The organism is Rhodoferax sp., assembly GCF_034519335.1.
Lineage (GTDB): Bacteria > Pseudomonadota > Gammaproteobacteria > Burkholderiales > Burkholderiaceae_C > Allorhodoferax.
Map to the genome: position 1 here is coordinate 1 of NZ_JAXHOL010000028.1, position 51,980 is coordinate 51,980.

A 51,980-nucleotide genomic window follows, 5' to 3' on the forward strand; every position below is an offset into this window, starting at 1 on the left:
TCATCGATGCGTCATTGCGCCAGCAGTACGTGCAAAGGCTGGACGCGGTGTTTGAGACATTCAGGTAACGACCTGGGCATTTACGTCGGGGTCTCCAGCAAAGTGGTCACGATCTGCCCCAAGCGGCGCAGGCCTTGTTCCACGTCCTGCTGGTGCGGCCAGCCGCAGTTGATACGCAGGTAGGAGTCGAACCGCAACGAGTTGGAAAACATCTGCCCCGGTGTGACCAAAATCTGCTGCGCCAGGGCCGCATCAAACACGCGTCGACTCGATAGCTTGTGCGGCAACTCCACCCACAGCGACAGCCCGCCATCGGGCACATTCAGGCGGGTGCCTTCCGGAAAATAGCTGGCAATGGCCTGCGCCGTTTTTTCGCGCTGCACATGCAGCGTGCTGCGCAGGCGGCGCAAGTGGCGGTCATAGGCGGGCGACGCCATGTAGTCCGCCAGTGCCAGTTGTGACAGCTCTTCGTTGCTGCGGGTCTGGCTGAACTTGAGCATTTCCACGCGCGCCTGCCAGCGGCCTGCCGTCATCCAGCCCACGCGTGCGCCGGGTGCCAGGATCTTGTGCAGCGAGGCGCAATAAATCACATTCCCCGTGGTGTCCCAGGATTTCATGGCACGCAGCGGTACATCGCCTCGCGTGCTTTCGTTGACAAGCTCGCTGTAGGTGTCGTCTTCAATGAGCGGGGTGCCATAGCGTTCGCAGAGCTGCACCAGACCTTGTTTGTGGGCGTCCGGCATGATGCTGCCCAAGGGGTTTTGCAGATGCGGCACCACCACCACCGCCTTGATGTTGTCGTAGGTCTGCATCGCCATTTCCAGTGCGTCCAGCGAGATGCCAGTTTGGGGGCTGGTCGGTATCTCCAGCGCGCGCAGGCCCAGTGCTTCCAGCACCTGCAGCAGGCCATAAAAGGTGGGCGATTCCACGGCAATGGTGTCGCCGGGCTGCGCCACAGCTCGCAGGGCCAGGTTCAGCGCTTCAATGCAGCCGTTGGTGATCTGCACTTCGTCGGGCGACAGCCTCACACCCAGGCTTAGGGCGCGCTTGGCCAGCACCGCGCGAAAGGCCGGGTTGCCCCGTGGCGACGAGGCCGACACCAGCAGTTGGGGGTGCGTGCGCAGCACCCGCATGGCGGCGAGTTTCAAGGCCTCGCCGGGGTAGAGCTCGGGCGCGCAGCGCGCCACGGCCAGATTGGTCTTGACCATGTGCATCCGGCCACGGGCGATGAAGTCGGATACCCGGGCATGGATGCCGACGTACTGCGCCGGGTCGGGTGTGACGTCCATGCGCGGCTCGCTCACCGTGGCCAGCGTGTTGCGCAGGGGCCTGCGAACAAAGTAGCCCGAACGTGGACGCGCCTCCAGCCAGCCTTCACTCTCCAACTGCCGACTCAGTTGCATGGCGGTGGACAGGCTGACCTCGTGCTGGCGCATCAGGGCGCGGAGCGAGGGCATGCGGTCCCCCACGACCAGCGACCCCGCCTGGATCGCGCTGCGGTAGTGCGTGGCAAGGCGCTGGTAGATAGGTTCTGTCGCAGGCTGTGGCGCGCGTCCTGGGGCGATCAATGCGGTGTCCATGGCCGATAGTCCTTGATCTGGGGCGGGGAAAACAGATACAGATTTATCAAAAGCGTACCGTAACAGATGCCCAGCACTGCATCTGTTCTGGCCAAGACAGTGCGCCGCTGTGCCTGTTGCCAACATGCGGTCCGCCCTACGATTTCCCCAGTGCCAGACCCCGTGCGGCGAGGCTTTTTTCTTCCAACACAGCAACCCGGAGGTGATCTATGCCCAGCGGATCCGCATCGTGTCCTATCGGTCAGCATCTGCTGGCCCAGGGGCAGTCCCTGTTTGAACACATGCCGCGTGGCGCGGTGATTCGGGTCGCCAGTGGCTCCGTCGTGCTGGTGCAGCGCACGTTGCTGGACGACGGCCTGCTGGTCCATCGCATGCCGCTGTCACGCGGCGCCGTGCACTGTGTGCAGGTATCGGGCTGGCTGGAAATCAGGGCGCAGTCAGAGGTCGCACTGGAGTTGCGGGTGCCTCAGCCCGTGTCTTTGCTGCGCATGCTGGCGTGGCTTGTGAAGGTGCTACCGCGCTGGACAGTGCAAGCAGCATCTGCTGCCCCACGGCCTGGAAGGCCGGGTGGGGCGACTGCAGCAGTTGCTCGCCCACCAGTCGTTTGTAGCCAGGGGTAGCGGTCAGCGGTACCTTGCGCAACCAGACTAGCGCCTCGTCCATCTGGCCGCGTGCTGCCAGCATGCTGGCGTAGTTGTACTGGCCGCGAAAGTCGCCACCGCGCGCGCCGCCCTCGAACCACGTAAACGCCGCTGCGCTGTCTTGCGCCACTACGCGGCCGTCTTCGTAGAAAAAACCGATCTTGGTCATGGACTTGGCATGGCCCTGGTCCGCAGCCTTGCGGTACCACTGCAAGGCCTCTGCCGGGTTTTGCTTCACCCCCTGGCCGGTGGCCAGCAAGTTAGCGTAGTTGTACATGCCGGCGTCGAGCCCCTTGGCTGCGGCCTGGCGGTACCAGTTGGCTGCTGCCACAAAGTCGGCATTCGCGCCCCAGCCGTTTTCATAGCAGCGGCCCGCCATGTTGATGCCCATGGGGTGGCCCTGCGCGGCCGCTTTGAGAAACCAGGCCAGTGCGCCTACGGGGTCACGGTCCAGCCCATGGCCGTTCAGCAGCCATTGGCCCAGGACGGTTTGTGCATCGGCATGGCCCAGTCGGGCACTGTGCAGCATCCACTGTGCAGAGGAGGCGGCCTCACCAGTGATGATGGCTTGCCAGTCGGCGGGCGTCCAGCTGGCCAGATCGTGGGCGGATTCGGGAAAAGACACATGGGACGGGGGCATGGCAGAACAAGTGCATTAAACAAGAATTATTCTCAATTATGCCGCTTGGCGTAAAATACCCGCCCGGCGCCGCTGCCCTGAAGCGCTGGATTCGATGTATCAGGGCCATGTAGAGGACTACCATGTATAAAAACCTCGCAGCCACGTTCGTGGCCGCTTGTTGTTTTCTTTGCGCGCCCCACAGCGCCATTTCCCAAACCACAGACCCTGCCAAAGACCAGCCGCTCAAGCTTGGTTTTCTGTACGTCGCCCCTCTGGGTGATGCCGGCTGGGTGCGCCAGCACGAGGAAGGCCGCCAGGCTGTGGCCGCCGCGCTGGAGGCCAAGGTGCAGACCACCTACGTAGAAAACGTGGCCGAGGGCCCGGACGCCGAGCGCGTGATCCGTGACTTGGCGCGCCAGGGCTACCAGCTCATCTTCACGCCCAGCTTTGGCTACATGGAGCCCACGCTCAAGGTGGCGCAGGAGTTTCCGGACGTGAAGTTCGAGTCCATCACCGGCTACAAGACGGCGCCCAACGTGGCCACGGCGAACGCGCGCTACTACGAGGGCCGCTACCTGGCCGGTGTGGCTGCGGGCCGCATGACGAAGAGCAAGCTGGCTGGCTACGTGGCGGGCTTTCCCATCCCCGAGGTGCTGCAAGGCATCAACGCCTTCACGCTGGGCATGCGCTCGGTCAACCCGCAGGCGCAGGTCAAGGTGGTGTTGCTGGGTGAGTGGTTCAACCCGCCGCGCGAGCGCGATGCCGCCATGACGCTGTTTAACCAGGGTGTGGACGTGATCGCCTTCCACACGGGATCGACCGCCGTGATGGCTGCCGCCCAGGAGCGCGGCAAGTTCGCCGTGGCCTACCACTCCGACATGCGCAAGGTGGCACCGGACGCGCAGATCGTGGCGGTGACCCACCAGTGGGGCGCCTACTACACGGCGCGCACCCAGGCCGTGCTGAACGGCAGCTGGAAAAGCGGCAACGTGTGGGGCGGCGTGAAGGACGGGATGATTCGTGTGGGCGACTTTGGCAGCAAGGTGCCCAAGGCCGTGCAGGCGGAAGTGCTGCAGCGCCAGAAGGACATTGCTGCGGGCAAGCTGCACCCCTTCAAGGCCCAAGCCGACGTGCTGGACAACGAAGGCAAGCTCGTGATTGCCAAGGGCAAGACCCTGAGTGATGCCGACATCCTGGGCATGAACTGGCTGGTGGCTGGCGTGTTGGGCAAGCTCAGCTACTGAGGCCGCGATGACCTACCAAGTCAAAGAAATCTTCTACACGCTGCAGGGCGAGGGCTCCAACGCGGGCCGCCCTGCGGTCTTTTGCCGCTTTGCCGGCTGCAACCTCTGGACCGGCCGCGAACAAGACCGCGCCAGCGCCGTCTGCCAGTTTTGCGACACCGACTTTGTGGGCACCGACGGCACGCTGGGCGGCAAGTTCAAGACGGCGGCCGAGCTGGCTGACCGCATTGCGGCGCAGTGGCCGGACACCGATGCGGCTAACCGCTTTGTGGTGCTGACCGGCGGCGAGCCACTGCTGCAGGTGGACGCGGAGCTGATTGACGCGCTGCATGCATGTGGCTTCCAGATTGCCGTGGAAACCAACGGCACAGTGCTGGCGCCCGAGGGCATCGACTGGATCTGCGTGAGCCCCAAGGCGGGCTCCACCTGGGTGCAGCGCAGCGGGCATGAGCTCAAGCTGGTCTGGCCGCAGCCCGGCATCACGCTGGCCGAGTGCGAGGCGGCGGATTTCGAGCACCGCTATCTGCAGCCCATGGACAACATCCTGCGCACCGACAACACCCGGGCCTGCATTGCGCAATGCCTGGAGCGCCCGCAGTGGCGCCTGTCCCTGCAAACCCACAAGATCACAGGCATCCGATGACCCAAGCACCCGCCATCCCCATTCCTCGCCGCTGCGAGGTGAGCCAAAAGTTCTTCTTCGATGCGGCCCACACCCTCAAGCGCAATTTGGACGACGCAGAAGAGGTGGCTGGCAGTCGCCGTATCCACGGCCACACCTACCATGCGGAAGTTTCCGTGGCCGGTAATGCCGACGAAGACACCGGCATGGTGATGGACCTCGGTCACCTGCGCAACGCCATAGCCGTGCTGCGCCCGCAGCTGGACCACCATCTGCTGGATGAGGTGGAAGGCCTGGGCCCACCCACGCTGGAGAATCTGGCCGCCTTCATCTGGCGCGCCATGGCACAAGAGTTCAGCGGCCTGTGGCAGGTGCGTGTGTGGCGCGAAGGCATTGGTGACAGCTGCACACTGCGGGCCTGACCCTGTGGCGCTGCCCATAGGGGCTATGCGTGCCTTGGTATGGACATTGCTGCGCTGCGATATATGCTTACTCGCATGAAAGCCTATCGCGCCTCCCTCTTGTGGTTTGCCCCCGATGCGCCGGGACAGGCCCGTTTTGAAACCGATGGCCTGCTCGTCGTCGGCCCCAATGCCCAGGGCACCCAGGTGGTGCAGGCCATAGGCGCTTATAGCGCCATCGCACCCCAGTACCCCCAACTGACGGTGGAGCACTTGCCGGGCCGCATCATCGCGCCGGGCTTTATCGACCTGCATATCCACTACCCGCAGACCAACGTCATCGGGTCACCCGCGTCGGGCCTGCTGCCCTGGCTGGAAAACTACACCTTTCCAGAAGAAAATCGCTTTGCAGCGCCCGAATACAGTGCGCAAGCAGCTACATTTTTTGTAGCAGAGCTGCTGCGCAATGGCGTCACCAGCGCGCTCACCTTTGCCACCTCGCACCCCGCGTCAGTCAACGCGCTGTTCACCGAGGCCCAGGCGCAGCAGATGCGCCTCATCACCGGCTTGTGCCTGATGGACCGCCATGCTCCGGCCGACTTGCTGAACCAAGGGCAGGGCGGCGTGAGCGGCACCGAGCAAAGCCTGCGCGATACGGAGGCGCTGATCCAGCGCTGGCACGGCGTGGACCGCCTGGGCTACGCCATAACCCCGCGCTTTGCGCCCACCAGCACCGAGGCCCAGTTGCGCGGCGCGGGCGAGCTGGCCAAGCAGTACGGCGATGTCTGGATTCAGAGCCATGTGGCCGAGAACAAGGACGAGATCACCTGGGCGCGCGAGCTGTTCCCGGCGTCCCGCAGCTACCTGGCCACTTACGACGACTTTGGCCTGATGCGCGACCGCGCCATCTACGCCCACTGCATCCACTTTGACGACGACGACCGCGCGCTGATGCGCGACACCGGCTCGGCCGCGGCCGTCAGCCCCACTAGCAATCTGTTCTTGGGCAGTGGCTTTTTTGACTACGAGGGTGCCAACCGCGTGGGCTACCAGTACGGTTTGGCCAGCGATGTGGGCGGTGGTACCTCGTTCAGCCCTTTTCACACCATGCTGGCCGCTTACTACGTGGGCCGCGAGGGCCAAACCAAGCCCGGCCTGTCGCTCTCGCCCCAGCACCTGTGGTGGCAGCACACGGCGGGTGCGGCGGCGGCGTTGGGGCTGGGTGGCGTGGTGGGGAACCTGCAGCCTGGCTGCGAGGCTGACTTTGTGGTGGTGAACCCCCAGGCCACGCCGCTGCTGGCCCGCAAGACTGCGCTGGCGTCCAACCTGGACGAGCTGCTGTTTAGCTTGATCGTGCTCGGCGATGACAGGCTGATAGAGCGGACCGTTATTTCCCAGGCGATTTAGGCCAGGCCTTCGCAAACCCGCTCACGCAAACACCGCCGCTAAGCCAGTTACATTGGTTCCCCCCAAGCCCCGCTGCTGCGCGCGCTGAAACGCCGCACGGGCCTTGTCGGCGCTGGGCAGCTCTGCGCCGCTAGCCCGTGCTGTGTCCAAGAGGTAGCCCAAGTCTTTCTCCATCAGGTCAATGGTGAACAAAGGCGCCGTCTTCCCGGTTGCCATCATGTTGGCGGCGCCGGCAATCGGTGCTGCCACGATGGGGAACTCTCCCAGCAGATGCGCTGCGTGGTCGGGTGCGTAGCCGTTGCGGGTGAGGAAGCCCAGCAGCTCGGCCACGCTGTGCAGTTGGGCCGCAAACAGCGCGTTGACTGCCAGCTTGAGCACCGCACCCTGGCCGACTGCGCCCACGTGCAAGACCTTGGCCGCCATGGTGGCAAGCACGGGGCGCACCTGCTCCAAGGCGTCGCCCGTACCGCCCACCATGAGCACCAGTTGCGCGGCGTCGGCCTGGGGCCGGGAGCCCACCACCGGTGCATCCAGCAGCTGGGCGCTGCGCGACTGCACCGCCTCGGACAGCTGCCGCACCCACACCGGGCTGACGGTCGAGCATTCGATCGCCACCGCGCTCGGCAGCAAGCCGCCGACGGCCCCGGTGTGCGCATCCAGCCAAACGCCGCGCGCGGCGCTGTCGTCGGTCAGCATGGAGATCACCACCGCTGCGTGTTGCACCGCTTCACGCGGGCTGGCTGCCAGCGTGGCGCCGTGTTGCAGCAGGGGCCCGGCCTTGGCGGGGTCTCGGTTCCATACGGTAACGGGGTAACCCGCCTTCAGGAGCTGGGTGGCCATGCGCGAGCCCATGGCGCCCAGTCCCAAGAATGCGATGGTTTGCATGGTCTGCCTCACGCGGCCTGCGCGCCGTTGCGGGGTGCGACCCATCCCAGGGCCGGGTCGGCCATGAAAGACTCTTTCGGGGTCTTGGTCAGGTGGTTGGTGTAGTTGGAAATCGTCTTGGTCGCCGCAATCGTCACCACCTCCAACACCTGGGCCTTGCTGAAGCCGGCGGCGATGAAGGCGTCTACCGTGGCGTCGCTGACGAAGCCGCGCTCGCGCACCACCGCCTCGGTAAACGTGCGTAGCGCCTGCAAGCGGGCGTCGGGGACGGGCTTGCCATTGCGCAGCGCTGCAATGGCGGCTTCCTCCATCTTCACCATGCGTGACAGATAGGTGTGGCCGGCTGTGCAGTACTCGCACTGGTGCAGCACGTTGATGGCCTGGTAGGCGACCTGCTGCTCGATGGGTGTCAGGGTGGACTGGGCGGCTACCAAGCCAAACAGGGTGTCGTAGGCCGTGAGCGCCAACGGGCTTTCGGCCAGGTTGCCATGCAGCTTGGGCAAAAAGCCCCAGGCCTGGGCGACTTCGGCCAGCTTGGCGCGAGACGCTGCGGGGGCGTTGTCGAGGGTGTAAGAGGTGAAGGTGGTCATGGTGGGTCTTTCTAGATGGTGGCCAACAACCCGTTGTTGTTGTCCTGGGAATGGACTTTATTGATGATCATCACGTTGACAAAGATATTGCTTTGCACTGTTAACGTGCAAATAATGCATGAATGAACCTAGACAATCTGCAATTGCTCATTCCCGTGGCCCGGCGGGGCAGCTTTGCCGCCGTGGCCAAAGAGCGGGGGGTGGACCCATCGTCCGTGTCCCGCGCCATTGCCGATGTGGAGGGCGAATTGGGTTTGCGGCTTTTTCAGCGCAGTACCCGCTCCATGACCCTGACCGAAGCGGGGGAGATCTACCTGGCGCGGCTGGAGCCTTTGTTGGAAGAGCTGGAACATGCGCGTGAGGCGGCCGCGCAGGTCAGCAGTGCGCCGCGCGGCCTGTTGCGCCTGACCGCATCGGTCACATTCGGGCAAATGTGCATCGTGCCCCTGCTCGGCGCGTTTCGTGCCCGCTACCCGGATTTGCAGGTTGAATGCGTGTTCAGCGATGCGAACGTGGATCTGGTGACGGAGCGCATCGACTTGGCGATCCGCCTTGCGCCCGCCATCGACGGCGATGTGGTCGTCGCTAAGCTCATGGACACGCGCTACAGGGTGTATGCCAGCCCGGAGTACCTGGCCAAGCATGCGCCTCTTGTGCAGCCTGCAGACCTGTCTGCGCACAGGGTGTTGTTGTTCAACCTGCGGGCCTACCGCTCGCACTGGTTGTTTCGGGACACTCAGGGCCAGGAAGAGCGCGTGGCCATCCAGGGCGACTTGACTCTGGCGCCCGCCAGTGCCTTGCTGACCGCCGCCTTGGCCGGCCTGGGGCCTGCACTGCTGCCCGACTGGTTGGTGGCTGATGCCGTGGCCAAGAGGCTGTTGGTGCCGCTCTTTCCCGGCTACGCCGCCACGGCCACCACCTTTGACACGGCCGCGTGGATCGTCTACCCCAGCCGCAGCTATCTGCCCCACAAGGTGCGGGTGATGGTGGATTTCTTGCGGGAGACGCTATTTCAAGCCATTTAGGCCTCTAGCCCACGTATTCATTGCGCACGAAGCTCCTGATTTTATAGCGTTTCTTCGGAGGGGTTTAGGGTTATCCCGTATAGTTCCGGGCTTCAACCCCGGGGACCCAATGATTGCGACTGCAGAAGCGAGGCCGTTGACACGGCTACAGATTGTCTTGGTAATTCTGGCGCTGGCCTGCGGTGGCTTCGCCATCGGCACTGGCGAATTCGCCATCATGGGCCTGCTGCCCGATGTGGCACGCACCTTTGTTGTCATCACCCCGCAGGCCGGTTACGTCATCAGTGCCTATGCCCTGGGCGTGGTGGTGGGCGCACCGCTGATTGCCATCGCTGGCGCCAAGTCTTCGCGCCGCACGCTGCTGCTCATCCTCATGGCGGTCTTCGCCGTCGGCAACTTGGCCAGCGCGCTGGCGCCGGATTTTGTGAGCTTCATCGTGTTGCGCTTTCTGTCCGGCCTACCACACGGCGCTTACTTTGGCGTGTCTGCGCTGGTGGCGGCGTCTTTGGTGCCGCTGGACATGCGGGCCCGCACGGTGGGCTACGTGATGCTGGGGCTGACCGGCGCGACGCTGATAGGTACCCCACTCATGGCGCTGTTTGGGCAATACCTCAGTTGGCGCGTCATGTTCCTGGCAGTCGGGCTCATTAGCGTGTTGACGGTGACGCTGATCTGGATCTACCTGCCGCGTGACAAGCCCTCAGAGGGGGCCGGTGTGGTGCGCGAGTTAGTGGCCTTCACCCATCCGCAGGTGCTGCTCACTCTCACATTGGCAGCCACCGGTTTTGGCGGCATGTTCTCCATCTTCTCTTATGTTGCCAGCACGGCGACCGAGGTGGCGCACATGCCAGCGGGCATGATTCCATTGATCATGGTGCTGTTTGGCATTGGCATGAATGTGGGTAACGTAGTGGGCTCCAAGTTGGCCGACATCAACCTCATGGGCACTATTGGCGGCATGCTGGTGTTCAACATCGTGGTGATGTCGCTGTTCAGCCTCACTGCCGCATCACCATGGATGCTGTGCTTTACCTCGTTCCTGATCGGCTGCACCTTTGCCGCCGGCCCGGCCATCCAAACCCGGTTGATGGATGTGGCCTCAGACGGCCAGACCCTGGCCGCTGCGTCCATGCACTCGGCCTTCAACATTGCCAACGCCTTGGGGGCCTGGTTGGGCGGCTTGGCCATTGCCTGGGGCTACGGCTACGCCGCTACGGGGTATGTGGGCGCCTTCCTGTCCTTCATTGGCTTGTTTGTGTTTGCGGCGTCGGTTTTGCTGGAGCGGCGTGACAGCCGGGTGCGCAGTTTGGGGGCGTTGGTGCCAGCCCGGCAGGAATGATAGGCTCGGGGACATGAAAAATCTTCCCCTGCTCCATTGGCATTCGATGTTCATGGGCGTCGCGCTGCTGGCGTCAGGCCGGTCCAAAGACGCACGCAAGCGCAATGGCGCCTGCATCGTCAGCCCCGACAACAAGATTTCCGGTGTGGGCTACAACGGCCTGCCGCGCGGCTGCAACGACGATGACGCGCACTACTGGCAGGACGACGACAACGACCCGCTGAACTCGCGCCACAGCTACATCGTGCACGCGGAGCAAAACGCCATCCTCAACTGCACCTCGCTCCCGCTGCACGGCTCCACCATTTACGCCACCCAATACCCCTGCCCCCGCTGTGTGCAGTCCATCATCCAGGTGGGTATCAAACGTGTAATTTATCTGGACAAAAAGGCGCACCAGGAGCGCATCAACGGCGCCTCTGAAAAAATGTTGGCCGATGCCGGTGTCGAGATTGCATCGCTCCAGGAACTGCACCCTGAGTCGGCCGATTGGTCGTCTGAGCTGGCCCAGTTCATTGAAAGCCCCACCCTGGAGAAACCCACACCATGAAATGGGAAGGCAATCGCCAATCCGATAACGTGGAAGACCGCCGCAGTGGTGGGGCGGGTGGCGGTTTCCGTGGCGGCGGCCTGGGTGGTTTGCTAGGCGGCCTGTTGGGCAGCAAGTTGGGCGTGGGCACTATCGTGGTGGCGCTGTTGGGGGGCTGGGCGCTGGGTATCAACCCGCTCACCATTCTGGGGATGCTGAGCGGCGAGGGCGGCCCCGCACCCATGGTGCAGCAGGCCCCCGCGCAACGTCCACCAGCGGATGACCGCATGGCCAGGTTTGTATCGACCGTGCTGGCCGATACCGAAGACGTGTGGACCGATGTGTTCAAGAAGGGTGGTGCTGACTACCAAAAGCCCCGGCTGGTGCTGTTCCGTGGCGCCACCTCCACCGCTTGCGGCCAGGGCCAGAGCGCCATGGGTCCTTTTTACTGCCCTGCGGACCAGAAGGTTTATATTGACCTGGGCTTTTACGAAACCCTGCAAAAGCAGCTCGGCGCCCCGGGCGACTTCGCCCAGGCCTATGTGATCGCCCACGAGGTGGGCCACCATGTGCAACACCTGCTGGGGATCAGTGAGAAGGTACAAGAGGCGCGCAGCCGTGTGAGCAAAGCCGAGGGCAATGCCCTGAGCGTGCGCCTGGAGCTGCAGGCCGACTGTTTTGCCGGCGTCTGGGCGCACCATGCCAACAATGCGCGCCAGTTGCTGGAAGAAGGCGATGTGGCGGAGGCGATGAATGCAGCGGCCAAAATTGGCGACGACGCCCTGCAGCGCGGCAGCGGCCAAGCGGTGGTGCCCGAGAGCTTTACCCATGGCAGCAGTGCCCAGCGCCAGCGCTGGTTCGACAAGGGCCTGAAAACCGGCAGCGTCAAGGGCTGCGACACTTTCTCCAGCCGAGCAATCTGACCCCCACGCTCCGCAGCTGCGCGGGTTGCTGCCCCCCAAGGGGGCGCGTTTCAGCTTGGGGCGGCCCGGCGCTGAAACCTTACCCCCGCGCGGGTGGCCCGGTGGGGAAATTGCTGTTTCACGGGAGTGGGGGATAATACGGGGTTGCCCCCGGCGTCGGGGCGCAATCAGCTATCGGATGGATAGCACCTTTTCTGGCTATGCCTGACCGACTTGACTACTGAACTGACTCCCACCTCCCTGCCGTCCAACGAGCTGACGGCCGACACTCCCATCATGGCCTTCGCCCAGCTGCAGCTGGCCGCACCCATTGCACGCGCCGTAGCCGAAATGGGCTACGAAACCATGACGCCCATCCAGGCGCAGGCCATTCCCGTAGTGTTGACCGGCCAGGACGTCATGGGCGCTGCCCAGACTGGTACCGGCAAAACCGCCGCTTTTGCGCTGCCCCTGCTGCAGCGCATGATGAAGCACGAAAACCCCTCCACATCCCCCGCCCGCCACCCTGTGCGCGCGCTGGTGCTGCTGCCCACGCGGGAGCTGGCCGACCAAGTGGCCCAACAGGTCAAGATGTACGCCAAGCACACCAACCTGCGCAGCGCCGTGGTGTTTGGTGGCATGGACATGAAGCCCCAGACCCTGGAGCTGAAAAAAGGCGTGGAAGTGCTGGTAGCCACCCCAGGCCGCCTGCTGGACCACATCGAAGCCAAGAACGCCGTGCTTAACCAGGTGGAGTACGTGGTGCTGGACGAAGCCGACCGCATGCTCGACATCGGCTTCCTGCCGGACCTGCAGCGCATCCTGAGCTACCTGCCCAAGCAGCGCACCACGCTGCTGTTCAGCGCCACCTTCTCGCCCGAGATCAAGCGCCTGGCCAACAGCTACTTGCAAAACCCCGTCACCATTGAAGTGGCCCGCTCCAATGCCACGGCGTCTACAGTGGAGCAGCACTTCTACAGCGTGGGTGAAGACAACAAGCGCCACGCCCTGCACCAAATCCTCAAGCAGCGCGGCATGAAGCAAGCCTTTGTGTTTGTGAACAGCAAGCTGGGCTGTGCCCGCCTGGCCCGTTCGCTGGAGCGCGAAGGCTTGAAGACCGCCGCCCTGCACGGTGACAAGAGCCAGGACGAGCGCCTCAAGGCTCTGGATGCCTTCAAGAAGGGCGAAGTGGACCTGCTGGTGTGTACCGATGTGGCCGCGCGTGGTCTGGACATCAAAGACGTGCCCGCGGTGTTCAACTTCGACATCCCCTTCAACGCCGAAGACTATGTGCACCGCATTGGCCGCACTGGCCGCGCGGGCGCCTCCGGCTTGGCCGTGACCTTTGTGGGCGGCGGCAACGATGCGCGGCTGATGGCCGACATTGAGAAGCTGATCAAGACCAAGATCGAACTCGAAGCCGTGGAGTTTGAAGAAGACCAGCCCGACATCCGCAAGCAAGGCCGCATCAACGATGGCCGCCGCATGTACCACGAAGACGGCAGCGCTGTAAGCGACAACGGCCGCAGTGGTGGACGTGGGGAGGGCCGTGGCCCGCGTGACGATGGCGACCGGGGGCGTGTGCCCCGTGCGCCGCGCAACGATTACAACCGCCCGGTACAAGCCTCGCGCGATCCGTTCTTCGACAAGCCCTACGAGCCCAGTGCGGCTGCGGACGCTGCCCCGTCTTGGGAGGCATCTGCCCGCCCCGCCACGCGCAGCATCTCGGCCAACATCAAGCCCAAACGCAAGGTGGCCGCGCTGTTCAAATCTGAATAAGCGTTTCAGCTGTCCCATAAAAACGGCGCCTGGTGCGCCGTTTTTATTGCCCTGCGGTTTATTCCCCCGGCTTTTGCGACTGCTCGCAGTGCACCTGCAGCAGCTCGGTGCGCCAGAGGGCGCCTTCCTTGGTACCAGCTTCTACCCGCAGCGCGCTGAGGCAGCCCCCCCACACACAGCCGGTGTCCAGCGCCAGCACATCGGGCCGCCCCAGCCAGCCCAAGGTGGACCAGTGGCCAAACGCTACTGCCACGTTGGCCGTTTGGCGGCCCGGCGCGTCGTACCAAGGCAGGTAGCCCGCAGGTGCTTGGTCGGCGGGGCCGGAGCTGACAAATTCCATGGCGCCTTCGGGCGTGCAGAAGCGCATGCGAGTGAGCGCATTCACGATCACGCGCAAGCGCTCGATGCCCGCCAGGTCGTCGTCCCATTGCTCTGGCGCATTGCCATACATGGCCTGGAAGAAGCTGCCCACGTCGTCCGAGCGCAGCACGGTCTCCACCTCCGCAGCCAATGCTATGGTTTTGGTAGCTGTCCACGCAGGTAATACGCCGGCATGGACCATTAATAGGTCTAACCCACCAATCCGTTCCAGCATCGCCATACGCTGTTGGCGCAGCCAGTCCAGCAGGGCGGGGCGGTCGGCGGCGGCCAGCAGGTCGTCTAGCGTGTCCAGCCGACTGGGCTTGCGCGCGCCATACGCCACGGCCAGCAGGTGCAGGTCGTGGTTGCCCAGCAGGCAGCGGGCCGATGCACCGTAGCCCATCAGGCGGCGCAGCACGCCAGCAGAGTTGGGGCCGCGGTTGACCAGGTCGCCCAGCAGGTAAAGCGCGTCGCGGCTGGGGGAGAAGTCGATGCGCTGGAGAAGCTGCGCCAGCGCTGCGTCGCAGCCCTGCACATCGCCAATAAGGTACATTGCCATGGTGTTCATTCTCGCTTGGGTTCCATGGATTTTTTGCTGATCATCGTGCTGACTTTGCTGAATGGCGCCTTTGCCATGTCTGAACTGGCGCTTACCGCCAGCCGCAAGGTAAGGCTGCAAACCATGGCAGAGGCCGGCGACAAGGGGGCAAAAGCGGCCCTGGCCCTGATGGACAACCCCACCCAGTTTCTCTCGTCGGTGCAAGTGGGCATCACCTCCATTGGCATGCTCAACGGCATCGTCGGTGAGGCGGCTTTTAGCGACGGCTTGGCAGCATGGCTGCAGGGCACCATCACCCTGTCCGACCGGGCCGCAGAAATTTCAGCGACGGCCATCGTCGTCACCTGCATCACCTTTGTCACCATCCTGTTTGGCGAGCTGGTGCCCAAACGCATTGGCCAGCTCTACCCCGAAACCGTGGCCCGCGTGGTGGCGCTGCCCATGACCTGGGTGGCCACCGGCGCCAAGCCTTTTGTGCGCCTGCTCTCGGTATGCACCCACGGCATGCTCAAGCTGCTGCGCATCGACACCACCGACAACCGCGCCGTGACCGAGGCCGAAATCTCCGCCAGCCTGGAAGAAGGCGTGGACGCGGGCATCATCGAAGAGCACGAGCACCAGATGGTGCGCAACGTCTTCCGCCTGGATGATCGCCACCTCACCTCCATGATGCTGCCGCGTACCGACATCGCCTGGCTGGACGCCGACGCTACGGTCGAGCAAGCCCTGTCGCTGGCCAGCGGCAGCGCGGGCACGGGTGCGCACTCGTGGTACCCGGTGTGCCGGGGGTCTTTGGACGATGTGGCCGGTGTCATCAGCGTGGCGCGTTTGCTGGAACGCGGTGTGCGTTACCCCTACACGATCGGCGCCCTGGTGGAGCCCGCCGTGTTTGTGCCCGAGACACTGAGCGGCATGGAGCTGATAGAGCAGTTCCGCGTCAAGTCCGCGCGCATGGTGTTTGTGGTGGACGAGTATGGTGTGGTGCAGGGCCTGATTACCCCGCACGATCTGCTGGAGGCCATCACCGGTGAACTGCAGCCCGACGCCCAAACCGACGCCTGGGCCGTGCAGCAAGACGATGGCTCCTGGATGCTCGATGGCCTGATGCCCCTGAGCGAGCTCAAGGCACGGCTGAACATAGAAGACGACCTGCCCGACGAGGAACGCGGCCGCTACAACACCCTGGCCGGATTGCTCATGGCAGTGTCGGGCGACCTGCCCGCTGAAGGCGCCAACATCGTGTGCGCACACTGGTTGTTTGAAGTGGTAGCCCTGGAAGGCCGCCGCATCGACAAGGTGCGTGCCCGTCGCACCCTCAACGACTGAGCGATAGGCGGGCTACAAGCGCCCGGTGAGTTTGTAGGCCAGCAGGCCTACCAGTTCATGCAATGCGTTTTGCCAGTCGCTGGCGCCACCGGCCATGGCAAAGTCCAGCCAGTCGCTGTCGGCGCCAGTGCGGAAGTCCACCGGATAGGCCGTGACATTCCAGCCTGCCTTTTGGAACGTGGCCATAGAGCGCGGCATGTGCCAGGCCGAGGTGACCAGCAGCCAGCGCTGCGTTGGGTCCACCCCCGGCAACTTGGCGGTCAGCACGGCGTTCTCGTACGTGTTGCGTGAGGCGGATTCGTACTGCACCTGTGGTCCGCTCAGTCCTAGGCTGTCGAAGAACATCTTGGCGCGTTCGGCCTCCGATTGGCCAATGCCCATCAGAGCCCCCTCGCCCCCGGTAAACAACACGCGTAGCGTCGGGTTGTAGCGCAGCACCGCTACCGTGCTGGTCATGCGTTCGGCCGCCTCATTCAGCATGGGTTGCACATGGGCCATCTGTGTACGGCCCGACTCGGTTGCGCCACCCAGCACCACCAGGCCCGCATAGCCGCTCAGATCGGCCTGCGGCACGAACTCGGGGTAACGGCTCTCCAGTTGGCGCAGCAGCAGCTCGGGCAGCGGTTTCCAAGCCGTCAGCACCATTGCCAGCAGCGCCGTGCCCACCAACCAGTGGCCAGCGCGGGGGCGCCGCCGCAGCACCAGCAGGCTCAGCAGCAGCAAAATAAACACCCACAGCAACGGTTGGGTCACCAAGGCCAAAATTTTGGAAGCAATGAACATGGAAGGGAAAACGCTTTACTTGGTGTCGTCGGGCATGGGTCGCGCCTGTTGCATCGCGCCCTCTACGGTTTGTTTGATTTGCTGCTGAACTTGCTCGCTTTGCTGCTGCGGCGTGGCGCCCGGCGCAGCCCCGGGGGCCACTGCAGTGCTACCACTCAGCTGCTTCTTTGCTAGCACGCCGACGATGGCGAGGACGATGAGCAGGCTGATGATGCTGAAGATGGTGCGCATAGAAGGCTCTTTGGGAGTGAGGGGAGATGAATAGTTTTTCTGATTTCGAATCTACGGCATGCGTATTTGGAACTTTTGAGAGATCTCGTATCCATCGCAGTGTATGGAGCGGGGTAGATTTTCCGAAAAACGTTGGCCTATGGTCGTGTGGGCATCTGTCTGGCAGCTCAAAACGCCCCATTTGCAGTTGCGCATGCCTATGAGGCCCTACTGATTTGTGAGAATCGGCAAACTGAGGTCGCTCCAGCAAACGCACAGGACAAATACAGCCATATTCCAGGTTGCTGGAAATTGGCTGGTATCGGAAGAAACCAGAACTGTGCGATCGCAGTTAGTGCTGCGGTGACGCCTACTAGAAGAACTTTAAATTGCCATTGAATGGGGGCACGAAACAATGCGACATCTACTAATGCAGACAAGGTAGTCGGAATTCCAAAAAATATATAGCCCCCTAACCAACCGCCCAGTGCGCCCAGTATCACGGCGGTACCTACCCCATTGATCCCTGCACGTATATCCAGCCCTTGTGGATCGCGAGTAAGTTCGTGCCAGAAGAGCTCCAGGGTGAGTGCCAGCATGCCGCAAAGTATTGGAGCAAATACAAAGTGCCGGAACCAGACAGCCCACCTCGTTGAACCGGCTTGTATTTGAGTAGCGCCTTTTGACATATTTCCCTCCGTCTATGAGCGTCCGTTGTATGTAGGTCGTGATTGGGTTGCCTCTCCCAGAGAGTATTCGACAAACTTGTGCGAGACCACGATCATGGGGGAAACGGGATAAGCCGGTCCTGAGTGGGACGGGGCGGGACAATTCCCAATGAAATCAGGGGTTTACAGCCATTTAGGGCTGTCGGGGCAGGGGCGGCACCGGGCCACGATATTTTGAGGCGCCTGGCCCGATCTGGGCGGTCCGTGGCGGCACGGCCTGGCCTCTGGAGCTGCCCTTTAAGACCGCTTGCAGGGGCCTTTAAATACCCCAGCAAGCCCCTCTCTACCAGTGAGCTGGCGCTGTGAGCCAGCCAAGCGGTACGCCGCGACACGGAGGCAGATGGCGGGAAAGGCATGGTGGGCATCATAGCCCCGCCAAAAACAAAAGGTTGGAAGCGAACTTCCAACCTTTGCACCAGTGAAGCGCTCCCAGAGGTTGGAAGCAGAACCTTCTAAATTCCTTTAGTTGTCACCTGTGGATAAGTCTGATTCGGTGCCATCGAACAGGCTCGGCTGGGCTTTGGCGCGGGCGGCAGCCAGGACGCGGCGGTAAATTTGGTACACCCGGACGAAGCTGATCCCGTAGTCCTTGGCGATCTCATCCGCATTGCCGCGCCCCATCCGGTGGTAGATCTCCAGGTCGCGCTTGCTCAGCTTGTGCGCGGAGCTGATGTAAATGCTCTGGCCATTCCAGTGGGAAAACACAAACTCGGCCAGGTCGTTGCCAACGTCCACCGCCATCTCCTGGTCGAACGCGTGCTTCTCTATCAGGTGCCTGGCAGCTTGCTCAGCCATGTCAGCGAACAGCTCATTGCGCCGGGCATCAAGGGTAGTTTCAACCAGGTCGACGTTCATTTGGTGGGTGCTCCCGTACGGTTTTGCTGGTAGGTCAGGATCTGCGACAGGCGCTCCAGGTCTCGCAGGTGTAGCCATTCAAAGAACTGGGGCGCTTCGGCACCCAGCATCTGCTTGGCAATGCCATCTGCATATTCATCGGGCTTGCGTTCCAGGCTTATCAGTTGGGCGCGGATGCGACGCACCAAGGGCAAGGCATCCACTGATGGCGTGGGCCTGGCTGGGCGCTTGCTGGTGGCCGATGCCTTGGGTTTGAAACCCAGGCGCTCCATGTAAGCCAGGACGCGCTTGCGGCCCTCGTGGTCCAGGTCTTTGGAGCTGAGCACACCACCCTTGCTTTGGAGGATGGTCTGGTATTCCTCATCGGTGAGGTTCAGCTGCTTGCGCGCGATCTGGATCTTGATCACGTCGCTGTTGCGGTGGTCGCGGGCGAGCTTGCTCATGGCCCAACTTCCATAGCGACCACAGGATGCACACCACCGAGGACCCACAGATGCACACTTTGCCCCGCATTTAGAGCCGCAAGTTCATCAGCATCAGGCTTCCAGAACGAGACCATTGCCGGGGCCCCATTTGCTTCAGTGACGGTGACTGGCAGCGCGCCACAAGGAAGCTCTTTTTGATCCCATCCTGCTGGTGCACCAAGAACCTTGTTGTTGCTGGGATGTTGAATAAATCGCATGGCTACACCAATGAAGTGAATAGGCCACTTTGGGCCGGGTTGTCGATATGGTCCGCACGGCACTCAGGGCAGTAGTGCCGGTTCTTTCCCACCTCTAAAGCGTGGGCTTCGCAAAGCGCACGGTCGCAGGTATGGCCTCCACCGACTGGGCCGTCACACAGGAACGCGCTCATCTCCATGCAGTACTGCTGCTGGTCACCGATGCCGAACTTGGCGGCGCACGGTTTGGGCAGCTTGGTGCCACGCATGTGGACCATTCCGGTCTTGAAGCGGTAGAACGGCATCAGACTTCTCCCCTCGATGTCTGACTCATGTCCTGTACCCCCTGCTTTGCACCTTGCGATGGTCGTCAGCGCCAGGGCGTGTTGATTGCTGCTTTTCGGGGATGTAGTGCGGCAAGGCAAAGAGGTTGATGCGGCTGGGCTGGGAAACCGATGTTTCGGGCAACGTGGGGCTTGCTGCTGGCATGTCTTTGGTGTCGCTCATGCTGCAGCCCCTTCGGTCGTAACGCTGGTCAACCCAATGCGCACCACGCTGATGGACGTGTTGTTCTTGATCAGGTGCCGCTTCATAGAGGCTACGCTGCGCCAATCGGGGAGGTAGTAAGCCCCCTTTTTGTCGATATCAGGAAAGTGCGTCTTGATGGCCCGCTTTGAGAACTTGGATGCGATGCTCTTCTTCATCTTCGGGCTGTACAAACTTACTGGGATAGGCCTGCAGAAGCGGGTGCACTCCTCAGTTTTCTTGGTGAGCCACTCCCCCTTCATCCAACCATTGACGAAGACGGCAATGACCAACCGCATCTTGTGCTGCTGAACTTCAAAGTTCACCGTGTAGCCATCAATCAAAAGTTCGGCGCGACCAAATACAGAGCCCAGCTCCTTCCCCAATGCGGCCCATTCTTCCTTTGTCATTGCTTGGCCACTCCTTTAGTTTCTGTTGGGTGGAGGGCGAGCTTTTGCGCTTGCTTGGTCTCATAGGCGATGAGTTCGCGCTCTTGCTCCTGCATGGTTCCGATGGCACGCGAGACAAAAGTTCCGTCTGCCAGCCATTCGCGGATGCGCTCTTGGGTCTGCGGCTTTAGACCCGACAGTTCAGGCTCTTGCACTTGCTGTACTCTGCCGTCCTGCAACTCAAACCACTCATCAAAGGCTGCAAGTGCACGCGCATACATCGCATCCCCGTGCGCTTTCTGCTGCGCAGTCACAGGCTCCTTGGGCCACGTTGTCGAGAAGATCATTGCAGCACTCAAGAAGTGGCGCAGGCTGGCCTTTTTTTCAGCATCCATGTTTACAAATGCACTTGACTCTTGGCTCACAGCTTTGTCCTTTCTGCATTGCGACCTTTGGGGGCGGCCTTCCACCAAGCGCCGGAGGCACCGGCAGCGCCGTCTTGGGGGTAGTTGTGGGGCACCCACATCAGGCAGGTGTGGCCCTCCATCGGGCGCAGGAAACCCCAGGGCTTGGAGAAGATGGCGCGGTGGAAGAACAGGGTCCAGCATGGGCGGGCGACATAGGTCCAGCCGATGTGATTGCCCGCCTCATCCTTGATGGAAACGTTCATGCGCGGCAGCACTACGCGGTGGAAGTTGTCGCCCAGCATGAAGTTGAACCAGCGGATGCGGTGGCGGGTGGTGCCCTCGGTACCGAAGACGCGCGCCATTGACTGGGTGATGGCGTGGCGCTCCAGGCCGCGCCGTTCTTCCAGATAGTTGCCCGACAGCACGAGCGAGCCAGCCCAGGGCCACGGATGGTCATGCATGCCGCGTGCCGGGTCGCTCTCCACGAAACGGTGCAGGTAGAAGCGCACGCCCAGGAGCGTGAAGAGGTAGTAGCGCTCCAGGTAGGGCGTGTCGTCCTGGCTGATGATTTGGCATGGCAGGAACGAGGCCAGCCAGAAAAGAATGCGGTTCATGGTTTAAAACTCTTTAGTGGGTGGTGGTGAATTCAGACCACAGTTGCTGTGCAGCTGCAATCCAGGTTTCTTTGCAGCCGGGGTCCAGTTGGTCCCAAGGGGCGGAGTCGCCCTCTTCACGTATGCCAATGTCCAGGGCTTTCTTGCAGGCCGCTTCGTATGCGATGCGTGCCAGTTGCTCGTAAGACCTCATTGCTGGGCACCTCCCTTGGCAACAGGCTGGTGCTGATTGCAGACGGCCATAGCCGTGGTGCCGAAGCCGCCCTTCTTGCAGCGCCAGGTCTTGGTGTTGTAGGGCGGCATCCGTTCGGCAATCTGCTCATCACCGTGAAAGCAGTTGCGGCAGGCGGGGCGCGTGTTGGCTGGCTTGTAGTCCATCACCAGCTTGGCGGAGGCGATGGTCATGCAGCCTCCGCTTCGTCCTCGGCACCCTTTAACAGGGCTTTAACCAGCTTGTCCACCCCGGCTGTGGAGTCCTTCACAAACACCACGTCCCCGGTCTCCTCCACGGTGACACCGATCTTCTTCAGCTCAGCCACGGACAGATTGCCCAGGGCCGCTTTGACCGGCTTGATCGTGGTGGTGCAGAGAACCTCGAACTCTTCGGGGAAGTGCTTGGCGATGAGCTTCACGACCTTTTCGTCGTCGTCCCATTCGATCTTGCCCTTGCCCTTCTGGAAACCCAGCTTGAGGCCGTGCAACACCATACTGCGGGGCTTCTCAAACTGACTAGGTGCTTCAGCGATAGCGGCCTTGAGGATGGCCTCGGCCTCGACAACATCAGCCACGGCCTTGCGCAGACCAGGCAGCTTGCGCTTGGTTGCGGCCTGCATCTCTTCGTGCAGGGAGGTGGCGCGCTCGGTCAGCAGGTCGCGGGCGGCGCGCAGCGTCTTGGCTGCGCCTTCAATCTTGTCGATGCTCATGGTGTGGGGCTTTCAGTGGTGCCGGTTTGCGCGGCGGTTTGGATGGAGCCAAGCAGCGCCGTCACGCTGATCTGGCGCAAGCGACTCTCGGCACGGATGCTGGACATGGCACGGCTGCGGAGGAATTTGCAGGTCTCCTCCAGCTCTTCCGTGTTGGCGGCCAGGAAGTAGCCGCTTGCGGGGTGGCCACAGATGGGGTGCCCTGCCATGCGCAGTTCGTTGACCAGCTTGCGCACAGCGCGCTCCTGGAACTCGGCGTTTTCCACCTGGCCAGTCAGGCGCATGACCAGGTCACGCACGTGGATGCCGTTGGACTTGCCTTTGCGCAGCAGCAGCTGATTCAGAACTTCCTCTTGGGTGATCTGCTTCATGGAATGTCTCCTTACTGTTGATCGGATGGGTTGGAGCCGGGCAGCTCCAGGCAGCTGGAAGTAACGCAATAGGTCTTGGTGCCCATCTGCTCACGTTCCTGGACAAAGTTGCCAGCGGTCAGCGCTTGCAACATGGCGGTGATTTCGCCGCTACAGAACGTGGGGCGCCATTCGTGGACCAGCGAGGCAGTACTCCACCATCCACCGTCGCGGCGCAGCATCAGCCACAGGGCGCGCGCATCCTGGTTGATGGCGTTACCCATTGAGAACCCCCGTGTAGCCCAATGCGAAGCCGAACAGCAAGCAAACCCACAAGAGCTGCAGCGCAACCATTGACCACAAGAAAATGCGGCCCTTATTGCGTTTGAACCATGCAAAGCGCTGGCGCCGGAAGGGCCCTTCCACCACGTTGGGTGCCAGGGTCCAGCTGCAGCCTTTGCAGCTCGGGTTGCGGCGCTGGCACAGGCCCAGCTGTTCACAGGTGCGAGAAGGTTTCATTGGCGGCTCCAGTAAAGTGAATCCAATCAATCCAGGCGTCATAGATCGCCAGGCGGCGGGTGATCTGGTAGTAGTTCTGCAGACGGCGCGCACGGCGCTTGATCCACTGCAGACGGGGGGTGGTGATGGCGCTCATTCAGCGGCCCTCCGGTGCGGGCAGTTCTTGCATGAGCGGCTCAGCGCAGCACGCACCGGGTTCGTAAAGGCTGGCGGGCGAGCCTGGTAGTCCAGGCAGTCACGGCTGCTGAGCGCGCCCATTACCGGGCAGTTCACGGTCTCGGCCATGTACTGGCCGCGAATGCGCTTCTCCATACCGGCTACGTCGCCCGCATACTTGTCCTTCAGCAGGGTGCTGATGACGGGGCCACTCACGCCAAGATCAGCGGCCACCTTGGACTGGGAGCCCATGCGCACCACCGCTGCGGCCAGTGCGGCCTTCACATCGGGCGGCAGTACGTTGGTGGCGGTTGGTTTACTCAAGGGCATCACACACCTCCTGAGCAGTTTCCAGGTCCGCAAAGCTACCTGTGTTGCGGTCAAACACCACCTTCTTGCGGGTGATGGCTGGGGCGTGCATGCCTGTGTTCCTGGTTAGGCGGTAGCGACCAGGCACGCCAGGCTTGGAAGCCTTGATTTGGGTAAGGTAGCCAGCGCGCGCCAGCTGCAGCACATAGCTCTTGGCCGTTTCAGGCTTTACAACCATGCTGCCCAGCGTGGCAGCACCAGCAATGTCTTTGTAGTCAAACACCGACAGCACCTTCATGGCGCGCCACATAGCCTCATTGCCACCACCTTGGGTAACCTTGGCCCCAGTGCGGCCTACGCGGGGAGCCTCCCCTCGTGGTTGCACCAGCTTGAAGCGGATGGGCTCGCTCATCTGCCCCTTGATGGGCGACTTACCACCGACGCGCACCAAGTGGCCAGCGGCTTCCAGTGCATCAAAGTAGTCATCCACCAGCGTCCAGCTCACCATTGGGCTGCAGTAGTCCTGCACCATCGTCTTATCAAAGCTGCCGTCATGCGGTGGGCGGCTGAGCTTTAGCATGGCGTTCCACACCCGCTCACGCGGGGTTTGAAGCCCTTTAATTTCCTGCTCTATGGGCTTGCGGCTCATCGTGCCCCCTTGCCAATGCGGCCCAGCATGCCCACCACTGGGGTGGTAATGGCGGTGCGCTTGCACTCTTCGCGCAGGGCTTTCAGCTCGGTGTAAACGCGGCGGGCTACGCCGCTGGTCTTGACCACCAGGGCATCAATCACGTCAGGCGTAAAAATCAGGTCTGGCGCATGGTGTGCGGCCAACTTCTTAACATCGTGCGCATCGCAGGGCACGGCTTCCTTCCAGACCAGCACCCGGTCATGAAAACGCTCGTGGCGCGACAGCAGCTTGCGCTTGAGGTCTTGCTCGCCAATCAGGAAGATCGGGACCGTGGTGTTGTCGTGGATGGTGCGAATGAAGTCGATGGCCGACTTCTCGGCGATGTAGTCCACCTCATCAATCACCAGAGGGCGGCGCAACTGCTCCAGCCGGGAGACGATCTTTTCGTACATGTCGGCAATCGCCCACTTGGCCTTGGCCTCAATGCCCAGCTCGGTGCACAGCAACTGCGCCAGGGTCTTGGTGGTGTCAAACATGCGCACCGCCACAAACACCGCGTTGCGGCCTTGTGGATGAGCCAGGTACATGGCAGCCTGGGTCTTGCCATAGCCAGGCGGGCCAAACAGCACAGCCATGTGCGGGGCCCCCAGGTCATCCACATCCGTGACCTGGTTGATCGCTTCAATCGCGAAAGCCACGTTGGTCAGCTTGGCCACCTGCTGGCCTGGCTGAAAAAAATCGTTTTGGTGATCCGTTGCCTTTGACATAAACTTCCTTCTTCTTGACTAACCGTTGAGATTCCGAACTTGTTTTGGAGAGAGCCCGTCAGCGTTGCACCGCTGGCGGGTTTCTTTTTTTTGGGCTGCACTAACTTCCGGTGGCTACCTCCCCCAATGGGTCTTGGCCCTCGTGCAGCTCGTGCCATGACACGAACTCCTTGCTGCTCTGGTAGCTGGTTGCCCACTCCTGCTCGCGCTGGCTGATCTGCTCGCCGCGCTCCATGCGTGCATGCAGGCGCACCCAGGCGCTGTAGCGGGCGATCGGACTGGCATCCGTCATGGGTCGCACCTCGGCAGGCTTGGCCGTTGGCAGCGCGGGCTGGGCGTCCAACATGGCGCGGGCCTGCTCGCGGGCGGCGTCCTGGCTGCTGGTATCCAGGTGAGCCACCACGGAGTCGATGGCGGGTGTGGTGTGCTGCACCTCGCGGGGCGGCAGGCGGTGAACGTTTGCAGTCTGCTCTGCAGCAGAGGCCTCGCGCTCGGCGTAGAGGGATTGCACGGCCTGCTTGGTGAGGCCCTTCTTCATGGACTTGCGCAAGCGGTCCACCATCGGTTTGATGGTGGCGGTCTCAATCGCGCGGGCCTTGGCTGCCAGCTCGGCGCGGTTGATGCCCAGCATGGTGTGATCAAGCGCGCGGCAGATGTAAGTGCCATCCATTGCGAACACATGGAGGGCGCCCAGATCCTGGTCGTCCTGGCGGCAGCGCACCGTGGTTCCGATGTAGGCAGCCAACTCGGGGGCGGCAAACCAACCGCTGCCCAGGGCAATACCGCGCTTGGCCACCACGCGGGTGCCCTTGCCAGCCACTGGCATCAGCAAGATGTCCAGGGCGCGTTCATCCATGCGCACCACCTTGGTGGTGTGGCGCTCGGCCATTTCATTCGGGCTGCAGCCCAGCTCGCTGTGCCTGCGGCTGTGGTATTCGTCCAGCCAGCCGTCAATCACGCCCTGCAGCTGCGTGGGCCCCATGTTCAGGTCAATGCCACCCAGGCCAAAACGCTGGGCAAAGCTCTTGGCCGATTCGATGGCCTTACGCTCGGCGATGGACTTGCCCACAAAGCCTTCCAGCATGGGAAACAGGTCGTGCATCAGCGTCCCAATGAAGCGCTCCACATAGGGCTTCTGTTCAGGGCTGAATGGCGTGCACAGGCGGTGCTCGATCTTGAGCATGCTCAGCGCAAACTCATAGTCCTGCGCTGTGTAGTCCTTGCCGTTGTCGGTCTTGATGCGCTCTGGCATGCCCCAGGCCAACACACACGCACGGGTCACAGCCTTGACCGCGTTGCTGCTGCTGGTGCGAGCCACCACCACCTTGGCGCGGCGGGTGAATACGTCGATGCTGGCCACGATGGCGTGGCGGCGAATCTCCCCGGTAGACGGGTCGGCCATGTTGAAAGCCATTTCCACGCGCTGCTGCGCATCGCCCACCGTACTGTCCTGCTGCCATTCCTGGTTGGGCCGGGTAATGTCATCCCCCTGCGTACCAAAGGCTGGGCGGTACTTGTTCTTGTAGCCGTCCGGGTTCTTGAACATCAACAGCGCAGGGGCATTGCTGTCTTTAAAGTCCTTTAACCAGCGTTTCAAGGTGCTGGTGGAGGGCGTGTTTTGCTCGCCAAGGTGGCTGCGTATCACGCGCTGCACTTGACGTGCATTCGGGTCGTGCATTTCGGACACAGCTGCCAGAAAGGTGTCATAAAGGGCATCACTGCTGGTGAGCGCGTTCTGGCCTTTGTCCTTGCGGGGCTTGCGCTCCAGCAGCGCCTCTACGCCCCGGGTGCGCCAGGCTCTGCACCACTTGTCCAGCGTCTTTGCAGCAAGACGTGGATATTCGACACGCGTTGCAGGTAACGACTCGATACACCCGTCATTCCAGAGGAGTGTGAATTCACATACAGCCGTCCATACAGACCCACCCAGCATGGCGTGATAGCTCTCAAACCGCTGGAACAGGTCCAACTTTGGATTGCGCGCTGGGTCAAAGCCGCCCTTGGCTTCCAGAATCACGCCGTACTTGGCCATCGAGCTGGCGCAGGCTTGCACCTGTGCAGCCTGCTTGGCCTGGATTGCTGCAGCCTGGGCATCCGCTGCAGGCTTCACCGCACCGGCCGCCTGCACTGCCAAGTGCTGCTGTGTCGTCAGAGGTAAATCCGTGCTGCGGTATTCGTAAGTTTCACCACCCTGCGAGGTGCTTGTACGGTATTGCCATCCCTCCGCTTTGGCGCGGTGGTGCACGCCGCGCCGGGTTGTTGGTAAGCCCGGAAGACCGGCCAATTTGGGCGCACTGAACCATCTCATACTGCGCCCTCGCCGAATGATTTGCGGCGCTTCTTCCCCACCGGGAGACCAAGTGCTAGCGCCAAAGCCTTTGCCTTTCCGCACGTAGCGCGGCTTATCCCGGTTCGTAGGCGGCCTATATCGTCTCGTGTGAACCCATTCTCGGTGGCCCAATCGCCAAGCGTTCTACCGAATCTCTGCAACTCTTCTTCAAGTCGCCGAAGAGCCTGCGCACCGGAGTTTTCTCGCCTTGGATCGAATATGAAGGGCATGCCAAGCACTTTGGAAAGCTCTGCTTCAATCCGCGCACTGCGGACATGGCCGTGCAAGTTGGCCCATACGACTGTGTTTCGGACGCCCAATTCCTTGGCAATGTCTGTTTGTGTCATGCCGCGCCGCCTCAGCGCATCCTTGACTGTGTCTGGAGTTGCGCGAATTACTCCTTTGGTGTCCAGGAAGTAGCGCGGCTTTATTGGTGCCGCCCCGGCAGCCAAGGTTGGTGCTCTGGTGCTCTGGGCACTCTGGCGCTCTGCTGGGCTTGGGGGCGGCGTAAACATGGTGCGGTTGTTCATGCGCGTGCTGGGTTGCTACCAATCTGAGCGCTCTTGGTGCGGCGCAACACCACGCGGTCCTTGCGGCTGGGCCACAAGGCGTCGACTGATTTACCGGTGATTTGTGCAATGCGCGCTGCAATGCGTGCGGAGGTGGCGCGGCCACTGATGACTTGGCTCACGCTGCTGTTGGCTACGCCCAGCTCATCGGCCAGTGCGCTGGGTGTGATCCCCTTCATTCGGAGTTCAGCTTTGATCTGTTCGGGGTGCATCTCTGCTAACCTTTCGCCTAACTATTTAGGTAAGTTCACTTGGCAAGTGATTTAGGCGAATTATGGGACATGAATGTCCCTTTTGACAAGGCATTTATGTCCCAACAGGAAATATTTTTAAAAATCGGTTCGCGCATCCGCGAGTTGCGCGCTGATATGACCCAAGACGCGTTTGCGCAAAAACTAGGGGTTGCGCGGAAAACGGTTACCCGTTGGGAGGCTGGTGCTGTTGTGCCCGATGGGGCGTCTTTGCTTGTGCTGCTACTTGAGTTCGGTGCAGACCCAAAATGGCTGCTAACTGGGCAGCGCGATCGTGCCGACCTGCTAAAGCTGTCCAATAGAGAGATCGCATTGCTAGATAACTACGAAAACGCGGATGCCGATGGCAAAAAAATCATTGAAGGCACTGCGCTTCTGGCAGCGAAACCGAAGGACGTAAAAGGGAGGAAGGCAGCGTGAAATTACATCTAGCAGTCATACTTTTTATGACGAGCGCAGCGTTTGCTGCAGACGACATAAACCTTGAAACCTGCACTTACAAAGACGGAACCCCGTTTTCTGCAAAGGCCTGCGCAAGCTTGAAAAGGCGTGCCGAGCAGCAGGCCAAAGAAAGCGCAATAGCAGCCGAGCAACAGGAGCAACGACTGAAAGCGAAACAGGATTGGCTCCGAAAAAACGAGGAGGAGGAGCGAGCAAAGAAGCTGATTGAAGAGAAGAGAAATACAGAGTGGCTAGCCCGTCATAAGGAATCCAACGCCGCTGCTTTGCAGGCACAAAATGAACAAAAAGAATGGGAAGAAAAAACAGCAAAGGCTGTGGAAAAACGTTCAGCAGAACTCAGGTCAGTTTGCGGAGATGATTACAAAAATCTTCAAATTGGAATGACCATGAACCGAGCGCAGCAATGTGTCGCACCATTTAAACTCGTAGGTCAACTGAATAGAGCCGATGGAGTGGTTTCAACTTACCGCTCCGGTAGCGTCTACGCCCATGTCATGAATGGGCGCGTGGTCAGCTGGTCGAAGTAGTCTGCGCAGTAAAGTTCTTTAGTATTTTCATTCGCGCGCACGCGGGATCATTCCCGCATGCTCGCTCCATCCGAACGCCCCAACAGCCGGTCCATTGACCTGGTTGTTATTCACTGCTCAGCCACCCCCAGCGGCAAGCCGCTGCGCCAAGGTGAGCCGGGCAAACCCAACTATCTCAGCGCCGCCCGAGTCATCGACTCGTGGCACGCCACGCGCGGTTTCAAACGCTCGTCCGACGCGGTGCGCAAGTTCAGCTCCAGCCTGCCCAGCATTGGCTACCACTACGTCATCGACCTGACGGGTGAGGTCTGGAACGGCCGCCACCTGGAAGAGGTGGGCGCCCATGCGGCTGGCTTCAACGCGCACTCCATTGGCATCTGCCTCGTGGGCGGTGCCGAGAAGGAAGCCCAGTACACGGCCGAACAGTGGCGCAGCCTGCAGCAGGTGGTGGCCATGCTGCTCACCAGCTTTGGTGTGCCTTGCGCTGCCCCCAAGCGGGTGACCGACCCCGCAGCGCCTGGTGGCTACCGCATGCTGAGCGGCGTGTGCGGCCACCGCGATCTATCGCCCGATGGCAATGGCAACGGCCAAGTGGAATCTTTCGAGTGGCTCAAGACCTGCCCCGGTTTTGATGTTCGTGCCTGGCTGGCGCGCGGCATGCAGCCCCTGCCCGAGCAGATCGTGGGAGGTGCGGCATGAAGTGCAAACGCTGGTACTGCAGCAAAACGCTGTGGTTCAACCTGATCTTGCTCATGCTGGCCGCAGCCGAGACCCAGCTCAACGTGTTGAAAGACGTGCTGCCAGGTGGCCTGTATGCCTGGCTGGCTTTCATCCTGCCCATTGGCAATGCTGCCCTGCGCTTTGTATCGACCACGGCCCTGACCGTGAAAAAGCAATGACCGGGTGGGTGCGCGCACTTTTAATTGCTGGCCTGGTGGCCGCCATAGCCGCTGGCGCATTGGCCCTTCGGTCGCACTTCGTGCGCCAGGGCGATATCCAGGGCGCGGCCCGAGTGCAGGCCCTGTGGGACGCCCAGGTGCGTGTAGACCAGGCCGAGAGCCTGCGCCTGCAACAGCAGGCCAACGCCGACCTGCTGCACAAGTTTCGTAACGCTGAAAGGATTCGTGATGAAGACAACCAACGTGCGCTGGCGCGTACTGCTCGTGAGCGTGCTGCTGCCACTCGTATTGGCAGCCTGCTCGACACCATTGAAGCCCTCAACCGGCGTGATATGTCCGAAGCCGCAGCAAACCCCGGAGCTGCCGGAATCGCTCAAAGTGCCACCACAGCGCGAGAGCTATTTGGAAGCTGCGCAGCAGCGCATTCAGGACTGGCAGCAGAAGCTGACCGCCTCCGAGACCAGGTAAGCGGCCTGCAGGACTTCGCCTTGAACGTCTGCAACAAGGGCCACCGATGAGTAACGTGCCCATTAAAGACGCCAACGAAGCCACCCGCAAGGTGGATGTGTTCACGCGCACCGAAGGTGCGGACACGGTCGAGGTCCAAGCCGTGGCCCTGGTTGACCCTGACACAGGCACCCCGCTGAATCTGGCAACCCAGGCCACCGTCGCCGCGCTACTCACAGCCGCGCAGGCCATCCAGGCAGCAGCCGATGCCCTCAACGCCAAAACCACCGCAGTCAATACCGGCGCGATTGCGGGCACCGTGGCGCTTGACGGGCCAAGCCTTGCCGCGCTTGAAAGCGTCACAGTCTCCAACATGGTGGCCCAAGGCCTGACTGATCAGCAGCTGCGTGCCGATCCCGTGCCAGTGACTGCAGCCAGCCTGGGCGAGCCCAGCAACGCACCGGCCACCGACGACACCGGCACCTTCAGCCTCATCGCCCTGGTCAAGCGAGCACTATCGTTCTGGTCATCGCTGGCAAGCGCGGTGCGCGCCTCCAATAGCCCCTTCACCGATGGTGACAAGGGCATCTTCGTGCTGGGCAAGCGGCGCGACAGCGACACCACCATCGTGGCCGATGGCGACTACGAAGGCTTCAGCATGGACGAAGCCGGACGTTTGAAAGTGGCCACCCAGCCCGGCAGCGTTCCGGCGGTCAGCGGCAGCATCACGGCAGCGGGTCAAACAGTAGCCATTGCCACAGGCCGCATTGGCACGCTATCTATAGCAATGGTTGGCGCTGGCCTGGCAGGCCACAACTCCATTTTTGAGTTCAGCAACGACAGCACTGATGGTGAAAGCGGCAACTGGAAGACCGTCCAGGCCGTGCGCACCGACAGCAACATCGTTGAGCCCACCACCGGTGTGCTGGCCGCAACGCCTGCCTACGGCTGGGAGTTGAACGTATCAGCGTACGCGTGGTTTCGCGTGCGCGCCACTGGACACACTGGCGGCACTGCAGCCTACACACTCAAGCCAGGCGTGTATGCCAGCGAGCCGGTGCCAAGCAGCCAGAACCCGCCATTGCAGGAATTCACTTTCACTCAGGCGGGTGCGGTAGCAATCAACACAGTGGTGGTTGTAATCGACTGCCAAAACTTCCGTAGCCTAGCCATTCAGTGCTTGAGCATGGGCACTTCTGGCAAAGTTACACTGGAGTGGTCCAACAACCCAGCCGGGCCTTGGATCAGTTCATACAACGGAGTGAATGGCGGCTCGGTAACCAACTCGCTCAACTCTGCTGCTAGCCTAAACACAGCCGTTTACGGCCGCTATTTCAGGTTGCGCATGAGCGCAGGAGCCACAGCCGGAACCACGACCTTCTCGGTCATGGCTTCTCAAAGCCCACAGCCAAGCATTACGCAAATCATTGGCTCTGCCGGACTAAACGCGGGGACGGCGCGAGTGGGGTTCACTGCTGCGCCCGGCGTCTGGTACGACGACAGCAGCACGGTCCTCGCAGCAGCTGCAACATTCACAAGCGCATCTCGCGACTTGACCCTGACCGCCACGGCAACTCAGTTCGCAAATGCCAGCACCTTTGCAAAAGAGGTCCGCGTATCCGCCGAATCCGACCAGTCGGGCACCTTGTGGATGGAAGTTAGCCGCGACAACGTCAACTGGCGCCGCGTCAAGTCCGTGCCCACCGCAGCGGTCACTGGCGGCGGCCAATACGCCGAGATCGTCCACCGCCCGAGCTGGCGTTATGCCCGATTCGGCTTCACCAATGGCGCCACGCTGCAGACCCGCTTCAGCATCGGCTCCATCCTGATGGCGAACTGACCATGAACGACTTCCCCATTTGCCCCCTATGTGGCCAGCCCGTCAATACCAACACCGACGCCCATGTCACCGAGCCCACCGAAGCTGGTGGCGTGATCATCAAGCACCACCAGTGCCCTGAGCCCCAGCCAGAGGCTGGTGAGCAAGCGTAAGGACCATAACCATGTCCCTGCTTCTACTGTTTCGCCGTGCCATCACGCCCATCATCACGCTGCTCACCGCAGCCACGACTGGCTACCAGGTGCGCGCAACCGGCCGCAGCTGGAAGGCTGAAGGCCAGGACCGTACCTACCGCGCACAAGCCACAGCACGCCAGTGGCGTATTGAAAGTACTTTAAACAGGCGTTACAGCGCCGTTGCAGCTGGCCGCAACTGGAGGGCCTGCGCGTGAGCAATCTGAACTCGACTACCTGGCCAGCCAAGTACGCCCAGGAGCGCATCACTGCAGAGTTTGACTTTGCACGTGACATCGCACCAGGTGATGCCGTGGCGTCCGTGCAGATGGTGGTTACCACCGTTCTGGGCGTCGATGCAACGCCCGCAGCTCTGCTGTATGGCGCTGTCCAGCTCAAGGGCGCCCGTGCCTTCCAGCAGCTGCAGGGTGGTGTGGCGGGGTGCAGCTACCGAGTGGAGGCCCAAGCCACCACACAAAACAACAACCTACTGCTGCTGGCCCGTGTGCTGCCCGTGGTAGCCCTTTGAGAAAGAGACTGCATGACATCTATCGATTACTCCGCCGCCAAGTTCTGGTTGGACATTGCCCACTGGCTGGCTCTGATTGCCATTGGCGTCTGGACCTACCTGCGCACCCGTGACAACGAGAACGCCAGTGCAGTCAAGGCAGTAGCCGTGGAGCTGGCCGACTTCATTCGGGCCAGCAACCTGGCCAACCAGGAACAGAACCAGCGGCTCACGGTGATGGAAGAAACCGTGAAGCACTTGCCAACGGCTCGCGAGCAGTCGGAGCTGCGTGAGGAGGTAGCTAGCCTGGCCGCTGGACTGGAGGGCATGGGCACGCTGCTGAAGCGGGTCGAGCACCAGACCCAATTGATTCACCAACACTTGCTGAGCAACAAATGAGCTTTCAAAACACCCTGACTGAAGATCGGCGCCTGTCTTTGTTGCTGGTGCTGCTGGAATCGTCTGGCTACAGCGCCAACGCATTCTTGATGCGCGACGCTGCCGAGCAGATCTATGGCCATGTGGCCAGCAACGACCAGGTAGCCACCGACATTGCATGGCTTACCGAGCAGGGCCTGGTCAGCTCCAAGAGCGTGGGCCGCGTAACCCTGGCCACCCTGACTCGCCGTGGCGAAGACGTTGCCTCTGGCCGGGCCAGCGCGCCTGGCGTAAAGAAGCGCGGCGCCAGCGGCCTTTAAAGGTCTTTACAAATGACCGAGACCATCAAAAAGCGCAAGCCTTCGCGCCCCAGCTCCATCACCATGCTGGACCCAGCGGTGAAGGAAGCTGTAGATACGGCCGTGCGCGAGGGGCGGCTGACCATTGACCAGATCGTGGCGCTCATTGCCAGCCAGGGCGGGGATGCATCCCGCTCTGCCGTGGGCCGGTATGTGAAGACTGCCAATGAACGCTTGGAGGAATACCGCCAAGCGCAGCAGATGGCAGCGGTGTGGATGGACAAGATTGGCAAAGAACCCGACGGCGACGTGGGCCGCATGCTGCTGGAAATGCTGCGCATGCTGGCCTTCAAGAGCCTGGGCGAGCTGGACAGCGCCAGCCCAGAAGACCTTATGTTCTTGAGCAACGCCATCAAGGGCTTTGCCCAAACAGACAAGCTGGTGGTGGACAAGACCATCAACCTGCGCAAGCTCATGGCCATTGAAGCTGCCAAGGTAGCCACAGAGGTGGTCAAGACCGTCAAGAAAGCGGGCCTTAGCGACGATACGGTGGAAGCCATCCGCTCCAAGATTCTGGGCATTCCAGAAGCCAAGAAAGCTGCGGCCTGACCATGAGCGAGATCATCACCCCCCAGATGCGCGAGCTGGCCACGGCCACCGACTATAAGTTTGAGAAGCGCGCGCCCGCGGTGTTGCTGCCCTATCAACAGCGCTGGCTGGATGACCGGGCGCAGGTCAAGGTGGTGGAGAAGTCGCGCCGTATTGGTTTGAGCTGGGCCGAGGCGTGCGACTCGGTGCTGTGCGCGGCGGCCACCAGCGGCATGGACGTCTGGTACATCGGCTATGTCAAAGACATGGCCATCGAGTTCATTCTGGACTGTGCGCAGTGGGCCGAGCATTTCAGCAGCATGGCCGAGGCCATTGAAGTGGGTGAAGAAGTGTGGCTGGAAGGGGACGAACGAAAGTCGGTCTTTGCCTTCAGCATCAAGTTTGCTAGTGGAAACCGCATCACCGCGCTCAGCTCAAAGCCCCGCAACCTGCGCGGCAAGCAGGGCCGGGTGATCCTGGATGAAGCCGCCTTCCATGAAGCCCAGGCTGAGATCCTGAAAGCCGCAATGGCGCTGCTGATCTGGGGCGGTGACCTGCGCATCATCAGCACGCATGACGGCGATGAAAACCCCTTTAACCAGCTCATAAAAGACACCCGCGCCGGGCGCTTTCCCTACAGCGTGCACCGCTTTACCTTCAGCGAGGCCCTGGAAGAAGGGCTGTACCAACGCATCTGCCTGCGCACTGGCGTGGATTGGACAGCAGAGGGGCAAGCCGCCTGGGAAGCCAAGATCCGGGCGAACTACGGCGACGACGCCGAGGAAGAACTGGACTGCGTGCCCAAGAACGGCAGCGGCGCCTTCTTGAGCCGCGAGCTGGTGGAGCAGTGCATGCGCCAGGGCTGGCCCATATTGCGCGACCAGCGCCAGCCGGACTTCACCTTCAAACCTGAGCACGTGCGCGACCGCGCTATTTTTGACTGGTGCGAAGAGTACCTCAAGCCGCAGCTGGACGCGCTGCCCAAGAACGAGATGAGCTACGTGGGCGGTGACTTTGGACGCACGGGGGACTTGTCCGCCTTCAAGCCGCTGCTGCAGCGGCAGAACCTGACTTGTTACGTGCCTTTTATTGTGGAGCTGCGCGGCATGCCTTTCCGCCAGCAGATGCAAATCCTCTGGTACATCATCGACCGGCTGCCACGCTTTGTGGGCGCCGCGCTGGACTCCCGTGGCCTGGGCTCCCAGATGGCCGAAGAGACCGCGCAGAAATACGGACCCGAGATCATCTTGCGGGTGATGGCCACCCAGCAGTGGTACCTGGAAAACCTGCCGCCCTACAAAGCCGCCTTTGAGGACAAGCTCATCGAGCTGCCCGCCGATGCGGACGTGCTGGCCGACCACCGCATTCCCCGCGTGATCAAGGGCATCCCCCAAATTCCAGAGCTGCGCACTGTGGACGCCCAAAAGCGTAAACGCCACGGTGACACCTTTATTGCCGGTGCCCTGGCCTGGTTTGTAAAGCGCACCCTGATAGGCGCCAATGCCTTTGGCTACCAGGCAGCACCGTCGCGCATGACCCGCTGGGATGCCACTGACGGTGACGCGGTTGATCGCAACCAGGTCGGCAGCCAGGACGGCGCCTGGTAGCCCCAACGGAGAAAATCAATATGTCCACCATCCTCAACCAATTTGGCCAGCCCTTTGAAGTGGCCCAGCTCCAGGAGCCCCAGACCGCGCACTTGGCCCAGCTGCGACACGAGTTTGAAAACCACCCCAGCCGGGGGCTCACCCCCACCAGGCTGGCCAGCATCCTGCAGGATGCCGAGCGCGGTGACCTTGTCGCGCAGCACGAGCTATTCCAGGACATGGAGGAAAAGGACGGCCATCTATTTAGTGTGATGGACCAGCGCCGCAGCGCCGTGAAACGCTTGGACTGGGCCATCGTGCCGCCCAAGGATGCCAGTGCCAAGGAAAAGGCAGACGCCCAATGGCTGGAGGAGACCCTGGAGTCCCTGGAGGACTTCGATGATGTGCTGTTTGACATGACGGACGCCATCGGTCACGGCTTTGCGGCGTTGGAGATGACGTGGGGCCGGGTCGAGAAGGTGCAGATGCCCACCAAGATTGAACACCGGCCACAGAGCTGGTTCAAGCTGGCTTTAAACCCCGATATCAGCCGCAACGAACTGCGACTGCGCAACAACTCGGCCGATGGCGAGGCGCTGTGGACCTTTGGCTGGTTGATGCACCAGCACCGGGCCCGCAGCGGCTACGTGTCACGCAGCGGTCTGTTCCGGGTGATGGCCTGGCCCTTCCTGTTCAAGAACTACGCTGTGCGCGATCTGGCAGAGTTCTTGGAAATCTACGGCCTGCCCCTGCGCCTGGGCACCTACAACGCCAGCGCCACCGAAAAGGACAAGGCCACCCTGCTGCGCGCAGTGGTGAACATTGGCCACGACGCGGCCGCCATCATTCCAGCCGGGATGATGATCGACTTCAAGGAAGCGGCCAAGGGCGACAACAAGGCGTTTGACTCCATGATCAACCTCATGGAGCGCATCCAGAGCAAGGTGGCCTTGGGCGGCACACTGACCAGTGGCGAAGGCTCCCACGGCACCCAGGCCCTGGGCAAGATCCACCAGGACATTGCCCTGCACTTGCGCGACTCGGACGCCAAGCAGCTGTCCAATACGCTGACCCGCCAGCTCAGCTACCCATTGCTGGCTATTAACAAGGGGCTTTCAGACCCCCGCCGCTGCCCGCGCCTGGTGTTTGACACCCAAGAGCCCGAAGACCTGAAGCTGATGAGCGACTCGGTGCCCAAGCTGGTGAGCATGGGCATGCGCATCCCTACCCGTTGGGCGCACGAAAAGTTGAAGATTCCGGAGGCCACACAGGGCGAAGAGGTGCTGAGCACCGCCGTGGCCACGCCACAAGTGCCACCAAAGCAGCCGACCAAACAAGAGGCCGCACCCCTGCGCGCCAACCTGGCCAGCCCAGCTGGTGGCGATTCGCTGGACGACCTGGCAGGCGAGATGGGTGCGGAATGGCAGGAAGTCATGGCGCAGACCGTGGCCCCGATCCAAGCCGCCCTGGCCAGCGCCAGCACCCTGGAGGAATTCCGGGACGGCCTGGAGGGCGTGCTCAGCGAGCTGGACTCCAAGAAGCTGGCCACCTTGTTGGCGCGCGGGCAGTTTGCGGCACGGGCCTGGGGGCAGGTCAACCAGCCCAAAAAGTGACCCGGATTAAAGCCGCTGGAGCGCCTGGTGGCACCCAACCCCCGGAAATTTGAAAAAGTCGGCTCTTTAAGGCCTCTTTAACGGCAAGGTTCCGAAGTTTGAGGCTTGGGACAAACCGGGATTTGCAGAAAAAACCACCGCATGGCCAAAAAGCTAGACCTAAAACCTGTCCTGGAAGCCGTCAACCCGGAGGAGGCGATCGCCTATTTTCGGCAAAAAGGCTACCGGATCGGCTTTGACCATCGGGACGTTTGGCAAGAAGAACACCAGGCGGCATTCACCGTGGCCAAGGGCATGCACCAGGATCTGCTCCTGGACATTCGCCAGGAGGTGGACAAGGCATTGGCCACTGGCACCACCCTGGAAGAATTCAGCAAGCAGCTCACACCTCGGCTGCAGGCGCGCGGTTGGTGGGGTCGCCAGGAGATGGTGGACCCGGTGGACGGCCAAGCCAAGCTGGTGCAGCTGGGCAGCCCGAGCCGCCTGCAGACGATCTTTGACACCAACCTGGCAACGGCCTACAGCGAAGGGCAGTGGGAGCGCATCCAGCGCAACCAGGAGCTGTTCCCTTATCTGGAGTACTTACAGTCCGCATCCGTCAACCCACGCCACACCCACCTGGGCTTTGTGGGCTTGGTGCTGTTGGCCAGCGACCCGTTTTGGCAAAGCCACCTGCCTATTAAAGAGTGGGGCTGTAAGTGCACGGTGATCCAGCACAACCGGCGCAGCCTGGAGCGCGAAGGCCTGCAGGTGGGCAAGGCCCCACCCGAGGTGATGCGCACCGTGGTAAACAAGCGCACCGGCGAGGTGATGCAGGTGCCCACCGGTGTGGACCCGGCCTTCCACTACCCACCAGGCGGGCGCCTGGCCAACCTGGAGAAGATGCTGGCCCGCAAGGTCGAGGCCGCCAATGCCTACAAGGTGCAAAGCTTTGTCAGCTCCACCCGGCAGATGACGACGCAACAGGTCATTCACCCCTTGGGCCCGCTGCAGACCAAGCCCGAGCTGCTGCAGAAGACCGGGTTCGCCCTGGCGGGCTTTTCAGCGCAGCTCGACAATTACGCCGCGATTCATACCTTTAAGAGCCACGGCAATGCCGGGCGCGAAGAAGCACGTGGCCAGCTGGCGATCGAGGAGGACGACTTTGCGCTGGTGCCCATGATCCTGGCGGAGCCGGATGCCGTGTTTGCCGATGGCAAAACCAAGCAGGGCCGTGATGCCCTAGTCTTCACCAAGCTGGTTGGAGATGTAGGATACTGGCTCGTGCAGGAGATCCGGCCCAGCAAGAAAACGCTGGCGATGGTCTCGATGCGGAAGAAAGCAGGTGCTTGGCGCACCAATGAATAAGGGAGCGCAAGGCTCCCTTATGGAATAGGCACCCGCAACGAGTGCATGCTGGCTGAGGTTTGAACCTTGGCCCCCTTCTCTAACGTCCGAGACGACTTTGCGGGTGAGCAGATTCTAGCGCTGCAGCCCGCCACTGCCAAGTGCAAAGCACTAAAGAAGTTTAGTAGCCCCGTGGGGGTCCATCGCGAGACGATGGGCACCTCATGACAAAAACCTCATTCGCACTACTGACCCATGCCCTGCAGCTGGACGCGTCTCCCGACGTCCGCATTGTGCCGGCAGGCGAGTTTGTTGGGCGCGATGGTCGACCAGGTAAGGGGCTGACATGGAAGCTATCTGACGCACAAGGCCAGGCACTGGCCGCCAAGCTGAACGGTCGCCATCAGATCGTCCAGTTCAATTTTGACTACGAACACCAGGCGCTGCTGTCCGAGAAGAACGGTCAGCCAGCGCCTGCTTCTGGCTGGGCCACCCGCTTCGAGTGGCGTGCTGGCGAAGGCATCTATGCACTGAAGGTGCAGTGGACCGACAAAGCCCAGCAGATGATTGATGCTAAAGAGTACAAGTACATCAGTCCAATCATTCTCTACGACGGCCAAACCGGCGTAGTCACAGGCGTTGCCAACGCAGCGCTGACCAACATCCCCGCACTCGACATGAGCCCCGTGGCCACCGAAACGATGGCCCGGCTCAGTGCGCTCTCCATTTTCCAACCACCGGAGCAATCCACCATGAATGAAGTTTTGAAAGCGCTCTTGGAGTCGCTGGGTCTGACCGTTTCCGACGCCACCACCAAAGACCAGGCGATTGCGGCCGTGGCAGCACTTAAAGCCAAGGCCGATAAGTCCGATGAGCTGGGCACCCAGGTCGCCGCCTTGAAGGCCAGCACCGGCAGCGAACCTGACCCCACCAAGTGGGTGTCCCTGGATAAGTTCAACCAGCTCAACGAGCAGGTAGTGGCCTTGTCTGCCAAGCAAACCACGGGGGAGGTGGACCGTCTGATTGCCGAAGCAGTGGCCGCTGGCAAGTGCACCCCCGTAGTGGAAGAAGTGTGGCGTAACGTGGGCAACAAAGACGTGGCCATGCTCAAGTCGCTTATTGAAAAGACACCGGGCAACCCAGCCTTGGCGGGCCAAACACAAACCAATGGCGCCAAGCCTGGCGCCGCAGCTGCGGCCGACAAAGCGACAGGCACTGCTGAAGAACTGGCCATGTGCAAGAGCATGGGATTGACCCTGGAGCAGTTCCGCGCTGGTGCGGAAGTAGCCGCCTAACCCCCTCACCCCCCTTAACTACCGAGAACCCACATGACAGCTATTACCACTGAGCGCGACACCCAGCGCCGCGATGGCAAGCAAGCCGCCTTTGGCGTGCTGGCCGCCACCAAGGTGCTCTCTGGAACCATTGCCGTTGTCACGGCCGCTGGTTTTGCCCAAGGCGGCATTACCTCCACCACGGTCAAGGCCGTGGGCGTGTTTGATGAAACCGTGGACAACACCGCAGGCGCCAACGGCGAAGTGAAGGCCCGCACCCGCAAGGACGGCTGGTTCCGCTTTGCCAATAGCGCGGCCGGTGACCTGATCACCATCGCCGACATCAACACCGACTGCTACATCGTGGACAACCAGACGGTGGCCAAGACCAACGGCACCAACACCCGCGCAGTGGCCGGCAAGGTGCGCGATGTGGAAGCCGCAGGCGTCTGGATCGAGTTCCCCTAACCCCTTTCTGTCACACCTCTTTTTCTCCTGGAGAAACAATGCAAATCACCCCTAGCAACCTAGGCCTGCTCAAGCAGGGCTTTAACGCCGCCTTCAAGGGCGCATTTACCAGCGTGTCTCCTATGTGGGACAAGATCGCCATGCTGGTGCCCTCCTCTTCGAGCGAAGAGGTGTACGCCTGGCTCGGTGCCAACACCAAGCTGCGCGAGTGGATTGGCGAGCGCGTGCACCAGAACCTGAAGCTGCACGGCTACACCATAAAAAACAAAACCTTCGAAGGTACGGTAACCATTCCCCGTGAAGCCATTGAAGACGACCAGTACGGCACCTACACGCCCCTGGTCTCCCAAATGGGCCAGGATGCCAATCTGCACCCCGATGAGCTGCTGTTTGGTTTGATCCAGCTGGGCATCTCCACCGGGTGCTATGACGGCCAGTACTACTTTGACACCGACCACCCGGTGGGCTTGTCCGGCCAAGAAGCCAGCGTGAGCAACTTCACCGCAGGCGCTGGCAACCCCTGGTATCTGCTGGATACGACCAAGGTGTTGAAGCCCTTCATCGTGCAGAAGCGCCGCGACTATGCCTTCGTGGCAAAGACCAGCCTGACCGATGAGAACGTGTTCAACAAGAACGAGTTCGTGTTTGGTGTGGACGGTCGTTTGAACGTGGGCTTTGGCCTCTGGCAGCAAGCCTATTGCAGCAAGGCCACGCTGGACTCTGCTGGCTACGAAGCGGCCCGCACCGCCATGATGTCCTTCAAGGCGGACAACGGCAAACCGCTGGGCATTACTCCCAACATCTTGTTGGTGGGCCCCAGCAACGAGAAGAAGGCGCTGGACATGGTGACCGCTGAGCGCCTGGCCAACGGTGCGGACAACGTGTACCGCAACACTGCCAAGGTCATCACCTGCCCCTGGCTGCCCTAAGCAGCCCCACCAACCCCTCAACTCTGGAGAACCACCACATGGCTGGAAAAGACAAGGCTGCAGGCGCAGCAAACAAGGGCCTGAAGGTCACCGCACGCCCGGCGAGTTTTCGCCGGGCAGGTCACACCTTCAGTGCCGAGGCACGCGTCATACCCCTGAGCGAACTCACCGAAGAACAGGTCGACCTCATTGAGAACGACCCCAACCTGGTGAGCCAACGGGTGGATATCGAAGTGCCCAAGGAAGAGCCCAAGAGCGACAAGAAGTAAGTCGCCCCGCCTGAACCCTGAAGGGGTTCAGCAATGCCCCCGCCTGGTGGCATTGCTGAGAACCTTCAAACAACTTTAAAACGTGACCTACGCCACCGCCACCGACCTGCTGACGCGCTTTGACGCTGCTGAAATTGCCCAGCGCGTGGACCGGGGCGTGCCGCGCTTGGTGAGTGCGGAGCTGCTGACGGCCGTGGCCAGTGGCACCAGCCTGGACGCATTCACCGAGGCCGAGGTGCTGCGCGCTACCGTGGCCAAGGGCCTGGTTGACCGGGCCCTACAGGACGCGGACGAAACCATCAACAGCTACCTGAGCAGCCGCTATGTGCTGCCGCTGTCCACCGTGCCCGCCGTGCTGGCGCGCGTGGCCTGCGAAATGGCACGCTTCTATCTATATGACGACCAGGTCACCGACCTGATCAAGGACCGCCACGCCTCCAATGTGAAATGGCTGGGCGAAGTGGCCAAGGGCACTGTGAGCCTGGGCGTGGAGTCCACCAGCGGCCAGCAACCCGCCAGCAGCGCAGCGGCTGAGCTGGTGAGCAGCGACGCGATCTGGAAGCGCGGCAACAGCGGAGGCTTTCTGTGAGCGCCGGGATCGCCATTGATGCCAACATTGAAGGCCTGGCGGGCGTAGGTGATGCCTTCTCGCGCATGGTGCGCCTGGGCTACCGGCCCCGCCCCATCTGGGATGCGATTGGCCAGTATGGCGAGTCCAGCACCCGGCTGCGCTTCAAGAACCAGCGAGACCCCGAAGGCAAGCGCTGGGTGCCCAGCATGCGCGCCCAGCAGTTTGGTCCCGGCCGCACGCTGATCCGATCCGCGCGCCTGCTGCGCAACATTTCCTACAACGCTGACGACCGGGGCACCAGCTGGGGCAGCAACGTGATCTACGCACGCATTCATAACGATGGCGGCGAGATCAAGGCCAAGGGCGGTGGTGCGTTGCGCTTCCGTTTGCCTAGCGGTGCGTTCGTGACGGTCAAAAAGGTAACCATCCCGCAGCGCACCTTCATTGGCGTGAATGCGGAGGACGCACGAGAGATGCAGCAACTGGCCGTTGAAGTTCTTTACAACGCGGCCCGCAACCCATCTGCAGGCTATTCAGTTGGCAAGGACGGTGCCTGATGCTGGCCATCCACGAAACCGCCCTGCGCGACGCGATGAACACGCTGCCCAGCATCAGCACCCGTGTGCGCACCGTTGCCAGCTTGCCCAGGCTGTTTGGCGATGCCCTGCTAAAGAAGTATGTGGCCGACGCGCCCGCTCTGTATGTGGTGCCTGGCCGCATCACCTTTGCCGATGGCAATGCCACGCTGGAATTCACCGTGGCCGGTGTGGTGCGCAACAGCGCGGGCCACGAGAAGGCCCGCAACGGCGATGGCATAGACCTGGGGTGCGACCACCTGATGCTGATGGCCCTGGTGGCCCTGGACGGCAAGCGCCTGGGCAACTGCACCTGGACGGCCATCAGCGCCGAGATGGCCGATGACGAGCTGTTTGAGAAGGCGGGCATATCGGCCATTGAGGTGAAGTTTGTGGGCACGGCGCTGGCCATACCCACCGCGCTGGACGATGCCGCCTTTGACGAGCTAGACGACTTCATGCGCCTGCACGCCGACATCGACCTGCAGCCCCAGGCCAGTGCCAGCACCCACGCCCAGTGGCTGCAAGAACCACCCGACTACAGCGGCGGCCAACCCGACGCGCAGCTGGACATTCAATTACCCGGAGCAAGCAATCCATGACTGAACGTATTTTTATCAAGCCCACCTCTCAGCCCGAGGGACAGCCGCCCCTGAAGGTGCGCAAGCCCGTGAACGGCCACCTAGCCGAGCAAGGCGAATCGGTCAACCTGGACAGCTACTGGCAGCGCCGCCTGAACGATGGTGACGTGGTGGAGGCCGAGGAACCGGCCGAAGTACCTGCAGAAGCACCAGGCGAAGGCGCCGCACCCGTCAAACCCCGCAGCGGTAAGTCTGCCTAAGCGTTCGTTAAAGCCCTTTTACTGGAGCCACCATGCCCGACAACATTACCTTCAACACCATCCCGCTGGAGATCCGCACGGGCGGCGTGTACCTGGAGATCGACAACAGCAAGGCCTTGGGCGGCAGCCTGGTGGCCCAGCCACGCCGCATGCTGTTCATCGGCAACAAGCTGGTGGCTGGCCTCTCGCCCGCCAACACCTTGCAGCGCATCAATAACCCGGCAGAGGCCGCGTTGCTGTTTGGCCGTGGCTCCGTGTTGCACGAAATGCTGCGCGGCGCCCGCGAGGTCAACAAAGAGTCAGACATGTGGGCGATTGCCCTGGACGACCTGGCAGGCGGCACACAAGCCACCAAGACTCTGACATTTACCGGCCCCGCGACCGCAGGCGGCACCCTGTACTTGCGCATCAATGGCGAGCTGATTCCCGTGGGCGTATCTGCAGCCGACACCGCCACCCAAGTGGCAGCCGCCACGGTCACTGCGGTCAACGCCTTCCTGGACGGCCCCGTGACCGCTGCTGCAGCGGCCGGTGTGGTGACTTTCACTGCGCGCCACAAGGGCATCTTTGGCAACGACATTGACGTGCGGGTGAACTACCAACGCGACGAAGCCCTGCCCGCAGGCCTGACCGCTGTGGTGGCCACGGGTGTCACTGCCACCGGTAACCCCGATGTGGCAACCGCGCTGGCGGCCATCAGCAACGAGAAGTACTACAGCATCACCATGCCGTACAGCGACATCACCAACCTGGACAAGCTCAAGACCGAGCTGGCCAGCCGCTTTGGTGGCATGGATATGCGCACCGGTCACCTGTTCGCCGGATTTGCGGGCACGCACTCTGCCCTGACCACCTTTGGCGCAGCACGCAACAACGTGCACGAGACGGTGTACGGCGTCAAGAAGCCACCCCAGGGCGCCTACAACTGGGCGGCCCGCATGGCGGCAGTGACTGAGTTCAACGGCGCCATTGACCCCGCACGTCCGTTCAAGAGCCTGGCGGTGCCCGGCTTGCTGGCGCCCCAGGAAGCGGACCGCTTTACCCGCCAGGAGCGTGAGCTGCTGCTGAAGGATGGCATCAGCACATTCACCGTGGACGACGATGGCACGGTACGCATTGAGCAGGTGATCACTACCTACCAGACCAACCCGCAGGGCATTGAGGATGTGAGCTACCTGATGCTCAACACCAAGTGGACGGTGGACTACATGCGCTTTGCGTTCCAGGCTGCAGTGGCACTGGACTACCCACGCCACAAGCTGGCCGACGATGGCACCAACTTTGCGGAAGGCCAGGCGGTGGCCACCCCGCTCATGATCAAAGGCACGCTGATCGCCACGGCGCGCAAGTTGGAGCAGGTCGGAATCCTGGAGGACTTTGAGGAGTTCAAACGCAAGCTGGTCGTGGTGCGCAGCATGACCGACCGCAACCGCATCAACGCCGTCATCCCGCCCAACTGTGTCAACCAGTTCAACACCTTTGCCGGTGCTGTGCAATTCATTCTTTAAAGAGGTTTAAACCATGTCAGTTACTGGACGTGTATTTATTACGCTGGCGGGTCAACGCATCCGCAGCAAGGAAGGCGCAAGCCTTGACATCGGTGGCGAGACGAAGGAAGCGGTCATGAGTGACTCTGGGGTGGATGGCCCCAGCTCCAAGATCACGGCTCCCAAGGTGGATTGCAAGATCAGCCACACCGCGCAAACCAAACTGAAAGACCTGCAGGCCTTTCAGGGCACGCTGACTTTTGAAACCGACACCGGCCGTGTCTACACCCTGGTGGATGCCTGGTGCGCCAACCCTCCCAAGCTGGAAAAGGGGGAAGTGACCCTGGAGTTCAGCGCCATTGAATGCCTGGAAGACTGATATGCAAAGCAACCTCATCAAGAAACTGAAGAAGCCTTGGAAAGTGGGCGGCAAAGAGGCCACCGAGATTGAAGTGCGCCCAGCCACTATGAAGGACGTGAGCGAGGCCGAGCAATCGGCCTCGGCCTACCAGCCCAACACTTTCAACATGCAGATGGCCTGTCTGCAGGTGGTGCGGGCGGGCGACTTTACTGGCCCGTTTGTGGTGTCGCACTTTGCAAACATGCGGCCCGCGCAGTTTGCCGAAATTACCGACGCCATGAGAGAGGCAGACCGCCTGGGGGAAGACTAGTAGCTAAGCGGCGAGAGCTGCTTAGCCAGGTGATGCTGCTGGCGCTGAAGTTTCACTGGAGCCGGGAGGAGATCCTGAACCTCCACCCCGCTGAGTTTGAGTTTTACGTTACCGAGCTGGCGAACATTCTGAAAAAAACAGACCCATGAGCACCACCTACATCGTCGGCGTCCGCATTGATGGCAATGCCGGTGGCTACTTGCGGGCCACCCAGCAGGCCCAGGCTGCCACGCGCAGCTTCAGCAGCAACATGCGTGCGGAGCTGCAGCGGCTCAAGAGCTTCATGTCATCTACCCAGGGCCAACTGGCGCAGCTGGGTGTGGGTGTGGGCCTGGTGACGGTGGCCAAGCAGGCAGCTGTGCTACAGCGCAACCTGACACAGGTGAGCCTTGCAGCGGGCATGAGCGTGCAGCAGCAGTCTGACGCGTACAAAACCATGTTTGACCTCATCAAAAAGAATGGGGGGGTGATGGAGGACACGGTGGGCGGCTTTGCGGAGCTCACGCAAGCTGGCCTCAAATACAAAGAAGCAATGGAAGCCACCAAAGCGGTTAGCCTGGCCAGCGCGGTAACGGGCGCCACAAGCGGCACATTGAGCGGCGCCCTGACCGTGGGCGCTGCCAACTTTGGCTTTGACCTGTCAGAGACTGGCCGGGCAGCGCTGATGCTGGACAAGATGCGAGTGGCCGGGCAATCCGGCCGGGCCGAACTTGAGGACCTGAGCAACATCTTCTCGAAAGTTGCACAGAACGCCAAAAAATCGAACATGTCTTTTGAAACCACGTTGGCCTTTATTGAAGGGCTTTCGCTGGTGAGTAACAAGGACACGCTCGGCACCTTGGCCGATTCCACCACGCGCCTCTTTAGCAACGCCAACTACCTGAAAGACGCTCAAGCTGCCACGGGTGTGCGGTTCTTTGAAAAAGATGCCAAGGGCAATGATAGTGCGAGGCGCGACCCCATAGCTGTGCTGGAGGACATGCGCAAGGGCTACGCCAAGCTCACCACCGATGCTCAACGCTTTAGCTATGTGAGCAAGGCGTTTGGCAAGGCCGACCTGGACACCCAGCGCGGCTTGCAGGCGCTGCTGGGTGGCGACATGCTGGAGAAGATTCGGCAGTTTGAGACGGCGCAGAAAAATGCAAAGGGCAACGTTGCCGCAGACGCACCACGGGCGCTGGCCGGTGCAGCGGTGCAAGCTGAGCGCCTGCGCAACACGCTGCGCCAGGCTGGCGAGGCGTTTGCCACGCCTGTAAATGATGCAGTTGCCAACGCCATCAAATACATGCTGGACAGTAAAGAGGACGGTGGCGCAGGCCTGAGCGGTGGCCAAGTGCTGGGGGGCGCTGCAGTGGGGGCTGCTGGGGTTTACGCGGCGGCGCGATTTCTGCCGGGCGTCTTGGGCAAGGTGGTGGGCCGTGGTGCGGGTCTGGCGGCTGGTGTGGCAGAGGGTAAGGCGCTTCAAGCCGCTGCAGGTGTAACGCCCGTGTATGTGACCAACTGGGCCGAGATGAACGGCGGCGGAAGTGGTGTTGCCGAGGCAGCTGGTGGCGCTGCTGCAGCCGCTGCTGCGGCTGGCAAGCTGAGTAAGCTGCGCAACATGGCGGGCGTGGCGGCGCTGCTGGGTAATGCCCCACTAGGCGCACTGGCTAGAGCGGGCGCGGGTGGCCTAGCTGCGATGGCTGGCGGTGCGGCTCTGGCAGGTGGCGCTGGCTACGCGGTGGGCACCGGCATCTATAAGTACGGGCTGGAAGGCAATGCGGGCGGCGACATGATTGGTGAGTCCATTGCCAAGGTGCTGGCCTTTTTTGGCAACAGCGAAGCCCAGCGTTCAGTGGCCGTAACAGAGGCTTTAAAGAACACCAAGGTGGGTGGGGAGATCACCATCCGCGTGAGCGGTGCTCCCGGACTGGGCGTGCAAACTGACACCAAGGCCATGCCAGGCACGCGCCTGTCTAGCCTGGGCCAAACCAACCAGGGAGCGGGCTTGTAATGGGCTGGCGTGAGGATCTGGGCCGAGTAACGCTGCCTGACGGCCGCGTACTGGTGGGAGCAAGTTTCCGGGGCGTGTTCTTCCACACGGTCACCTCTGAGCTGCGCGTGGGTCGCCGCAATGTGGTCAATGAGTTCCCGCAGCGGGACGATCCATCGGTGGATGACCTGGGGCGCAAGGGCCGCCGCGTGGTGGTGGATGCCTATGTTATCGGCGACGACCACATGGACCAGCGTGACAAGTTGGTCACCGCCTTTGAAACCAAGGGCTCTGGCGAGCTGATCCACCCACGATTTGGGCTGCTGAATGTAGCGCTGGACGGTGATGCGTCCCTCAAGGAAGAGTCCATCAAGGGCGGCATCACCCACATCACAGTCACCTTTGTGGTGGACGGCAAGAACGTGTTTCCGACCGTGCGCACGTCCACGGTCACCCAGCTGGAGGCCAAAACCAACGCGGCCGACGATGCCAGCCAGGCGCAGTTTGCTGCCGCCTACTCGGTGGCCGGGCCCAGCATGTTGGCCAGCCAGGCTGTGGCAGCCTTGAACAAGGATGTGGCGGGCCTGCTGGCCACTGCACGCCTGGTGAGCGGTGTGGACGGTCTGGCCGATATCGTGCGCCAGAGCACGCTGCTGAGTAGCAACCTCTCCAGCCTGATCCGTACGCCCGTACTGCTGTCGCAAAACCTGCGCAGCCTGCTGGCCAGTACGGTGCAGAACCTAAACCGGCCGCTGCTAGCCTTTGCCGAGCTGCAGGCCTTATTTGTGGCCAACCAGCGCAGCAGCGCCACATCGGCCGCCACCAGCACTCGGGCCCGCGCACTGGCCAACGATACCGAGCGTGCCGACCTGCAGCGCCGCCTGGCGCTGACCAACCAGGCGCGGGTGCTGGCCGTGGCCATCTCTGACACCGAGGTGGTGCAGACCGGCGACCAGGCCACTGCGCTGCGCGATGCGCTATTGGCCCAGCTGGACGTGGAGCTGGAAGAGTTTGACCCTGTGGCCGAAGTTGCCACCGCGCTGACCGATATGCGCGCAGCCCTGGTACGGGATGTGGCCTTGCGCAGCGAGTTTCTGTTGCAGCGGTCCAGCTACACACCTGCCACGGTGCTGCCTGCCCTGGTGCTGGCCCACCGCATCTACCAAGACTCCAGCCGTGCTGATGAGCTGGTGAGCCGCAATGACGTGCGCAACCCGGCCTTCATGCCTGCCCGTGCGCTGGAGATCTTGCAATGACCGATCCAAACGAATGCCGCCTGGTGGTGAAGGGCCAGATCTACGTGGGATGGACGCGCCAGGAAATTCAAACCGGCATCGAGCAGATCGCGGGCGGCTTTGTGCTGCAGCTGGCGGCGTTGTACCCGGATGGCGATGCGCCCGTGGTGCTGCGCGAGGGCCTGCCCTGCGAGCTGTGGATTGGGGATGACCTGGTGATCAGCGGCTATATCGACGACTTGGAGACCGACGACACGGAGACCAGCTCTACTGTGCGCATATCCGGCCGCGACAAGACGGGTGACCTGGTGGACTGCTCGGCCGTGCACAAGACCGGCCAGTGGCGCAACGTGCGGCTGGAGCAGATCGTTTCGGACATTGCCAAGCCCTTTGGCATCAGCCTGGTGGTGTCGCCGGGCGTGGATACGGGCGAGGTCTTCAAGCGCTTTGCACTGGAAGAAGGCGAGAAAGCCTTTGATGCCATCGACCGGGCCTGCCGATTGCGCGGCGTGCTGATCACCAGCACACCCCAGGGTAACCTGCTCATCACCACCGCCAACGGCGTGCCCAGCACGGTGCGCCTGGAGGAAGGCGTGAACATGCGCAAGTTCAACAGCCGCCACTCCTGGAAGGAGCGCCACAGCGAGATCATCCTCAAGGGCCAGATGGCGGGTGATGACCACGAAAACGGCGCTGAAGCCGCGCACCTGAAAGCCAGCGCAAAGGACGCTGAAATTGACCGTTATCGCCCGCTGGTGGTGATGTCCGAACATGGCGCTGGCACCAAGTCGCTGGGCGAGCGCGCAGCATGGGAGGCAAAGGTGCGCATGGGCCGGGGCAAGCGTGGCGGTTGCACGGTGGTGGGCTGGCGCATGGGCAAGGATGGCCGCGAGGGACCGCTGTGGCGCCCCAATATGCTGGTGCGGGTGGTGAGCAGCCGTATGCACCTGGACGCGGACATGCTGATCGTGACCTGCGCCTACATGCTCACCGAGCAAGGCCAGGTGTGTGAGATGACCTGGGCACGGCCCGAGGCCTTCCAGCTGGTCAATGGCATTGGCAAGAGCGCGCTGAACGCCAAACTGAATGACAAGACCCAGAAAGAAAAGAAGAAGCGGGACGACGGCATGACGCCCAGCCGGGAACTGGCCCCACCCAACCCGCGCGACACGCGAGGTGCCCCATGATGGCCCGCCTAGTGGCCCGCATGCGGGGCATGGTGAGTCGGGCCGTGGTGGGCCTGGTGATGGACGGCGTAAAGCTGCAGGGCCTGCAAGTGACCATCCTGGCCGACCAGTCGGCCGATGAGGTGGAGCACTTTCAGCACTACGGCTTCACCAGCGTGCCGCTGCCAGGCGCAGAGGGCATCGCCTTGGCCGTGGGCGGTAGCCGCGCGCACACCGTGGTGCTCAATGTGGATGACCGTCGCTACCGGCTCAAGAGTCTGCGCCCAGGTGAAGTGGCGCTTTATGATGACATGGGCAAAGCTGTGCACATGACCCGTGATGGCATGGTGCTGGATGGCGGTGGCCAGCAAGTTACCATCAAGAACACGCCCAAGGTGCGTATTGAGGCGGACCTGGAATCCACCGGCAACATCAAGGACAACTGCGACAGCGGCAGCGCCCGCACAATGGCGCAGATGCGTACATCGCACGTAGGCCACACCCACAATGGCGGCGAGATCACCAGTACGCCGATACAACCGATCTAAAGTACTTTAGTAGCCTGTGCGTGCGCTGCAGACCATCATGGCGCGATGGATCTGGCGCTCATCTACAACCCCAACACCACCGAGTTCGACCTGGCCGTTGATGGCGCAGACCTCGCGGCCGAGGACTCCCTGGTCAGCGCGGTCATGGTGTCCCTGTTCTGCGACCGCCTGGTGCAGCCTTACGAGGTGAGCCAGGGGGAGGACCGACGGGGCTGGTGGGCTGACTCCCTGACCGATGGCCAACAGCTCACCGGCTCGCGTCTATGGTTGCTGGAGCGGTCCAAGCAGCTCATCAGCGTGGTCAAGCTCTGTGAGCAGTACTGCCAGGAGGCGCTGGCCTGGATGGTGGAGGACGGTATTGTCAGCGCCGTCAACGTTACCGCGTTTGCCATGCGCCCCGGCGTGCTGGCCGCGTTGATCCACTTCACACTGAATGGTGCATCGCGTCGCTTCCGGTTTGAGTATGACCAGGAGCGCCAGATCTGGCGCTTCACGGATGAGGTGCAATGATGGAACGACCCACCCTCAAGCAGCTCATCGACCAGGGCGCTACCGAGTTTGAAAGCCGCCTGCCTGGCGTGCTGGTGCGCCTGCGCATCGGTCTGCTGGGCGTGATTAACCGCGTATTAGCGGGCGGTTTAAGCGCACTTTACAAATACGCCGAACGCCTGAACAAGCAGGTGTGGGCGGACACCTGCGACGACGAAGAGTTGCCCAAGCATGGCGCTCGCTGGGATGTGCCACAAATTGAAGCTGCAGCGGCCACCGGCGTGGTGCAGTTCGCGGGTACCAATGGCGCCACCATTACGGCGGGTACGGTGCTGCAGCGTGCAGATGAGGTGCAGTACACCACGGACAGCGTTGGCACCATTGAAGCTGGCGTGGCGCTGGTGCCGGTGACGGCAGTGGTGGCTGGCCAAGCTGGCAATGCGATGCTAGCCACCCAGCTCACTCTCACCACCACGGTGCCCAATGTGAATGCTGTGGCCACCGTGGCCACGGCGATCTCTGGTGGCGCGGATGTGGAGAAGCCAGAGGCCTGGCGCGCGCGCATCTTGGCCCGCAAACGCAAACCGCCGCAGGGTGGCAATAAGGACGATTACAAGGAGTGGGCGCTGCAGGTGCCCGGCGTCACGCGCGCCTGGGTCTACCCCAAGGAGCTGGGCGCACCCACGGTGGTGGTGCGTTTTGTGCGCGACGACGACGCCAGCCTGATCCCTGATGCGGGCGAGGTGGCAGCGGTGCAGGCGTACATGGATGTGAAGCGCCCGGTCACCGCAGACCTGATTGTGGTGGCGCCTGTGGCTGTGCCCCAGGACTTCACCATCCAGCTGGTGCCCGACAACCTGGCCACGCGCGCCAAGGTGGAGGCCGAGCTGCTTGACTTGTACCGCCGCGAGGCAGAGCCAGGCGGCACCATGCTGCTCACGCATCAGCGGGAGGCAATCTCCATTGCCGAGGGCGAGACCGACCACGTGCTGATTGCACCCACGGTCAGCCAAACGCACACCATTGGCCAGTTGCCCGTGCTGGGGGCCATC

Annotated in this window: 70 protein-coding genes (1 of these 70 running past the window's edge); 42 read left to right on the forward strand and 28 right to left on the reverse strand. The window is 61.9% G+C overall.

The window, feature by feature from the left end:
* Positions 1-80: 80 nt before the first annotated feature.
* Complete coding sequence (locus tag U5O12_RS11975) at positions 81-1,580, reverse strand: PLP-dependent aminotransferase family protein (RefSeq protein ID WP_322578856.1); 1,500 nt, start codon at positions 1,578-1,580, stop codon at positions 81-83.
* Between the two features lie 426 nt (positions 1,581-2,006).
* A complete protein-coding gene (locus tag U5O12_RS11980) occupies positions 2,007-2,861 on the reverse strand; it encodes a tetratricopeptide repeat protein (RefSeq protein ID WP_322578857.1) in 855 nt (284 codons plus the stop codon).
* Between the two features lie 122 nt (positions 2,862-2,983).
* Between U5O12_RS11980 and U5O12_RS11985 the strand changes: the two genes are divergently transcribed.
* The 4 genes from U5O12_RS11985 (at position 2,984) to guaD (ending at position 6,517) form a co-directional block, all read left to right on the forward strand.
* Positions 2,984-4,087 (forward strand): BMP family ABC transporter substrate-binding protein, encoded by a 1,104-nt coding sequence (locus tag U5O12_RS11985; RefSeq protein ID WP_322578858.1) that lies wholly within the window; start codon positions 2,984-2,986, stop codon positions 4,085-4,087.
* A 7-nt stretch (positions 4,088-4,094) separates the two neighbouring features.
* The gene (gene queE / locus U5O12_RS11990) at positions 4,095-4,730 is read left to right on the forward strand and encodes a 7-carboxy-7-deazaguanine synthase (RefSeq protein WP_322578859.1); all 636 of its coding nucleotides are present in this window, start codon (positions 4,095-4,097) and stop codon (positions 4,728-4,730) included.
* Positions 4,727-5,131, forward strand: coding sequence for a 6-carboxytetrahydropterin synthase (locus tag U5O12_RS11995; protein WP_322578860.1), 405 nt, complete (start codon positions 4,727-4,729; stop codon positions 5,129-5,131). Before queE ends, U5O12_RS11995 begins: the two co-directional genes overlap by 4 nt.
* A 75-nt stretch (positions 5,132-5,206) precedes the next feature.
* The gene (gene guaD, locus U5O12_RS12000) at positions 5,207-6,517 is read left to right on the forward strand and encodes a guanine deaminase (RefSeq protein WP_322578861.1); all 1,311 of its coding nucleotides are present in this window, start codon (positions 5,207-5,209) and stop codon (positions 6,515-6,517) included.
* 21 nt (positions 6,518-6,538) lie between these two features.
* Here the strand turns inward: guaD and U5O12_RS12005 are convergent, their stop codons facing one another.
* Both U5O12_RS12005 and U5O12_RS12010 read right to left on the reverse strand, forming a co-directional pair.
* The gene (locus U5O12_RS12005; RefSeq protein ID WP_322578862.1) at positions 6,539-7,402 is read right to left on the reverse strand and encodes an NAD(P)-dependent oxidoreductase; all 864 of its coding nucleotides are present in this window, start codon (positions 7,400-7,402) and stop codon (positions 6,539-6,541) included.
* 8 nt (positions 7,403-7,410) lie between these two features.
* The gene (locus U5O12_RS12010) at positions 7,411-7,992 is read right to left on the reverse strand and encodes a carboxymuconolactone decarboxylase family protein (protein ID WP_322578863.1); all 582 of its coding nucleotides are present in this window, start codon (positions 7,990-7,992) and stop codon (positions 7,411-7,413) included.
* Between the two features lie 122 nt (positions 7,993-8,114).
* Here U5O12_RS12010 and U5O12_RS12015 point away from each other — a divergent pair, with 122 nt between their 5' ends.
* The 5 genes from U5O12_RS12015 (at position 8,115) to U5O12_RS12035 (ending at position 13,566) form a co-directional block, all read left to right on the forward strand.
* Positions 8,115-9,017 (forward strand): LysR family transcriptional regulator, encoded by a 903-nt coding sequence (locus U5O12_RS12015; RefSeq protein WP_322578864.1) that lies wholly within the window; start codon positions 8,115-8,117, stop codon positions 9,015-9,017.
* Positions 9,018-9,126: 109 nt separating this feature from the next.
* Positions 9,127-10,356: an MFS transporter gene (locus U5O12_RS12020; RefSeq protein WP_416221485.1), complete on the forward strand. Its 1,230-nt coding sequence runs from the start codon at positions 9,127-9,129 to the stop codon at positions 10,354-10,356.
* Between the two features lie 13 nt (positions 10,357-10,369).
* Complete coding sequence (locus U5O12_RS12025; RefSeq protein ID WP_322578866.1) at positions 10,370-10,906, forward strand: dCMP deaminase family protein; 537 nt, start codon at positions 10,370-10,372, stop codon at positions 10,904-10,906.
* Positions 10,903-11,808, forward strand: coding sequence for a neutral zinc metallopeptidase (locus U5O12_RS12030; RefSeq protein WP_322578867.1), 906 nt, complete (start codon positions 10,903-10,905; stop codon positions 11,806-11,808). Before U5O12_RS12025 ends, U5O12_RS12030 begins: the two co-directional genes overlap by 4 nt.
* 276 nt (positions 11,809-12,084) lie before the next feature.
* Positions 12,085-13,566, forward strand: a complete 1,482-nt coding sequence (locus U5O12_RS12035) for a DEAD/DEAH box helicase (protein ID WP_322579018.1) — start codon at positions 12,085-12,087, stop codon at positions 13,564-13,566.
* Positions 13,567-13,624: 58 nt separating this feature from the next.
* Here U5O12_RS12035 and U5O12_RS12040 read toward each other — a convergent pair whose 3' ends face one another.
* Positions 13,625-14,485 carry a symmetrical bis(5'-nucleosyl)-tetraphosphatase gene (locus U5O12_RS12040; RefSeq protein WP_322578868.1) on the reverse strand — a complete coding sequence of 287 codons (861 nt, stop codon included), beginning with the start codon at positions 14,483-14,485 and terminating at the stop codon, positions 13,625-13,627.
* A 24-nt stretch (positions 14,486-14,509) separates the two neighbouring features.
* On the opposite strand from U5O12_RS12040, the gene U5O12_RS12045 reads away from it, so the two are divergent.
* Entirely contained in the window at positions 14,510-15,811 is a 1,302-nt protein-coding gene (locus tag U5O12_RS12045; protein WP_322578869.1) for a hemolysin family protein, read from the forward strand.
* Between the two features lie 12 nt (positions 15,812-15,823).
* On the opposite strand, the gene U5O12_RS12050 is transcribed toward U5O12_RS12045, so the two are convergent.
* The 23 genes from U5O12_RS12050 to U5O12_RS12160 all read right to left on the reverse strand — a co-directional run bounded on the left by U5O12_RS12050 (position 15,824) and on the right by U5O12_RS12160 (position 27,748).
* On the reverse strand, positions 15,824-16,594 hold the full coding sequence (locus U5O12_RS12050) for a YdcF family protein (protein ID WP_322578870.1): 771 nt from the start codon (positions 16,592-16,594) through the stop codon (positions 15,824-15,826).
* A gap of 15 nt (positions 16,595-16,609) precedes the next feature.
* Positions 16,610-16,825 (reverse strand): hypothetical protein, encoded by a 216-nt coding sequence (locus tag U5O12_RS12055; RefSeq protein ID WP_322578871.1) that lies wholly within the window; start codon positions 16,823-16,825, stop codon positions 16,610-16,612.
* 197 nt (positions 16,826-17,022) lie between these two features.
* Positions 17,023-17,493: a hypothetical protein gene (locus tag U5O12_RS12060; protein ID WP_322578872.1), complete on the reverse strand. Its 471-nt coding sequence runs from the start codon at positions 17,491-17,493 to the stop codon at positions 17,023-17,025.
* A gap of 501 nt (positions 17,494-17,994) precedes the next feature.
* Positions 17,995-18,387: a Mor transcription activator family protein gene (locus U5O12_RS12065; protein WP_322578873.1), complete on the reverse strand. Its 393-nt coding sequence runs from the start codon at positions 18,385-18,387 to the stop codon at positions 17,995-17,997.
* Positions 18,384-18,830 carry a regulatory protein GemA gene (locus U5O12_RS12070; protein WP_322578874.1) on the reverse strand — a complete coding sequence of 149 codons (447 nt, stop codon included), beginning with the start codon at positions 18,828-18,830 and terminating at the stop codon, positions 18,384-18,386. Before U5O12_RS12070 ends, U5O12_RS12065 begins: the two co-directional genes overlap by 4 nt.
* Positions 18,827-19,069 (reverse strand): hypothetical protein, encoded by a 243-nt coding sequence (locus U5O12_RS12075; RefSeq protein ID WP_322578875.1) that lies wholly within the window; start codon positions 19,067-19,069, stop codon positions 18,827-18,829. The genes U5O12_RS12070 and U5O12_RS12075 overlap by 4 nt, the downstream gene beginning before the upstream one ends.
* Before the next feature lie 2 nt (positions 19,070-19,071).
* On the reverse strand, positions 19,072-19,353 hold the full coding sequence (locus U5O12_RS12080; RefSeq protein ID WP_322578876.1) for a hypothetical protein: 282 nt from the start codon (positions 19,351-19,353) through the stop codon (positions 19,072-19,074).
* Positions 19,354-19,378: 25 nt separating this feature from the next.
* Positions 19,379-19,555, reverse strand: a complete 177-nt coding sequence (locus U5O12_RS12085; protein WP_322578877.1) for a hypothetical protein — start codon at positions 19,553-19,555, stop codon at positions 19,379-19,381.
* Complete coding sequence (locus tag U5O12_RS12090) at positions 19,552-19,983, reverse strand: hypothetical protein (RefSeq protein WP_322578878.1); 432 nt, start codon at positions 19,981-19,983, stop codon at positions 19,552-19,554. Before U5O12_RS12090 ends, U5O12_RS12085 begins: the two co-directional genes overlap by 4 nt.
* Complete coding sequence (locus U5O12_RS12095) at positions 19,980-20,387, reverse strand: hypothetical protein (protein WP_322578879.1); 408 nt, start codon at positions 20,385-20,387, stop codon at positions 19,980-19,982. The genes U5O12_RS12090 and U5O12_RS12095 overlap by 4 nt, the downstream gene beginning before the upstream one ends.
* Entirely contained in the window at positions 20,384-20,983 is a 600-nt protein-coding gene (locus tag U5O12_RS12100; protein ID WP_322578880.1) for a hypothetical protein, read from the reverse strand. The genes U5O12_RS12095 and U5O12_RS12100 overlap by 4 nt, the downstream gene beginning before the upstream one ends.
* A gap of 13 nt (positions 20,984-20,996) precedes the next feature.
* Entirely contained in the window at positions 20,997-21,176 is a 180-nt protein-coding gene (locus U5O12_RS12105) for a hypothetical protein (RefSeq protein ID WP_322578881.1), read from the reverse strand.
* Positions 21,173-21,388: a hypothetical protein gene (locus tag U5O12_RS12110; protein ID WP_322578882.1), complete on the reverse strand. Its 216-nt coding sequence runs from the start codon at positions 21,386-21,388 to the stop codon at positions 21,173-21,175. The genes U5O12_RS12105 and U5O12_RS12110 overlap by 4 nt, the downstream gene beginning before the upstream one ends.
* On the reverse strand, positions 21,385-21,906 hold the full coding sequence (locus U5O12_RS12115; RefSeq protein WP_322578883.1) for a hypothetical protein: 522 nt from the start codon (positions 21,904-21,906) through the stop codon (positions 21,385-21,387). Before U5O12_RS12115 ends, U5O12_RS12110 begins: the two co-directional genes overlap by 4 nt.
* The gene (locus U5O12_RS12120; RefSeq protein ID WP_322578884.1) at positions 21,903-22,277 is read right to left on the reverse strand and encodes a hypothetical protein; all 375 of its coding nucleotides are present in this window, start codon (positions 22,275-22,277) and stop codon (positions 21,903-21,905) included. The genes U5O12_RS12115 and U5O12_RS12120 overlap by 4 nt, the downstream gene beginning before the upstream one ends.
* A gap of 11 nt (positions 22,278-22,288) precedes the next feature.
* Positions 22,289-22,540: a hypothetical protein gene (locus U5O12_RS12125; RefSeq protein WP_322578885.1), complete on the reverse strand. Its 252-nt coding sequence runs from the start codon at positions 22,538-22,540 to the stop codon at positions 22,289-22,291.
* Positions 22,533-22,775, reverse strand: a complete 243-nt coding sequence (locus U5O12_RS12130) for a hypothetical protein (protein ID WP_322578886.1) — start codon at positions 22,773-22,775, stop codon at positions 22,533-22,535. The genes U5O12_RS12125 and U5O12_RS12130 overlap by 8 nt, the downstream gene beginning before the upstream one ends.
* Positions 22,753-22,911 carry a hypothetical protein gene (locus U5O12_RS12135; protein ID WP_322578887.1) on the reverse strand — a complete coding sequence of 53 codons (159 nt, stop codon included), beginning with the start codon at positions 22,909-22,911 and terminating at the stop codon, positions 22,753-22,755. The genes U5O12_RS12130 and U5O12_RS12135 overlap by 23 nt, the downstream gene beginning before the upstream one ends.
* Positions 22,908-23,261 (reverse strand): hypothetical protein, encoded by a 354-nt coding sequence (locus U5O12_RS12140; RefSeq protein ID WP_322578888.1) that lies wholly within the window; start codon positions 23,259-23,261, stop codon positions 22,908-22,910. Before U5O12_RS12140 ends, U5O12_RS12135 begins: the two co-directional genes overlap by 4 nt.
* A complete protein-coding gene (locus U5O12_RS12145) occupies positions 23,248-23,889 on the reverse strand; it encodes a hypothetical protein (protein WP_322578889.1) in 642 nt (213 codons plus the stop codon). Before U5O12_RS12145 ends, U5O12_RS12140 begins: the two co-directional genes overlap by 14 nt.
* Positions 23,886-24,638, reverse strand: a complete 753-nt coding sequence (locus tag U5O12_RS12150; protein ID WP_322578890.1) for an ATP-binding protein — start codon at positions 24,636-24,638, stop codon at positions 23,886-23,888. The genes U5O12_RS12145 and U5O12_RS12150 overlap by 4 nt, the downstream gene beginning before the upstream one ends.
* 100 nt (positions 24,639-24,738) lie before the next feature.
* Positions 24,739-26,946 (reverse strand): DNA-binding protein, encoded by a 2,208-nt coding sequence (locus tag U5O12_RS12155; RefSeq protein ID WP_322578891.1) that lies wholly within the window; start codon positions 26,944-26,946, stop codon positions 24,739-24,741.
* Positions 26,947-27,493: 547 nt separating this feature from the next.
* Positions 27,494-27,748 carry a helix-turn-helix domain-containing protein gene (locus U5O12_RS12160; protein WP_322578892.1) on the reverse strand — a complete coding sequence of 85 codons (255 nt, stop codon included), beginning with the start codon at positions 27,746-27,748 and terminating at the stop codon, positions 27,494-27,496.
* Between the two features lie 96 nt (positions 27,749-27,844).
* Between U5O12_RS12160 and U5O12_RS12165 the strand changes: the two genes are divergently transcribed.
* From U5O12_RS12165 to U5O12_RS12320, 32 genes are all read left to right on the forward strand, one after another.
* The gene (locus U5O12_RS12165) at positions 27,845-28,207 is read left to right on the forward strand and encodes a helix-turn-helix transcriptional regulator (protein ID WP_322578893.1); all 363 of its coding nucleotides are present in this window, start codon (positions 27,845-27,847) and stop codon (positions 28,205-28,207) included.
* On the forward strand, positions 28,204-28,776 hold the full coding sequence (locus tag U5O12_RS12170) for a hypothetical protein (RefSeq protein WP_322578894.1): 573 nt from the start codon (positions 28,204-28,206) through the stop codon (positions 28,774-28,776). Before U5O12_RS12165 ends, U5O12_RS12170 begins: the two co-directional genes overlap by 4 nt.
* Positions 28,777-28,833: 57 nt before the next feature.
* Positions 28,834-29,475, forward strand: a complete 642-nt coding sequence (locus tag U5O12_RS12175; RefSeq protein ID WP_322578895.1) for an N-acetylmuramoyl-L-alanine amidase — start codon at positions 28,834-28,836, stop codon at positions 29,473-29,475.
* Entirely contained in the window at positions 29,472-29,675 is a 204-nt protein-coding gene (locus tag U5O12_RS12180) for a hypothetical protein (RefSeq protein WP_322578896.1), read from the forward strand. The genes U5O12_RS12175 and U5O12_RS12180 overlap by 4 nt, the downstream gene beginning before the upstream one ends.
* 8 nt (positions 29,676-29,683) lie before the next feature.
* On the forward strand, positions 29,684-30,193 hold the full coding sequence (locus U5O12_RS12185; protein ID WP_322578897.1) for a hypothetical protein: 510 nt from the start codon (positions 29,684-29,686) through the stop codon (positions 30,191-30,193).
* A complete protein-coding gene (locus U5O12_RS12190) occupies positions 30,190-31,962 on the forward strand; it encodes a hypothetical protein (RefSeq protein WP_322578898.1) in 1,773 nt (590 codons plus the stop codon). The genes U5O12_RS12185 and U5O12_RS12190 overlap by 4 nt, the downstream gene beginning before the upstream one ends.
* Positions 31,963-31,964: 2 nt before the next feature.
* Positions 31,965-32,114 (forward strand): hypothetical protein, encoded by a 150-nt coding sequence (locus U5O12_RS12195; RefSeq protein ID WP_322578899.1) that lies wholly within the window; start codon positions 31,965-31,967, stop codon positions 32,112-32,114.
* Positions 32,115-32,125: 11 nt separating this feature from the next.
* Complete coding sequence (locus U5O12_RS12200) at positions 32,126-32,353, forward strand: hypothetical protein (RefSeq protein WP_322578900.1); 228 nt, start codon at positions 32,126-32,128, stop codon at positions 32,351-32,353.
* Positions 32,350-32,664: a hypothetical protein gene (locus U5O12_RS12205; protein WP_322578901.1), complete on the forward strand. Its 315-nt coding sequence runs from the start codon at positions 32,350-32,352 to the stop codon at positions 32,662-32,664. The genes U5O12_RS12200 and U5O12_RS12205 overlap by 4 nt, the downstream gene beginning before the upstream one ends.
* A 12-nt stretch (positions 32,665-32,676) precedes the next feature.
* A complete protein-coding gene (locus U5O12_RS12210; RefSeq protein WP_322578902.1) occupies positions 32,677-33,042 on the forward strand; it encodes a DUF2730 family protein in 366 nt (121 codons plus the stop codon).
* Positions 33,039-33,341 (forward strand): ArsR family transcriptional regulator, encoded by a 303-nt coding sequence (locus U5O12_RS12215; RefSeq protein WP_322578903.1) that lies wholly within the window; start codon positions 33,039-33,041, stop codon positions 33,339-33,341. The genes U5O12_RS12210 and U5O12_RS12215 overlap by 4 nt, the downstream gene beginning before the upstream one ends.
* A 12-nt stretch (positions 33,342-33,353) precedes the next feature.
* Entirely contained in the window at positions 33,354-33,929 is a 576-nt protein-coding gene (locus U5O12_RS12220; RefSeq protein WP_322578904.1) for a phage protein Gp27 family protein, read from the forward strand.
* Positions 33,930-33,931: 2 nt separating this feature from the next.
* Positions 33,932-35,515: a terminase large subunit domain-containing protein gene (locus tag U5O12_RS12225; RefSeq protein ID WP_322578905.1), complete on the forward strand. Its 1,584-nt coding sequence runs from the start codon at positions 33,932-33,934 to the stop codon at positions 35,513-35,515.
* A gap of 20 nt (positions 35,516-35,535) precedes the next feature.
* Entirely contained in the window at positions 35,536-37,107 is a 1,572-nt protein-coding gene (locus tag U5O12_RS12230; RefSeq protein WP_322578906.1) for a DUF935 domain-containing protein, read from the forward strand.
* A 141-nt stretch (positions 37,108-37,248) separates the two neighbouring features.
* On the forward strand, positions 37,249-38,454 hold the full coding sequence (locus U5O12_RS12235) for a phage minor head protein (protein WP_322578907.1): 1,206 nt from the start codon (positions 37,249-37,251) through the stop codon (positions 38,452-38,454).
* 203 nt (positions 38,455-38,657) lie between these two features.
* A complete protein-coding gene (locus tag U5O12_RS12240; protein ID WP_322578908.1) occupies positions 38,658-39,728 on the forward strand; it encodes a phage protease in 1,071 nt (356 codons plus the stop codon).
* A 33-nt stretch (positions 39,729-39,761) separates the two neighbouring features.
* The gene (locus tag U5O12_RS12245) at positions 39,762-40,175 is read left to right on the forward strand and encodes a hypothetical protein (RefSeq protein ID WP_322578909.1); all 414 of its coding nucleotides are present in this window, start codon (positions 39,762-39,764) and stop codon (positions 40,173-40,175) included.
* Positions 40,176-40,213: 38 nt separating this feature from the next.
* Positions 40,214-41,104: a Mu-like prophage major head subunit gpT family protein gene (locus tag U5O12_RS12250; RefSeq protein WP_322578910.1), complete on the forward strand. Its 891-nt coding sequence runs from the start codon at positions 40,214-40,216 to the stop codon at positions 41,102-41,104.
* Positions 41,105-41,142: 38 nt separating this feature from the next.
* Positions 41,143-41,373 (forward strand): hypothetical protein, encoded by a 231-nt coding sequence (locus tag U5O12_RS12255; protein WP_322578911.1) that lies wholly within the window; start codon positions 41,143-41,145, stop codon positions 41,371-41,373.
* A gap of 82 nt (positions 41,374-41,455) precedes the next feature.
* Positions 41,456-41,962, forward strand: a complete 507-nt coding sequence (locus U5O12_RS12260) for a gp436 family protein (RefSeq protein ID WP_322578912.1) — start codon at positions 41,456-41,458, stop codon at positions 41,960-41,962.
* Positions 41,959-42,501 (forward strand): phage virion morphogenesis protein, encoded by a 543-nt coding sequence (locus U5O12_RS12265; protein WP_322578913.1) that lies wholly within the window; start codon positions 41,959-41,961, stop codon positions 42,499-42,501. Before U5O12_RS12260 ends, U5O12_RS12265 begins: the two co-directional genes overlap by 4 nt.
* Positions 42,501-43,121: a hypothetical protein gene (locus U5O12_RS12270; RefSeq protein ID WP_322578914.1), complete on the forward strand. Its 621-nt coding sequence runs from the start codon at positions 42,501-42,503 to the stop codon at positions 43,119-43,121. Before U5O12_RS12265 ends, U5O12_RS12270 begins: the two co-directional genes overlap by 1 nt.
* Positions 43,118-43,360 carry a DUF2635 domain-containing protein gene (locus U5O12_RS12275; protein ID WP_322578915.1) on the forward strand — a complete coding sequence of 81 codons (243 nt, stop codon included), beginning with the start codon at positions 43,118-43,120 and terminating at the stop codon, positions 43,358-43,360. Before U5O12_RS12270 ends, U5O12_RS12275 begins: the two co-directional genes overlap by 4 nt.
* Positions 43,361-43,392: 32 nt before the next feature.
* Complete coding sequence (locus U5O12_RS12280) at positions 43,393-44,868, forward strand: phage tail sheath subtilisin-like domain-containing protein (RefSeq protein ID WP_322578916.1); 1,476 nt, start codon at positions 43,393-43,395, stop codon at positions 44,866-44,868.
* Between the two features lie 13 nt (positions 44,869-44,881).
* Positions 44,882-45,226 carry a phage tail tube protein gene (locus U5O12_RS12285; protein ID WP_322578917.1) on the forward strand — a complete coding sequence of 115 codons (345 nt, stop codon included), beginning with the start codon at positions 44,882-44,884 and terminating at the stop codon, positions 45,224-45,226.
* A gap of 1 nt (position 45,227) precedes the next feature.
* Positions 45,228-45,518: a phage tail assembly protein gene (locus tag U5O12_RS12290; RefSeq protein WP_322578918.1), complete on the forward strand. Its 291-nt coding sequence runs from the start codon at positions 45,228-45,230 to the stop codon at positions 45,516-45,518.
* Positions 45,519-45,663: 145 nt separating this feature from the next.
* The gene (locus U5O12_RS12295) at positions 45,664-47,511 is read left to right on the forward strand and encodes a phage tail tape measure protein (RefSeq protein ID WP_322578919.1); all 1,848 of its coding nucleotides are present in this window, start codon (positions 45,664-45,666) and stop codon (positions 47,509-47,511) included.
* A complete protein-coding gene (locus tag U5O12_RS12300; RefSeq protein ID WP_322578920.1) occupies positions 47,511-48,746 on the forward strand; it encodes a DNA circularization N-terminal domain-containing protein in 1,236 nt (411 codons plus the stop codon). The genes U5O12_RS12295 and U5O12_RS12300 overlap by 1 nt, the downstream gene beginning before the upstream one ends.
* Positions 48,743-49,912: a phage baseplate assembly protein gene (locus U5O12_RS12305; protein ID WP_322578921.1), complete on the forward strand. Its 1,170-nt coding sequence runs from the start codon at positions 48,743-48,745 to the stop codon at positions 49,910-49,912. Before U5O12_RS12300 ends, U5O12_RS12305 begins: the two co-directional genes overlap by 4 nt.
* Complete coding sequence (locus U5O12_RS12310; RefSeq protein ID WP_322578922.1) at positions 49,909-50,439, forward strand: phage baseplate assembly protein V; 531 nt, start codon at positions 49,909-49,911, stop codon at positions 50,437-50,439. Before U5O12_RS12305 ends, U5O12_RS12310 begins: the two co-directional genes overlap by 4 nt.
* Before the next feature lie 45 nt (positions 50,440-50,484).
* The gene (locus U5O12_RS12315; protein ID WP_322578923.1) at positions 50,485-50,949 is read left to right on the forward strand and encodes a phage GP46 family protein; all 465 of its coding nucleotides are present in this window, start codon (positions 50,485-50,487) and stop codon (positions 50,947-50,949) included.
* A protein-coding gene (locus tag U5O12_RS12320; protein WP_322578924.1) for a baseplate J/gp47 family protein crosses the window boundary here: on the forward strand, positions 50,949-51,980 show its 5' portion. It continues 12 nt past the right edge of the window; 1,032 of the gene's 1,044 nt are visible here — the first part of the coding sequence; it begins with the start codon at positions 50,949-50,951; its stop codon lies off the right edge, out of view. Before U5O12_RS12315 ends, U5O12_RS12320 begins: the two co-directional genes overlap by 1 nt.

Bases quoted from the DNA above. Each gene is read 5' to 3' on its own strand.
- U5O12_RS11975 (WP_322578856.1), bottom strand. From the start codon at position 1,580: ATGGACACCGCATTGATCGCCCCAGGACGCGCGCCACAGCCTGCGACA.
- U5O12_RS11980 (WP_322578857.1), bottom strand. From the start codon at position 2,861: ATGCCCCCGTCCCATGTGTCTTTTCCCGAATCCGCCCACGATCTGGCC.
- U5O12_RS11985 (WP_322578858.1), top strand. From the start codon at position 2,984: ATGTATAAAAACCTCGCAGCCACGTTCGTGGCCGCTTGTTGTTTTCTT.
- queE (WP_322578859.1), top strand. From the start codon at position 4,095: ATGACCTACCAAGTCAAAGAAATCTTCTACACGCTGCAGGGCGAGGGC.
- U5O12_RS11995 (WP_322578860.1), top strand. From the start codon at position 4,727: ATGACCCAAGCACCCGCCATCCCCATTCCTCGCCGCTGCGAGGTGAGC.
- guaD (WP_322578861.1), top strand. From the start codon at position 5,207: ATGAAAGCCTATCGCGCCTCCCTCTTGTGGTTTGCCCCCGATGCGCCG.
- U5O12_RS12005 (WP_322578862.1), bottom strand. From the start codon at position 7,402: ATGCAAACCATCGCATTCTTGGGACTGGGCGCCATGGGCTCGCGCATG.
- U5O12_RS12010 (WP_322578863.1), bottom strand. From the start codon at position 7,992: ATGACCACCTTCACCTCTTACACCCTCGACAACGCCCCCGCAGCGTCT.
- U5O12_RS12015 (WP_322578864.1), top strand. From the start codon at position 8,115: ATGAACCTAGACAATCTGCAATTGCTCATTCCCGTGGCCCGGCGGGGC.
- U5O12_RS12020 (WP_416221485.1), top strand. From the start codon at position 9,127: ATGATTGCGACTGCAGAAGCGAGGCCGTTGACACGGCTACAGATTGTC.
- U5O12_RS12025 (WP_322578866.1), top strand. From the start codon at position 10,370: ATGAAAAATCTTCCCCTGCTCCATTGGCATTCGATGTTCATGGGCGTC.
- U5O12_RS12030 (WP_322578867.1), top strand. From the start codon at position 10,903: ATGAAATGGGAAGGCAATCGCCAATCCGATAACGTGGAAGACCGCCGC.
- U5O12_RS12035 (WP_322579018.1), top strand. From the start codon at position 12,085: ATGGCCTTCGCCCAGCTGCAGCTGGCCGCACCCATTGCACGCGCCGTA.
- U5O12_RS12040 (WP_322578868.1), bottom strand. From the start codon at position 14,485: ATGGCAATGTACCTTATTGGCGATGTGCAGGGCTGCGACGCAGCGCTG.
- U5O12_RS12045 (WP_322578869.1), top strand. From the start codon at position 14,510: ATGGATTTTTTGCTGATCATCGTGCTGACTTTGCTGAATGGCGCCTTT.
- U5O12_RS12050 (WP_322578870.1), bottom strand. From the start codon at position 16,594: ATGTTCATTGCTTCCAAAATTTTGGCCTTGGTGACCCAACCGTTGCTG.
- U5O12_RS12055 (WP_322578871.1), bottom strand. From the start codon at position 16,825: ATGCGCACCATCTTCAGCATCATCAGCCTGCTCATCGTCCTCGCCATC.
- U5O12_RS12060 (WP_322578872.1), bottom strand. From the start codon at position 17,493: ATGTCAAAAGGCGCTACTCAAATACAAGCCGGTTCAACGAGGTGGGCT.
- U5O12_RS12065 (WP_322578873.1), bottom strand. From the start codon at position 18,387: ATGAACGTCGACCTGGTTGAAACTACCCTTGATGCCCGGCGCAATGAG.
- U5O12_RS12070 (WP_322578874.1), bottom strand. From the start codon at position 18,830: ATGAGCAAGCTCGCCCGCGACCACCGCAACAGCGACGTGATCAAGATC.
- U5O12_RS12075 (WP_322578875.1), bottom strand. From the start codon at position 19,069: ATGCGATTTATTCAACATCCCAGCAACAACAAGGTTCTTGGTGCACCA.
- U5O12_RS12080 (WP_322578876.1), bottom strand. From the start codon at position 19,353: ATGCCGTTCTACCGCTTCAAGACCGGAATGGTCCACATGCGTGGCACC.
- U5O12_RS12085 (WP_322578877.1), bottom strand. From the start codon at position 19,555: ATGAGCGACACCAAAGACATGCCAGCAGCAAGCCCCACGTTGCCCGAA.
- U5O12_RS12090 (WP_322578878.1), bottom strand. From the start codon at position 19,983: ATGACAAAGGAAGAATGGGCCGCATTGGGGAAGGAGCTGGGCTCTGTA.
- U5O12_RS12100 (WP_322578880.1), bottom strand. From the start codon at position 20,983: ATGAACCGCATTCTTTTCTGGCTGGCCTCGTTCCTGCCATGCCAAATC.
- U5O12_RS12105 (WP_322578881.1), bottom strand. From the start codon at position 21,176: ATGAGGTCTTACGAGCAACTGGCACGCATCGCATACGAAGCGGCCTGC.
- U5O12_RS12110 (WP_322578882.1), bottom strand. From the start codon at position 21,388: ATGACCATCGCCTCCGCCAAGCTGGTGATGGACTACAAGCCAGCCAAC.
- U5O12_RS12115 (WP_322578883.1), bottom strand. From the start codon at position 21,906: ATGAGCATCGACAAGATTGAAGGCGCAGCCAAGACGCTGCGCGCCGCC.
- U5O12_RS12120 (WP_322578884.1), bottom strand. From the start codon at position 22,277: ATGAAGCAGATCACCCAAGAGGAAGTTCTGAATCAGCTGCTGCTGCGC.
- U5O12_RS12125 (WP_322578885.1), bottom strand. From the start codon at position 22,540: ATGGGTAACGCCATCAACCAGGATGCGCGCGCCCTGTGGCTGATGCTG.
- U5O12_RS12130 (WP_322578886.1), bottom strand. From the start codon at position 22,775: ATGAAACCTTCTCGCACCTGTGAACAGCTGGGCCTGTGCCAGCGCCGC.
- U5O12_RS12135 (WP_322578887.1), bottom strand. From the start codon at position 22,911: ATGAGCGCCATCACCACCCCCCGTCTGCAGTGGATCAAGCGCCGTGCG.
- U5O12_RS12140 (WP_322578888.1), bottom strand. From the start codon at position 23,261: ATGCCCTTGAGTAAACCAACCGCCACCAACGTACTGCCGCCCGATGTG.
- U5O12_RS12145 (WP_322578889.1), bottom strand. From the start codon at position 23,889: ATGAGCCGCAAGCCCATAGAGCAGGAAATTAAAGGGCTTCAAACCCCG.
- U5O12_RS12150 (WP_322578890.1), bottom strand. From the start codon at position 24,638: ATGTCAAAGGCAACGGATCACCAAAACGATTTTTTTCAGCCAGGCCAG.
- U5O12_RS12155 (WP_322578891.1), bottom strand. From the start codon at position 26,946: ATGAGATGGTTCAGTGCGCCCAAATTGGCCGGTCTTCCGGGCTTACCA.
- U5O12_RS12160 (WP_322578892.1), bottom strand. From the start codon at position 27,748: ATGCACCCCGAACAGATCAAAGCTGAACTCCGAATGAAGGGGATCACA.
- U5O12_RS12165 (WP_322578893.1), top strand. From the start codon at position 27,845: ATGTCCCAACAGGAAATATTTTTAAAAATCGGTTCGCGCATCCGCGAG.
- U5O12_RS12175 (WP_322578895.1), top strand. From the start codon at position 28,834: ATGCTCGCTCCATCCGAACGCCCCAACAGCCGGTCCATTGACCTGGTT.
- U5O12_RS12180 (WP_322578896.1), top strand. From the start codon at position 29,472: ATGAAGTGCAAACGCTGGTACTGCAGCAAAACGCTGTGGTTCAACCTG.
- U5O12_RS12190 (WP_322578898.1), top strand. From the start codon at position 30,190: ATGAGTAACGTGCCCATTAAAGACGCCAACGAAGCCACCCGCAAGGTG.
- U5O12_RS12195 (WP_322578899.1), top strand. From the start codon at position 31,965: ATGAACGACTTCCCCATTTGCCCCCTATGTGGCCAGCCCGTCAATACC.
- U5O12_RS12200 (WP_322578900.1), top strand. From the start codon at position 32,126: ATGTCCCTGCTTCTACTGTTTCGCCGTGCCATCACGCCCATCATCACG.
- U5O12_RS12210 (WP_322578902.1), top strand. From the start codon at position 32,677: ATGACATCTATCGATTACTCCGCCGCCAAGTTCTGGTTGGACATTGCC.
- U5O12_RS12215 (WP_322578903.1), top strand. From the start codon at position 33,039: ATGAGCTTTCAAAACACCCTGACTGAAGATCGGCGCCTGTCTTTGTTG.
- U5O12_RS12220 (WP_322578904.1), top strand. From the start codon at position 33,354: ATGACCGAGACCATCAAAAAGCGCAAGCCTTCGCGCCCCAGCTCCATC.
- U5O12_RS12225 (WP_322578905.1), top strand. From the start codon at position 33,932: ATGAGCGAGATCATCACCCCCCAGATGCGCGAGCTGGCCACGGCCACC.
- U5O12_RS12230 (WP_322578906.1), top strand. From the start codon at position 35,536: ATGTCCACCATCCTCAACCAATTTGGCCAGCCCTTTGAAGTGGCCCAG.
- U5O12_RS12235 (WP_322578907.1), top strand. From the start codon at position 37,249: ATGGCCAAAAAGCTAGACCTAAAACCTGTCCTGGAAGCCGTCAACCCG.
- U5O12_RS12240 (WP_322578908.1), top strand. From the start codon at position 38,658: ATGACAAAAACCTCATTCGCACTACTGACCCATGCCCTGCAGCTGGAC.
- U5O12_RS12245 (WP_322578909.1), top strand. From the start codon at position 39,762: ATGACAGCTATTACCACTGAGCGCGACACCCAGCGCCGCGATGGCAAG.
- U5O12_RS12250 (WP_322578910.1), top strand. From the start codon at position 40,214: ATGCAAATCACCCCTAGCAACCTAGGCCTGCTCAAGCAGGGCTTTAAC.
- U5O12_RS12255 (WP_322578911.1), top strand. From the start codon at position 41,143: ATGGCTGGAAAAGACAAGGCTGCAGGCGCAGCAAACAAGGGCCTGAAG.
- U5O12_RS12270 (WP_322578914.1), top strand. From the start codon at position 42,501: ATGCTGGCCATCCACGAAACCGCCCTGCGCGACGCGATGAACACGCTG.
- U5O12_RS12275 (WP_322578915.1), top strand. From the start codon at position 43,118: ATGACTGAACGTATTTTTATCAAGCCCACCTCTCAGCCCGAGGGACAG.
- U5O12_RS12280 (WP_322578916.1), top strand. From the start codon at position 43,393: ATGCCCGACAACATTACCTTCAACACCATCCCGCTGGAGATCCGCACG.
- U5O12_RS12285 (WP_322578917.1), top strand. From the start codon at position 44,882: ATGTCAGTTACTGGACGTGTATTTATTACGCTGGCGGGTCAACGCATC.
- U5O12_RS12290 (WP_322578918.1), top strand. From the start codon at position 45,228: ATGCAAAGCAACCTCATCAAGAAACTGAAGAAGCCTTGGAAAGTGGGC.
- U5O12_RS12295 (WP_322578919.1), top strand. From the start codon at position 45,664: ATGAGCACCACCTACATCGTCGGCGTCCGCATTGATGGCAATGCCGGT.
- U5O12_RS12300 (WP_322578920.1), top strand. From the start codon at position 47,511: ATGGGCTGGCGTGAGGATCTGGGCCGAGTAACGCTGCCTGACGGCCGC.
- U5O12_RS12305 (WP_322578921.1), top strand. From the start codon at position 48,743: ATGACCGATCCAAACGAATGCCGCCTGGTGGTGAAGGGCCAGATCTAC.
- U5O12_RS12310 (WP_322578922.1), top strand. From the start codon at position 49,909: ATGATGGCCCGCCTAGTGGCCCGCATGCGGGGCATGGTGAGTCGGGCC.
- U5O12_RS12315 (WP_322578923.1), top strand. From the start codon at position 50,485: ATGGATCTGGCGCTCATCTACAACCCCAACACCACCGAGTTCGACCTG.